General features: G+C 61.5%; 64 protein-coding genes and 2 pseudogenes (2 of these 66 running past the window's edge). 39 read left to right on the forward strand and 27 right to left on the reverse strand.

Annotated features, from left to right (window positions below; all coding sequences use genetic code 11):
* The 3 genes in view from serC to cysK are tightly spaced (at most 52 nt apart) and all read right to left on the reverse strand, a layout consistent with a single transcriptional unit that may run on beyond the window.
* Positions 1-494 carry the 5' end (the start) of a 3-phosphoserine/phosphohydroxythreonine transaminase gene (gene serC / locus METLW4_RS0122465; RefSeq protein ID WP_026191748.1) on the reverse strand. The gene continues 589 nt to the left of window position 1, outside the view, so 494 of the gene's 1,083 nt are visible here — the first part of the coding sequence; the start codon lies at positions 492-494; the stop codon falls past the left edge of the window.
* A gap of 52 nt (positions 495-546) precedes the next feature.
* Positions 547-1,455, reverse strand: coding sequence for a serine O-acetyltransferase EpsC (gene epsC / locus METLW4_RS0122470; RefSeq protein ID WP_018268489.1), 909 nt, complete (start codon positions 1,453-1,455; stop codon positions 547-549).
* Positions 1,452-2,429: a cysteine synthase A gene (gene cysK, locus METLW4_RS0122475; protein ID WP_018268490.1), complete on the reverse strand. Its 978-nt coding sequence runs from the start codon at positions 2,427-2,429 to the stop codon at positions 1,452-1,454. Before cysK ends, epsC begins: the two co-directional genes overlap by 4 nt.
* Positions 2,430-3,519: 1,090 nt before the next feature.
* Here cysK and METLW4_RS0122485 point away from each other — a divergent pair.
* From METLW4_RS0122485 to METLW4_RS0122495, 3 genes are read left to right on the forward strand one after another with little or no spacing between them, the layout of a single operon-like run.
* The gene (locus METLW4_RS0122485) at positions 3,520-3,942 is read left to right on the forward strand and encodes a putative toxin-antitoxin system toxin component, PIN family (protein ID WP_026191749.1); all 423 of its coding nucleotides are present in this window, start codon (positions 3,520-3,522) and stop codon (positions 3,940-3,942) included.
* On the forward strand, positions 3,939-4,214 hold the full coding sequence (locus METLW4_RS0122490) for a hypothetical protein (RefSeq protein WP_026191750.1): 276 nt from the start codon (positions 3,939-3,941) through the stop codon (positions 4,212-4,214). Before METLW4_RS0122485 ends, METLW4_RS0122490 begins: the two co-directional genes overlap by 4 nt.
* A gap of 36 nt (positions 4,215-4,250) precedes the next feature.
* Entirely contained in the window at positions 4,251-5,165 is a 915-nt protein-coding gene (locus tag METLW4_RS0122495) for a recombinase family protein (protein ID WP_018268495.1), read from the forward strand.
* A gap of 43 nt (positions 5,166-5,208) precedes the next feature.
* On the opposite strand, the gene repC is transcribed toward METLW4_RS0122495, so the two are convergent.
* The 5 genes from repC to METLW4_RS0122525 all read right to left on the reverse strand — a co-directional run bounded on the left by repC (position 5,209) and on the right by METLW4_RS0122525 (position 11,473).
* Entirely contained in the window at positions 5,209-6,543 is a 1,335-nt protein-coding gene (gene repC, locus METLW4_RS0122500) for a plasmid replication protein RepC (RefSeq protein WP_083919372.1), read from the reverse strand.
* Positions 6,544-6,767: 224 nt separating this feature from the next.
* A complete protein-coding gene (gene repB / locus METLW4_RS27215; protein ID WP_083919373.1) occupies positions 6,768-7,769 on the reverse strand; it encodes a plasmid partitioning protein RepB in 1,002 nt (333 codons plus the stop codon).
* Positions 7,766-9,016: a plasmid partitioning protein RepA gene (gene repA / locus METLW4_RS0122515; protein WP_018268499.1), complete on the reverse strand. Its 1,251-nt coding sequence runs from the start codon at positions 9,014-9,016 to the stop codon at positions 7,766-7,768. The genes repB and repA overlap by 4 nt, the downstream gene beginning before the upstream one ends.
* A 1,128-nt stretch (positions 9,017-10,144) precedes the next feature.
* Complete coding sequence (locus METLW4_RS0122520) at positions 10,145-10,765, reverse strand: RES family NAD+ phosphorylase (RefSeq protein ID WP_018268500.1); 621 nt, start codon at positions 10,763-10,765, stop codon at positions 10,145-10,147.
* Positions 10,766-11,473, reverse strand: a complete 708-nt coding sequence (locus tag METLW4_RS0122525) for a hypothetical protein (RefSeq protein ID WP_018268501.1) — start codon at positions 11,471-11,473, stop codon at positions 10,766-10,768. It lies immediately after the preceding gene.
* A gap of 125 nt (positions 11,474-11,598) precedes the next feature.
* On the opposite strand from METLW4_RS0122525, the gene METLW4_RS28100 reads away from it, so the two are divergent.
* The 3 genes from METLW4_RS28100 (at position 11,599) to METLW4_RS0122545 (ending at position 15,780) form a co-directional block, all read left to right on the forward strand.
* On the forward strand, positions 11,599-11,748 hold the full coding sequence (locus tag METLW4_RS28100; protein ID WP_157235596.1) for a hypothetical protein: 150 nt from the start codon (positions 11,599-11,601) through the stop codon (positions 11,746-11,748).
* 566 nt (positions 11,749-12,314) lie between these two features.
* Entirely contained in the window at positions 12,315-13,853 is a 1,539-nt protein-coding gene (locus tag METLW4_RS28105; protein ID WP_157235597.1) for a hypothetical protein, read from the forward strand.
* Between the two features lie 808 nt (positions 13,854-14,661).
* Positions 14,662-15,780: an RHE_PE00001 family protein gene (locus tag METLW4_RS0122545; RefSeq protein ID WP_026191752.1), complete on the forward strand. Its 1,119-nt coding sequence runs from the start codon at positions 14,662-14,664 to the stop codon at positions 15,778-15,780.
* A gap of 57 nt (positions 15,781-15,837) precedes the next feature.
* Here METLW4_RS0122545 and METLW4_RS26755 read toward each other — a convergent pair whose 3' ends face one another.
* The 3 genes from METLW4_RS26755 to METLW4_RS0122560 are packed head-to-tail and all read right to left on the reverse strand — an operon-like array spanning position 15,838 to position 17,330.
* Entirely contained in the window at positions 15,838-16,515 is a 678-nt protein-coding gene (locus METLW4_RS26755; RefSeq protein ID WP_018268507.1) for a DUF998 domain-containing protein, read from the reverse strand.
* Positions 16,516-16,530: 15 nt separating this feature from the next.
* Positions 16,531-17,010 (reverse strand): SRPBCC family protein, encoded by a 480-nt coding sequence (locus METLW4_RS0122555; RefSeq protein WP_018268508.1) that lies wholly within the window; start codon positions 17,008-17,010, stop codon positions 16,531-16,533.
* Positions 17,007-17,330 (reverse strand): ArsR/SmtB family transcription factor, encoded by a 324-nt coding sequence (locus METLW4_RS0122560; RefSeq protein ID WP_018268509.1) that lies wholly within the window; start codon positions 17,328-17,330, stop codon positions 17,007-17,009. Before METLW4_RS0122560 ends, METLW4_RS0122555 begins: the two co-directional genes overlap by 4 nt.
* 44 nt (positions 17,331-17,374) lie before the next feature.
* Here METLW4_RS0122560 and METLW4_RS27220 point away from each other — a divergent pair, with 44 nt between their 5' ends.
* The 8 genes from METLW4_RS27220 to METLW4_RS0122600 all read left to right on the forward strand — a co-directional run bounded on the left by METLW4_RS27220 (position 17,375) and on the right by METLW4_RS0122600 (position 22,010).
* Positions 17,375-17,617, forward strand: coding sequence for a hypothetical protein (locus tag METLW4_RS27220; protein WP_157235598.1), 243 nt, complete (start codon positions 17,375-17,377; stop codon positions 17,615-17,617).
* A gap of 106 nt (positions 17,618-17,723) precedes the next feature.
* Positions 17,724-17,984 (forward strand): hypothetical protein, encoded by a 261-nt coding sequence (locus METLW4_RS0122570; protein WP_157235599.1) that lies wholly within the window; start codon positions 17,724-17,726, stop codon positions 17,982-17,984.
* Between the two features lie 193 nt (positions 17,985-18,177).
* Entirely contained in the window at positions 18,178-18,462 is a 285-nt protein-coding gene (locus METLW4_RS0122575) for a BufA1 family periplasmic bufferin-type metallophore (protein WP_018268512.1), read from the forward strand.
* A gap of 38 nt (positions 18,463-18,500) precedes the next feature.
* Positions 18,501-19,370, forward strand: a complete 870-nt coding sequence (bufB, locus tag METLW4_RS0122580; protein WP_018268513.1) for an MNIO family bufferin maturase — start codon at positions 18,501-18,503, stop codon at positions 19,368-19,370.
* A gap of 14 nt (positions 19,371-19,384) precedes the next feature.
* Positions 19,385-20,146: an HvfC/BufC N-terminal domain-containing protein gene (locus tag METLW4_RS0122585; protein WP_018268514.1), complete on the forward strand. Its 762-nt coding sequence runs from the start codon at positions 19,385-19,387 to the stop codon at positions 20,144-20,146.
* Positions 20,143-20,628 (forward strand): DoxX family protein, encoded by a 486-nt coding sequence (locus METLW4_RS0122590; protein WP_018268515.1) that lies wholly within the window; start codon positions 20,143-20,145, stop codon positions 20,626-20,628. The genes METLW4_RS0122585 and METLW4_RS0122590 overlap by 4 nt, the downstream gene beginning before the upstream one ends.
* Positions 20,629-20,866: 238 nt before the next feature.
* Positions 20,867-21,268, forward strand: coding sequence for a hypothetical protein (locus METLW4_RS0122595; RefSeq protein ID WP_157235600.1), 402 nt, complete (start codon positions 20,867-20,869; stop codon positions 21,266-21,268).
* A 64-nt stretch (positions 21,269-21,332) separates the two neighbouring features.
* Positions 21,333-22,010 (forward strand): FMN-dependent NADH-azoreductase, encoded by a 678-nt coding sequence (locus METLW4_RS0122600; protein WP_026191754.1) that lies wholly within the window; start codon positions 21,333-21,335, stop codon positions 22,008-22,010.
* A gap of 135 nt (positions 22,011-22,145) precedes the next feature.
* Here the strand turns inward: METLW4_RS0122600 and METLW4_RS0122610 are convergent, their stop codons facing one another.
* Both METLW4_RS0122610 and METLW4_RS25895 read right to left on the reverse strand, forming a co-directional pair.
* Positions 22,146-22,457: a winged helix-turn-helix transcriptional regulator gene (locus METLW4_RS0122610; RefSeq protein WP_018268518.1), complete on the reverse strand. Its 312-nt coding sequence runs from the start codon at positions 22,455-22,457 to the stop codon at positions 22,146-22,148.
* A 345-nt stretch (positions 22,458-22,802) separates the two neighbouring features.
* Positions 22,803-23,387, reverse strand: coding sequence for a TetR/AcrR family transcriptional regulator (locus METLW4_RS25895; RefSeq protein ID WP_018268519.1), 585 nt, complete (start codon positions 23,385-23,387; stop codon positions 22,803-22,805).
* A 90-nt stretch (positions 23,388-23,477) separates the two neighbouring features.
* On the opposite strand from METLW4_RS25895, the gene METLW4_RS0122620 reads away from it, so the two are divergent.
* The 3 genes from METLW4_RS0122620 (at position 23,478) to METLW4_RS0122630 (ending at position 25,330) form a co-directional block, all read left to right on the forward strand.
* Positions 23,478-23,819, forward strand: a complete 342-nt coding sequence (locus METLW4_RS0122620) for a YciI family protein (protein ID WP_018268520.1) — start codon at positions 23,478-23,480, stop codon at positions 23,817-23,819.
* A gap of 1 nt (position 23,820) precedes the next feature.
* Positions 23,821-24,525, forward strand: coding sequence for a DNA-3-methyladenine glycosylase I (locus METLW4_RS0122625; RefSeq protein ID WP_018268521.1), 705 nt, complete (start codon positions 23,821-23,823; stop codon positions 24,523-24,525).
* 118 nt (positions 24,526-24,643) lie between these two features.
* Positions 24,644-25,330 carry a peroxiredoxin-like family protein gene (locus METLW4_RS0122630; protein ID WP_018268522.1) on the forward strand — a complete coding sequence of 229 codons (687 nt, stop codon included), beginning with the start codon at positions 24,644-24,646 and terminating at the stop codon, positions 25,328-25,330.
* A 409-nt stretch (positions 25,331-25,739) separates the two neighbouring features.
* Here METLW4_RS0122630 and METLW4_RS0122635 read toward each other — a convergent pair whose 3' ends face one another.
* From METLW4_RS0122635 to METLW4_RS0122645, 3 genes are all read right to left on the reverse strand, one after another.
* The gene (locus METLW4_RS0122635; protein WP_026191756.1) at positions 25,740-26,294 is read right to left on the reverse strand and encodes a cytochrome P460 family protein; all 555 of its coding nucleotides are present in this window, start codon (positions 26,292-26,294) and stop codon (positions 25,740-25,742) included.
* 85 nt (positions 26,295-26,379) lie between these two features.
* The gene (locus METLW4_RS0122640) at positions 26,380-26,928 is read right to left on the reverse strand and encodes a carboxymuconolactone decarboxylase family protein (protein ID WP_018268524.1); all 549 of its coding nucleotides are present in this window, start codon (positions 26,926-26,928) and stop codon (positions 26,380-26,382) included.
* Positions 26,929-27,051: 123 nt separating this feature from the next.
* On the reverse strand, positions 27,052-27,981 hold the full coding sequence (locus tag METLW4_RS0122645) for an AraC family transcriptional regulator (RefSeq protein ID WP_018268525.1): 930 nt from the start codon (positions 27,979-27,981) through the stop codon (positions 27,052-27,054).
* 167 nt (positions 27,982-28,148) lie between these two features.
* Between METLW4_RS0122645 and METLW4_RS27225 the strand changes: the two are divergent.
* Positions 28,149-28,346: pseudogene (locus METLW4_RS27225) on the forward strand (DDE-type integrase/transposase/recombinase); the annotation flags it as partial.
* Positions 28,347-28,394: 48 nt separating this feature from the next.
* On the opposite strand, the gene METLW4_RS27230 reads toward METLW4_RS27225, so the two are convergent.
* Positions 28,395-28,886: a DDE-type integrase/transposase/recombinase gene (locus tag METLW4_RS27230; protein ID WP_371212341.1), complete on the reverse strand. Its 492-nt coding sequence runs from the start codon at positions 28,884-28,886 to the stop codon at positions 28,395-28,397.
* 389 nt (positions 28,887-29,275) lie between these two features.
* On the opposite strand from METLW4_RS27230, the pseudogene METLW4_RS28675 reads away from it, so the two are divergent.
* Positions 29,276-29,497: pseudogene (locus tag METLW4_RS28675) on the forward strand (IS256 family transposase); the annotation flags it as partial.
* Positions 29,498-29,607: 110 nt separating this feature from the next.
* Here the strand turns inward: METLW4_RS28675 and METLW4_RS0122680 are convergent.
* The 3 genes from METLW4_RS0122680 to METLW4_RS25915 all read right to left on the reverse strand — a co-directional run bounded on the left by METLW4_RS0122680 (position 29,608) and on the right by METLW4_RS25915 (position 31,788).
* Positions 29,608-30,324, reverse strand: coding sequence for an NAD(P)H-dependent oxidoreductase (locus METLW4_RS0122680; RefSeq protein WP_026191757.1), 717 nt, complete (start codon positions 30,322-30,324; stop codon positions 29,608-29,610).
* Positions 30,325-30,427: 103 nt separating this feature from the next.
* Complete coding sequence (locus METLW4_RS25910; protein WP_018268533.1) at positions 30,428-31,330, reverse strand: EamA family transporter; 903 nt, start codon at positions 31,328-31,330, stop codon at positions 30,428-30,430.
* 2 nt (positions 31,331-31,332) lie between these two features.
* A complete protein-coding gene (locus METLW4_RS25915) occupies positions 31,333-31,788 on the reverse strand; it encodes a DUF417 family protein (RefSeq protein WP_157235603.1) in 456 nt (151 codons plus the stop codon).
* A 431-nt stretch (positions 31,789-32,219) separates the two neighbouring features.
* Here METLW4_RS25915 and METLW4_RS26760 point away from each other — a divergent pair, with 431 nt between their 5' ends.
* Genes METLW4_RS26760 through METLW4_RS0122715 form a run of 4 tightly spaced genes read left to right on the forward strand, consistent with a single transcriptional unit; the run spans position 32,220 to position 35,382 of the window.
* Entirely contained in the window at positions 32,220-33,290 is a 1,071-nt protein-coding gene (locus METLW4_RS26760; RefSeq protein WP_083919376.1) for a GNAT family N-acetyltransferase, read from the forward strand.
* Positions 33,291-33,298: 8 nt separating this feature from the next.
* Positions 33,299-34,207: an arginase family protein gene (locus tag METLW4_RS0122705; RefSeq protein WP_245258550.1), complete on the forward strand. Its 909-nt coding sequence runs from the start codon at positions 33,299-33,301 to the stop codon at positions 34,205-34,207.
* 13 nt (positions 34,208-34,220) lie between these two features.
* Complete coding sequence (locus tag METLW4_RS0122710) at positions 34,221-34,841, forward strand: GNAT family N-acetyltransferase (RefSeq protein WP_245258527.1); 621 nt, start codon at positions 34,221-34,223, stop codon at positions 34,839-34,841.
* Positions 34,834-35,382 carry a MarR family winged helix-turn-helix transcriptional regulator gene (locus METLW4_RS0122715; protein WP_198290249.1) on the forward strand — a complete coding sequence of 183 codons (549 nt, stop codon included), beginning with the start codon at positions 34,834-34,836 and terminating at the stop codon, positions 35,380-35,382. The genes METLW4_RS0122710 and METLW4_RS0122715 overlap by 8 nt, the downstream gene beginning before the upstream one ends.
* A 29-nt stretch (positions 35,383-35,411) precedes the next feature.
* Here METLW4_RS0122715 and METLW4_RS0122720 read toward each other — a convergent pair whose 3' ends face one another.
* Complete coding sequence (locus METLW4_RS0122720) at positions 35,412-36,401, reverse strand: quinone oxidoreductase family protein (RefSeq protein WP_026191759.1); 990 nt, start codon at positions 36,399-36,401, stop codon at positions 35,412-35,414.
* 147 nt (positions 36,402-36,548) lie between these two features.
* Here METLW4_RS0122720 and METLW4_RS0122725 point away from each other — a divergent pair, with 147 nt between their 5' ends.
* On the forward strand, positions 36,549-36,911 hold the full coding sequence (locus METLW4_RS0122725; protein WP_245258529.1) for a winged helix-turn-helix transcriptional regulator: 363 nt from the start codon (positions 36,549-36,551) through the stop codon (positions 36,909-36,911).
* A gap of 121 nt (positions 36,912-37,032) precedes the next feature.
* Here the strand turns inward: METLW4_RS0122725 and METLW4_RS0122730 are convergent, their stop codons facing one another.
* Entirely contained in the window at positions 37,033-37,509 is a 477-nt protein-coding gene (locus METLW4_RS0122730; RefSeq protein ID WP_026191761.1) for a peroxiredoxin family protein, read from the reverse strand.
* 142 nt (positions 37,510-37,651) lie between these two features.
* On the opposite strand from METLW4_RS0122730, the gene METLW4_RS0122735 reads away from it, so the two are divergent.
* Positions 37,652-38,218: a TetR/AcrR family transcriptional regulator gene (locus METLW4_RS0122735; RefSeq protein ID WP_198290250.1), complete on the forward strand. Its 567-nt coding sequence runs from the start codon at positions 37,652-37,654 to the stop codon at positions 38,216-38,218.
* A gap of 42 nt (positions 38,219-38,260) precedes the next feature.
* Here METLW4_RS0122735 and METLW4_RS0122740 read toward each other — a convergent pair whose 3' ends face one another.
* Positions 38,261-39,187, reverse strand: a complete 927-nt coding sequence (locus METLW4_RS0122740) for a LysR family transcriptional regulator (protein WP_018268544.1) — start codon at positions 39,185-39,187, stop codon at positions 38,261-38,263.
* A 149-nt stretch (positions 39,188-39,336) separates the two neighbouring features.
* Between METLW4_RS0122740 and METLW4_RS0122745 the strand changes: the two genes are divergently transcribed.
* The 6 genes from METLW4_RS0122745 to METLW4_RS0122770 all read left to right on the forward strand — a co-directional run bounded on the left by METLW4_RS0122745 (position 39,337) and on the right by METLW4_RS0122770 (position 45,190).
* Positions 39,337-40,125, forward strand: a complete 789-nt coding sequence (locus METLW4_RS0122745) for an NAD(P)H-dependent oxidoreductase (RefSeq protein WP_018268545.1) — start codon at positions 39,337-39,339, stop codon at positions 40,123-40,125.
* Positions 40,126-40,395: 270 nt separating this feature from the next.
* Entirely contained in the window at positions 40,396-41,373 is a 978-nt protein-coding gene (locus tag METLW4_RS25920; protein WP_198290251.1) for a lactonase family protein, read from the forward strand.
* Between the two features lie 406 nt (positions 41,374-41,779).
* A complete protein-coding gene (locus METLW4_RS25925) occupies positions 41,780-42,997 on the forward strand; it encodes a methyltransferase (RefSeq protein WP_245258530.1) in 1,218 nt (405 codons plus the stop codon).
* Between the two features lie 249 nt (positions 42,998-43,246).
* Positions 43,247-43,504 (forward strand): BufA2 family periplasmic bufferin-type metallophore, encoded by a 258-nt coding sequence (bufA2, locus tag METLW4_RS0122760; protein WP_018268548.1) that lies wholly within the window; start codon positions 43,247-43,249, stop codon positions 43,502-43,504.
* 103 nt (positions 43,505-43,607) lie between these two features.
* Positions 43,608-44,438 (forward strand): MNIO family bufferin maturase, encoded by an 831-nt coding sequence (gene bufB, locus METLW4_RS0122765; RefSeq protein ID WP_026191763.1) that lies wholly within the window; start codon positions 43,608-43,610, stop codon positions 44,436-44,438.
* Positions 44,435-45,190, forward strand: coding sequence for an HvfC/BufC N-terminal domain-containing protein (locus tag METLW4_RS0122770; RefSeq protein ID WP_018268550.1), 756 nt, complete (start codon positions 44,435-44,437; stop codon positions 45,188-45,190). The genes bufB (METLW4_RS0122765) and METLW4_RS0122770 overlap by 4 nt, the downstream gene beginning before the upstream one ends.
* A 50-nt stretch (positions 45,191-45,240) precedes the next feature.
* Here the strand turns inward: METLW4_RS0122770 and METLW4_RS0122775 are convergent, their stop codons facing one another.
* On the reverse strand, positions 45,241-45,888 hold the full coding sequence (locus METLW4_RS0122775; protein ID WP_018268551.1) for an outer membrane protein: 648 nt from the start codon (positions 45,886-45,888) through the stop codon (positions 45,241-45,243).
* 207 nt (positions 45,889-46,095) lie between these two features.
* Between METLW4_RS0122775 and METLW4_RS0122785 the strand changes: the two genes are divergently transcribed.
* From METLW4_RS0122785 to METLW4_RS0122800, 4 genes are read left to right on the forward strand one after another with little or no spacing between them, the layout of a single operon-like run.
* Positions 46,096-47,025, forward strand: a complete 930-nt coding sequence (locus METLW4_RS0122785; RefSeq protein ID WP_026191764.1) for a metallophosphoesterase family protein — start codon at positions 46,096-46,098, stop codon at positions 47,023-47,025.
* Positions 47,026-47,038: 13 nt separating this feature from the next.
* Positions 47,039-47,377, forward strand: a complete 339-nt coding sequence (locus tag METLW4_RS0122790) for a cupredoxin domain-containing protein (protein ID WP_018268554.1) — start codon at positions 47,039-47,041, stop codon at positions 47,375-47,377.
* A 3-nt stretch (positions 47,378-47,380) separates the two neighbouring features.
* Positions 47,381-47,917, forward strand: coding sequence for a sigma-70 family RNA polymerase sigma factor (locus tag METLW4_RS0122795; RefSeq protein ID WP_018268555.1), 537 nt, complete (start codon positions 47,381-47,383; stop codon positions 47,915-47,917).
* On the forward strand, positions 47,914-48,726 hold the full coding sequence (locus METLW4_RS0122800) for an anti-sigma factor family protein (RefSeq protein WP_018268556.1): 813 nt from the start codon (positions 47,914-47,916) through the stop codon (positions 48,724-48,726). The genes METLW4_RS0122795 and METLW4_RS0122800 overlap by 4 nt, the downstream gene beginning before the upstream one ends.
* Before the next feature lie 7 nt (positions 48,727-48,733).
* Here the strand turns inward: METLW4_RS0122800 and METLW4_RS0122805 are convergent, their stop codons facing one another.
* On the reverse strand, positions 48,734-49,636 hold the full coding sequence (locus tag METLW4_RS0122805) for a LysR substrate-binding domain-containing protein (RefSeq protein ID WP_018268557.1): 903 nt from the start codon (positions 49,634-49,636) through the stop codon (positions 48,734-48,736).
* Positions 49,637-49,762: 126 nt separating this feature from the next.
* Here METLW4_RS0122805 and METLW4_RS0122810 point away from each other — a divergent pair, with 126 nt between their 5' ends.
* The 3 genes from METLW4_RS0122810 (at position 49,763) to METLW4_RS25930 (ending at position 51,537) form a co-directional block, all read left to right on the forward strand.
* Positions 49,763-50,314, forward strand: a complete 552-nt coding sequence (locus METLW4_RS0122810; RefSeq protein ID WP_018268558.1) for a carboxymuconolactone decarboxylase family protein — start codon at positions 49,763-49,765, stop codon at positions 50,312-50,314.
* 56 nt (positions 50,315-50,370) lie between these two features.
* On the forward strand, positions 50,371-50,835 hold the full coding sequence (locus METLW4_RS0122815; RefSeq protein ID WP_018268559.1) for a nuclear transport factor 2 family protein: 465 nt from the start codon (positions 50,371-50,373) through the stop codon (positions 50,833-50,835).
* A gap of 72 nt (positions 50,836-50,907) precedes the next feature.
* A complete protein-coding gene (locus METLW4_RS25930; protein ID WP_018268560.1) occupies positions 50,908-51,537 on the forward strand; it encodes a pyridoxamine 5'-phosphate oxidase family protein in 630 nt (209 codons plus the stop codon).
* On the opposite strand, the gene METLW4_RS0122825 is transcribed toward METLW4_RS25930, so the two are convergent.
* Positions 51,524-52,300: an SDR family oxidoreductase gene (locus METLW4_RS0122825; protein ID WP_018268561.1), complete on the reverse strand. Its 777-nt coding sequence runs from the start codon at positions 52,298-52,300 to the stop codon at positions 51,524-51,526. The two genes, METLW4_RS25930 and METLW4_RS0122825, sit on opposite strands and share 14 nt — an antisense overlap.
* Positions 52,301-52,380: 80 nt before the next feature.
* Positions 52,381-53,340, reverse strand: coding sequence for an alpha/beta fold hydrolase (locus tag METLW4_RS0122830; protein ID WP_018268562.1), 960 nt, complete (start codon positions 53,338-53,340; stop codon positions 52,381-52,383).
* A 103-nt stretch (positions 53,341-53,443) separates the two neighbouring features.
* On the opposite strand from METLW4_RS0122830, the gene METLW4_RS26765 reads away from it, so the two are divergent.
* On the forward strand, positions 53,444-53,503 hold the 5' portion of the coding sequence (locus METLW4_RS26765; protein WP_018268563.1) for a CGNR zinc finger domain-containing protein. The gene runs 525 nt beyond the window's last position; the window shows 60 of its 585 coding nt (coding positions 1-60); it begins with the start codon at positions 53,444-53,446; its stop codon lies beyond the right edge, outside the window.

The raw sequence follows: 53,503 nt of genomic DNA on the forward strand, positions 1-53,503 counted from the left end.
TCCACTCTCGGCGCCTCGTGAAACTCCACTCCGCCGATGGTTTCATTGGCGGTATAATGCAGATAGGCCGCCGTCGGATCGAACCGCCACGACGCCTGCGGCGGGATCGTGGCGAAGCCGCCGTCTCGCGAGCTCGCAGCCACGCCCACGTCGGCGAAGAGCTTTGCTTCGTCGATTGCCTTGCGAGACCAATAGCCGGTTTCGATATAAGCGGCCTTGGTTTTGCCGCGCAGGAGATTCATCGGCGCCGCCGCGAATTGCCCAGTCGCGCCGCCTGCGAGGAAAAGGACCTTGTAATTGGAAGGAACGGCCAGCGCCGCGCGCAGGGCCGCCTCGGCTTTCTCGGCGATGCCGATGAAATCGGCGCCGCGATGGCTCATCTCCATCGGCGTTACGCCGCTCGATCTCCACCCGCGCAGCTCCTCCCGCGCGCGCTCCAGCACCGAGGCGGGAAGCATGGCGGGACCTGGACTAAAATTGTAGACTTTTCGCATCGCTTCCTCCTTCCACAGATTGCGGAACGACGCGCGCGGCGTGGTTGAGCCATCAAATCCCGCCGCCCTCTTCGAAGGCCTCGCTGCGGGACTTGGCCTGAGTGATGTTGCTTCCAGGCGGCACGCTTTGCGTGAGCCACACATTGCCGCCGATGGCCGAGCCGCGGCCGATTGTAATTCTGCCCAGCACCGTTGCGCCGGCGTAGATCACGACATCGTCCTCCAGAATGGGGTGGCGCGGATAGTCTTTCGCCAGGGCGCCGTGCTCGTCGACCTGGAATCGCTTCGCTCCGAGCGTCACAGCCTGATAGAGTCGCACGCGCCGGCCGATGATCGACGTCTCGCCGATCACGACGCCGGTGCCGTGATCGATGAAGAAGCTCTCGCCGATCTCCGCGCCCGGATGAATGTCGATGCCGGTCTGCGAATGGGCGGTTTCCGATATGATCCGCGCGAGCAGCGGCGCCTTCAGGCGAAAGAGCTCGTGTGCGAGGCGATGACGGATGACAGCGGCGAGGCCTGGATAACAGAATACGACCTCGTCCAGGCTTTTTGCCGCCGGGTCGCCCTCGAAGGCCGCGCGAATGTCGGTATCGAGCAGCGCGCGCACTTTTGGAAGGCGCGCGGCGAATTGCCGCGCAATCTCACGTGATTCGGTAATCGGTTCGGCGCCCCTCGAGCCGACGACATTCGCCAGGACGAGCTCGCGGCGAATTTGTTCCCGCAACGTCCGCATAGCCAAGTCGAGTGTGTAGGCGACGAAGCTGTCGGCGCCGTCCTCGGTCAAGCCGGCCGGCCCGAAGTGACGAGGGAAAAGCGTCGCGATCAATCCGTCGACCACGCCGACGACCGCATCGCGGGACGGAAGTTCCGGCAGAGCCGCATCGTGATATCGGCTATTGTACGACGCGCGGCGCAGTTCACGCAGTTCGGCAACGATTTCGTTCGAGCTCGTGCTCATTTGGCCAGTCCCTTCTCATCGAAAAGGCCCTCGAACAGAGTCGTGCTGAGGTAGCGTTCTCCGGAATCCGGCAAAATGGCTACAATAATCTTGCCGCGATTATCGGGACGCGACGCCAAGCGAACCGCAACGGCCGCGGCGGCGCCGCTCGAAATACCCGAGAGAATCCCCTCCTCGCGGGTGAGCCGGCGCGCATAATCGATCGCCTCCTCGTTCGTAACCTGCTCGATCTCGTCCACCAGCGACAAATCCAGAACGCCCGGGACAAATCCTGCGCCGATTCCCTGGATTTTGTGAGGGCCTGGCTGAAGCGGCAGGCCGGCGCGGCGTTGCGTGAGCACCGGGCTCGCCGAAGGCTCGACGGCGACGGACACGATGTTCTTGCCGCGATCCCGTTTGATGAAGCGCGACACGCCAGTGATTGTCCCGCCCGTGCCGACGCCCGATACGAAAATGTCGATCGCGCCGTCGGTGTCGTTCCAGATTTCGGGCCCCGTCGTTTGCTCGTGTATGGCGGGATTGGCGGGATTTTCGAACTGCTGGAGCAGCACGTAGCGCTCCTTGTCGGAGGCGACGATCTCCTCGCTTCTCGCGATTGCTCCGCTCATGCCGCGCGAGCCCTCCGTGAGGATGAGCTTGGCGCCGAAGGCAGCGAGCAGCTTGCGTCTCTCGATGCTCATCGTGTCCGGCATCGTCAATGTCAGAGGAATGCGCCGCGCGGCGGCGACGAAAGCGAGCGCGATGCCTGTGTTTCCGCTGGTGGGCTCGACTAACTCCTTGCCGGCGCCCAGCACGCCACGGCGCTCCGCGTCCCAGATCATAGAGGCGCCGATGCGACACTTGACGGAATAGGAGGGATTTCGCCCTTCGATCTTGACCAGCACTGTCGCACCGGCTCCATCCGTCACGCGGTTCAGACGGACGAGCGGCGTTTGGCCAATCGAATAGGAATTGTCCTCGCGCCAGTTCGACATGGAACGCCTCCCGCTGCCAGGATATTTCCGGCACAGAACATAGATTGCATCAACTAGCGGCTCCACCGGGACTTTCCAGACCGGAAAAGGACTTCGTTCAACGGTCCCGAAGCAAAGAGTCGAGCACGTGTTCCACGGCAGGCGGCTGGACGGAGAGGACTCCGCTATTGTGCAGGCGCTGCGGCTCATGGCTTTCTGCGCTAGCGCGCGCGTCAAAGGTTCGGCCTCGCGCGCTACGCCGGCTCGCCTCGCTCTATCACGCGTGACGTTCGCGCCACCAATGCAGATCTCGTCGAACTCCCCCGTTGAGGATCGCTCACCGTTCTCAATCTCAGTCTCCGCCGCGTCTTCGTCCCCGATGGCGCCCGAGCCGACCGCGGTTGCATCGAGGGAAATGCACCGCGGTCGCGGCACGCCACGCAAACAGGCGAGGCCATCGGTCGTCAGCGCCCACGCCGGTTCGCGATTAGCTATGCGACGGCGCGCGAGCAGAACGGCGTGGGCCCGCACGACTTCGTGCGTCGGCGTGCGCACGTGCATCCCGACGTCATGGAGCACCAAATCTTCGATCTGCAGGAATTCGCCCTCGCGCCACAGAGCGGCGCCGGCGTCGAGGAAATGCGCGCGAAGAACGAAGGCTTCGGCGACGGGACTGGAGCGAAGCCGCTCGTCGAAACGCGCGGAGTCCGACGCATTCTCGAAGGTCGTTTTGCGGGCGCTCGAATGAAACCGAGCCGGGAAGATCTAACCGCATTCTAATTCCATGTGAATCAAGATTATTTTCAAGTTATTTCGAGTTTAGATTGAATGATAGAAGATGCTTTTTCTCCTTCGCGGCCCGGATCGAAACGCGTCGCCCCGGCCACCGAAAGCGAGCCTCGTCACGGCTCTGGAGGCGGGCCTTCGGCCCGCAAATCGACGAAAAGGCGTGTTTTTCTGGCCTTTCTCCTGCTTTCCCCTGGGCAGGGTCGGCGAACTTCGGCCTTCGGCTGCGTTTTCAAACGACCATTTATTAATATCAATCAAATTTGTAATTCCGATTTTGAGAAGCCATTGATAACATCATGGGCGATATGATATTGTCGCTGCGATGAGATTGGTTCTGGATACGAACGCCCTGATCGCAGCGCTCCGAAGCCCAGGCGGAGCATCCGCCGAGCTTCTCAGGCTTGCGCGTCGCGGACAGATCCAGCTTCTGGCCAGCGCCGCCCTCGCAATCGAATATGAGGCCGTCTGTCTGCGCGACGAACACCGAAAAGCGGCCGGCCTATCGACGAAAGAGGTCGGTCAGTTTCTCGACGCGATCGTCGACCTGATCGAGCCAGTCGAAATTTGGTTCCTTTGGCGGCCGCAATTGCGCGATCCGGGCGACGAGCTGGTCCTCGAGGCGGCTGTGAACGGGCGGGCCGCGACGATCGTTACGTTCAATTTGCGTGACTTCGGACTTGTGCGAGAGCGCTTTGGGATCGACGTTTTCACGCCGAGAGATACGCTGATGAGGATGGTGCGATGAAAACGAAAACTGCCGCTTATGCTCTTCGGCTCCCCGCTTCGATGAAGGCGGAAGCCGAAAAGATTGCCGCCGAGGATGGCGCGAGCCTCAACCAGTTCATCGCTTCGGCGGTGGCCGAAAAGGTTTCGGCGCTGCGCACGGCTCGTTATTTCGCGGAAAAGAAAGGCCGGACCGATTGGAGCGCCTTCGACCAGATCATGCGCCGCGAGGGTGGCGCGCCGCCGGTTGCGGACGACGAGATTCCTGAAGCTTATCGAACGGCTCGCAAATAGTCCGTTGCTGATTTCGTCGGAAGGAGACCAGGGCGAATGCCCCTGATCGGCTACGCTCGCGTCTCGACCGAGGAGCAGGTCACGGACGCGCAGACCGATGTGCTGAAGGCCGCCGGCTGCGTCGAGATTTTTCGCGAGCATATGTCGGGGGCGAAAGCCTCCCGGCCGGAACTCGCCAAGGCTCTTTCGCGCGTGCGACGCGGCGACGTGCTGGTCGTCGCGCGGCTCGACCGTTTGGCCCGCTCGCTGTCGCATCTCCTGGCCGTGATCGCCGAGCTCGACGCCAAGAGCGCGCATTTCAAATCGCTCGCCGATCCCATCGACACGACGACCCCGCAAGGCCGGTTCGCCCTGCAGGTTCTCGGCGCCGTGGCCGAGCTGGAGCGCGCTTTGATCCGGGAGCGCACCAAGGACGGCCTGCGCGCCGCCAAGAAGCGCGGCCGCATCGGCGGCAACCCAAAGCTCCGCGCCGGCGACCGCGACGCCATCCAGCGCATCGTCGACGCCAAGGCGGCGAATTATTTCGAGCGCGTCAACCGAACGGCCGAACATTGGCTGCCGGTCGTCCGGCAAATGCGCCCGGATCACCGCTGGCAGGACGTCGTGCGCGTGCTCAACGCCAAGCGCGATGCCGCCACCGGCGCTCCCCTGCCCCAATGGACCGTCGAGCGCCTGAAGCGCGCCGTCAAATGCTTCGTCGCCGAGGGCTTGATCGAGCCCCGCCTCCTCCATCAAGCCGCCAGCCGAAAAGTCAGCAGCGAACGCCTGGTCACACTCGTCGCCGGGATCAAGCGGGCCAATCCCGATCTGACGCTCGCGCAGATCGGCGCGCAGCTCGAGGCCATGTATGAGCGCACGCCGCGCGGCGGAACCCGCTGGGCGCCCTCCTCCGTCAAAAGCCTGCTCGATCGCGCCGAAAAGCTCCGATTGCTCGACGCCGAAACGCTGTGAGCGAGCGGGCCGCCAGGGCTCGGTCCAATAATCCATCCCCGCGTCACCCTGTTTTCTTTCGTTCGCGCGCCGCCTTCGCGGCCCTGCCACGCAACAGGGCCATCAGCACGGGCCCGAGCGAGAACTCCCCTGCCCTCGCCTTTTCGGTCAAGACGCGGAGATAGCCGCCGGCGCTCTTGATCTCATCGCCGCGTTGCAGGATCGCGGCGATGACGATGGAGGCGTCATGCTCGCCCAGGACATCCAGGGCCTGCGCCCAGGCATCCGGCGAAACGCCGAGCGCCGAGCGCACCGTCGCCGCCGCAGCAGCGAGGTCTCGCCATGACGAGATTTCGCCACTCGGGCCGTAATCGACAATGTCTGGACAGGCCTCCAGCACCATTCCGAGCGGATAGGCGCGAAGCGGCGGTTTTGGATCGACGGTTCGAGGACGATCTGGGAATGTTTCTGGGGCGTGGTCGATCGCTCCCCCAGGCTCTTCGAGATTTGGTTGGGGTGGCTGAGCCCTGCCTTCTTGAAGGCTAGGCTCAAGATCAGAAAAGTTTGTGGTTTGATTCTGTATGTGACGCTCAGATTGAGACTCATTGCCGCTCATATTTTGAGCTTTTATATGCGTTTCCAGCGACTTGTGGATTTCGGCCGCTAGAGCGGCCAGCTCGCCGGCCAGAGCCCCTAGATCGGCGCGGGAAAGCCCCCGCCCATAGCGCCCCGAGAGCGTCGCATAGCGCTGATGCGCCTCGTCCCAATCGCCCGAGACGCCCTCTTCCAATGCCGTCTCGATCATTTTTGCGATATCGCGGCGGGTGAGCGTGATCTTCTCGCGCAGCAGCGCGATCGCTCTGCTCTCGGCCCGCACCTCCTCCGCGAGGTTCTCGATTTCGCTCGAGCGCGCGACGAGCGGTGCGAGGTCGAAGCCGAAGGCGTCCTCAATGGCTCCCCCCTGCCCTTTCCGGGCGAAGCGTTTGCCGTTCGGAGAGTCGCGGCGGATGATCATTCCGGCGTCGACGAGGCAGGCGAGATGCCTCCGCAGAGTCGCCGGCGCCATGCCATGGGCTCGGATCGAGAGCTCCTTGTTGGAGGGAAATACGACGATGCCGCCGCCGCCGGAGCCCGTTTCAGACGCCTTGGGGTCGTTCGCGGGCAACGCGAGCGCTGTCTCCTGATGGAAGCTCAGAAGCGCGTGCAAAACGGATAGCGCGCGCTCGGTGACGCCGAGCGGCTCCTTGGCTTCGGTGAGCGCTCGAAACAGTCGCCATTTGTGCACGACGGTTTCGGATGCGCCCGGCTTTACAGCAAAATTTTCGGTCGCGGTCTGGCTCGCCACCATGGCGAGCGACAACGGCCGCCGCCCAAAGGGCGTCGTTGGACGTGTCTGCATGATCCTTTGCCTTGTTCAGGCAAAAGAAATCCGCTCGCCGAAACGGCGCCGACTCTTGACAGTGATTCGCGGAAGTGAGACCTTGTGGTTGCTTAAGACACACAGGGGCTTCCGTTCGGCGACGATCGGGGGCCTCTTTCTTTTGCAGCTATCTCCTCTGCGAGTTTGTTACGCGGGTCGGTAACGCTCTCTCGCAAAAAAAAAACACATGTACGGGCGTAATTTCATTTCGTCGACGGCTCGGCAGAAGCCTCCTTTGCTCTGAGGAAGTCCCTGTAGAGTTCGGGAAGCTGCGCGAAAAGAAAGCGCCCGAACTCCGGGGCCTCCTTTTGATCAACGATCAACGATGCCTTTTTCCCTGCCTCTCGAAACGTCGCGATAGGTCGGCCGCCATCTACCGACCACGACTTTGACTCACGTGAAGGTCTTTCGATTTGTGGCTGCAACGCGTTGAACAGCGCCAGAAAACGTTCGTCGCTATCGCTGGAGCCGAACGCTTCTGATCCGATAAACGCAGCAGCAACCTCCGCTCCACACACTTCAAGTCGATCTGCAAGCGCCACCCATCTCGGCTCACCTGTTTTTGGTGCCGGGCCAATGGCCTGAATGATGGTTGCGGGAATTCGTCGAGCGACCGAAATAAGCGTCGACAAGTGCGATTTCGACAGGCTAAGCGCGGCCATAATCACGTCGCGTTCAAAACCACTGTCGCTGAGCCGTATCGCGAAAAATGCTCGCTCAATATAACTTAGAGCCTTTCGCGCGGAATTTTCTTGTCCTTGGGCAACGACTAGCTGCGCGTCCGTCAGCGTCTTCACAACTGCACGAACCGCGCGGCCCAACGACTGACATGCCCGCACCCGACGATGGCCATAGACCACTTGATATCGAGCACTATTATCGGGGTGCGGACGCAGAAGCACAGGAACCTGCTGTCCGTGATCCCGTATCGAATCTACGAGCTCGCTATGCTCGCTGTCGAAGCCGTCAATTCGATCTTTGATAAATGAGGAATCGATCAAAATTGGATCGACCTCGATCACAGGGTCGCCACTCTCAGCCCGAAGGTCCGACGCTAGATGCAGAATTGGGCCGGTCTTGACCCTCAAATTCGCTCCTCGCGGACGAACAGAGTGCGCCGGCGTTGATGAGATCGACGTGTCATCGGCGACACCAGCGTCAGGGTCGCCTGCTAGCAAGCTTTTCAACGTGTCCCGCCTGCTCATGCCTTACGTCCCCATACAGCGAGGAGAAGCTCCTCGATTTCAGAGTTTACTGCGTTCATCGCCGCGATCGCTCGATCGTATGTGCTCCGACTAAAACTCGTGCGCTCCACTTCATAGAGAGTCTGCTTCGATAAAGACGAGTCGGAGATCGCCGTTGTTTTTAGCATTGCATTCTTCAGGACATGCTCACCGCAGAGCCGCCGCATGAGCGTGTCCATTTGCTGTTGCGGCAAATCCGTAGGCTCGAAACGGGTCACGAGAAAACGAAAGGCGTCGTATTTCAAGACGAGCCCAAAATCCCGAAACACAGCCAAGAGATCTCCTGCCATTAGCAAATATTGGGAGGTCGATGAGACGTCCAACATCTGCGGATGACAAGGAATTATGACAGTCGTTGCCGCACATAGTGCAGAGAGCGTGAGGTAGCCGAGTTGCGGCGGACAATCGAAGATCACAAAGTCGAAATTCTCTTCCACCCGGTCCAGCATCACCCTGAGAGCTTTGTAAAATGGCGTCTTGCCCTTTACTCCTCGATTAACTGCGGTCGCGTGTTCGAACTCCATCAAATGGATCGATGAAGGAACAAAGAAAACCCCGTCGAAATAGGATTCGCGTATGACCTCTTCGATTTGGACGCGCTCATCATCGTAACGAAGGGCCCCATATAGCGATTCATTCGGCTGCACCTCGGTTTCGGTGTGATATCCGAACATGGTGCTGAGACTGCCTTGCGGATCGAGATCGATTGCCAGAACTCGATATCCTTGAAGAGCGAGGTATTGGGCCAAATGGGCGCTGTGGATTGTTTTTCCTATCCCGCCCTTAAACCCTGACACCGCGATCACTTGTAGCTTTTCACTGTCGCGTCGGCGCTTGACGTAGCGCCGCGCACCACCCCCAACGTCCAAAAGCTCCCGAATTTCGTTGATCTGGCGAAGTGTATAGAGGCGGCGTCCGGTCGGAGTCGTTTCCAGCTCCGGGCCCTTACCTTCTAATGATATTTGGCGAAGATAGGCGTCGCTCACGCCGATGAGCCTTGCCGCTTCGGCGCAACTAAATGATCGAAGCCCCTTTTGGGAATTCGGAGGGAAGAGTTTGCTTCTCAGCTCCTGGAGATTATTCGACAAAATCTCCCCGAGCTCCACCATGAGGGTGTCGCCTTCGTCAGCAAGCGCAACGTGTGGGGCAGGTAGGCTCATGCTAGCTACGATTTTTCCGCATCCATCGGATTTGATCGTAGCGAACATCCGCCGATTCGCATCAAACGGCAAGCCTCGCCCGGCACCATTTTTCGTTAATGAATTCTTTATCGGGATCACGTCCGATTGTTACGAGCATGTCGCTACTGGTGATGCACGGTCAGCCGAACGACTTCGAATCGCGACACGTATCATCCCAAAAAGTTCCGAGCTCGGAACAATTCTCCTCGCCATCACTACCTTCTTCTCATTACCCAGACCGGACGCTGCACTCCCCCTCTCGGGGAGGGCATCTCCAAACAAGAGTTCCGAACTCGGAACTATGCAGGCCCGCGGCCGGTCCAAGGACGCCGTGGGCTATCGACTTTGATCAATGCCGCGTCGCCGCGACGAAATTCATCCGTGATCGAGGACGCCGTTCACGCGGCGAGGCGAGAAGGCCCCGGCTGTTTGAAAACACCTCACGCTCCGAGAGTTCCTTACTAACAGCGCGGCAAGGCACCGGCATTTCATACGAAGCTCTACATGCCCCGACCTAATAGCCTCACTTTGTCCCACTCTCGATCGCGGCGCGAGCATCTACACAGATGATGCGCTGTCAGGAGCCCCGCCGCTCGACCGCGCCCCTGATCACCGCGGTCCCCAGCGCCCGGCTCCGACCGCCATCCACGACAAGAAGGGAGAACCAACAAGCGCCCGTCGGCCGCCTGGGCCGAGCCGCGTCGCGCTTCCCCGAGCTCGCCGCAGAACCGACGTTCGCTAGACGGTCTTCGACCGACGTGGTGACAGCACGTGGCTATCTCGCCGGAGAAAAGCTCCGGGCCTTCATGGAGGCCGGTAGTCGGCCATCCAGATCACGCGAGAACGCCGCCTCTTTTCGCCTCAGAGGCAAGACGATCGTTTGATCTTCCAGTGATGCGTGACAATTTGGCACGCATCGAACGTGAGCGCGCAGAATAAGTCGCGATGCCTCGATGACGAGCGCGAGAACGAGAGATGGGAGACACTCTTCACGTTGATGAACGAGCTGCTAACCTCGAACCAGCTCGGAACATCGTAATTCGAAGTCCTCGATGCCAAGCGCGCCCGGGAGCGAGAGTGATTGTCCCACCCTGTCCGCGACGACGCGAGCCAACCCGATGCCGCGCCCTAAGAACGTCCCCCGCGCCCATGTGGTCAAGGATCAGGTTCGACGATGCTGACCTTCATTTCGCTCAGGACCGAGGCCAGCCCCGGCGCAGCGATCAGCTTCATCTTCCGGACTGTCCGAAGCTTCACGACGGCGCGATCGAAGATGGCCACGTTGGTATGTCCGTTCAGTCGTGACGGATAGATGATCCCATCCGGCTTCTCGGGGTGCTCGTGGAAGGCCACCGACCAAGCCCGGGCGAGCGTTTGGTTGGAACCCTTCGCAACGTCGGTCGGAACACCCATGACGATGGCGCCGTCGCCTCGCAGATCGACCATCTTGAGGGCCTCCGCGACCTCGATCTCAGCATAATGGCGGGCCTGCAGCTCCGATTCCGCGATCGGCAGATCACCGATCACGCCGTCGCGCTGATCGCGGAGCAGGGCCTCCAGGAAGCAGACCTTCACCGTCTCCCCGAGATAGAGCACGCCGAACCGATTGGCCGCGACGCGCCGCCGCGGATCACTGAACCGGCTCGGCGTCTTGCCAAAACCGAGCGGGTCGGGATAACGGCCGAGGTAGATGCGGCCGAATCTCAGGTCAGCCCGAGCCTGATAGATACGAAGATCCGCACCCGCAAAACCCTCGGGCGGGAGAACTTTCGCCATTTAACGAAAATCTCTCCCGACGCTTTCCGCGGCCTTGAGGGCAGCCTTGACTTTCCCTCGTTCCAGCGCCTCACGCCCGGTCAACCCGTCGAGCTCGCCATGTGGCTGAACGAGAAACCGGTAGACCGCCCAGGGACCGCTCAGCCGCTCATGCAGGGCTGCGAGCTCAGCATAGGGCTTCCCCTCGGCGTCGAGCTGCCAGACCGGGAAACGAAAGCCGCGCTTGGCGCCGTCTAGGCCCAAAATCTGACCGCTCTGGCGCTTCGCGTTGACCGTCACCCGCGTGGTGCCGAGCATCTTCGCAAAATCCTCCGCGCTCAGCATGTCTTCGCCGCTCAGGATTTCGGCCGCCCGCAGGCGACCCCGCTCGCGCGCCGCGGCGAGGGATGCGTTCAGTTCGTCATCCGGTGCCGCGATCACTTGCACCGCCGGCTCCTGCGCGCCAATCACAACTTCGACGGGAGTCACGACCGTCTCACCGTCAGGGTCCACGTCGACACGGAAGCTGACCGGTCGCCCCACTGAGCGGCTCTTAGCGATCGCATCACCATAGCCTTGCAGAAGCGCCTTCATCCGCTTCGGGCTACCGGTAAGGGCCTTGCGAGCCGTCTCCGGGACTTCCAACTTGAAGCCAGCAGCTCCCTTCGGCAGAGTTTGACCCGGGCCGACGAAAACAGCCGTCGTGGCAAGAGCCGACTTTCCAGCCATCTTACCCCCCCGACTCGCGCCACTGCGAACGCCAGATTTCGATTTTGGAACCGCCATGTTCCAACCTCCGTTGGAGCAAATATGGAAGAGGTCGATAAGTTCGTCAAGTTCGTAAAGCGGAGCGCTTGCTTGCGTCGATCAGTCGTTCAACCCTCTCCCTCGGCTTTCTCTACGTTCCCGACGGCGCCGCGTTTCAGCGGGATCGCCACATCCACGCTGACGACGAGACGCTTGCGGCGCGTGACGGCCATGTGGCGGATGAGGCAGCAGCCTGATCGGAGCAGGAGAGGAGAGGAGAGGAGAGGAGAGGAGAGGAGAGGAGAGGAGAGGGGAGGGGAGAGGAGGGGAGGGAAGGGTGCTGTCATGGTTCAAATCGGGGGCTATTACGCGCTTTTTGAACCTTCTGCACACTCTCCATGGCTGTGAATAACTGAGCAGTTGCAGGCGTGTTTTATTGATCGCGGTAATTCGGCCTCCGAATAGCGATCGGAGTTTCCGCTCAGCTGACACCTTCAGCGTTCCGTCCGCCTATGACGCGCGAGCAAGGGCGCAAGAAACCGCCAACATGGCAACGTGTCATATGCCGACCTTATCGGACGCGGCGCGGCGAATTTATCATGAAATCTTATGGTAAAGCGCCGTGGTCGGTTATGACTCCAGAGTGCGCGCCTTTCCGATGGCACCTGGGACCGCTATACCGGATTTAGGGACGCCGCTCGAAGGCAAACCGGGAGCCGTCTGTGCCCGAGTCTCCTTTGCCAAAAGCCCACGTTATCGCTTATGTAACTGTATTCGCGAGCTCACAGCGGCTTCGCGGCGCGGCATTTCATAGGCGTTTCACATGACCGGTTTGATAGCTCTTCGTCGTCAGGCCGCTCGGAGCTTGCAAGGCCCACTGTTGATCAGCTTCCTCGCCTCCTCGGCGGCGTGCTGCTTTGTGAACCAAGTCTCAGCGGCGGGCAGCGCTTCACAATCGCTAGGGGGAGCCGAACAAGATTTTCGACAGCGACTATTCTATTCCAAACGCGACATGGAAAAAGAAGGGCTGACGCCGCTCGTCGATCGAGCGTTTTTACTAGGTCGGCTTCATCAATTGCTGGTTCCCGTCGAGCCAGCTCAGCCTATTGGACGTTTCAAAAAGCTCCTTCGTCCGACCAGGGCTCTGAGCTATCACGTGGTCCTCCGTTATGAGGCCTCGGATGAAAGCAAAGGCTTCGTAGATGGCCATATTCCCGATGTGGACGTCTCCAAGAAACCACCTGCGGAAGCCGTCATTTACCAAGATTCCATAAGCACCGTTGTCTCCGAGATCGCCAAGCTAGGCGCTTTAAAACCAGAGAACGATGCGAGCCGGGCGGACCTGCTCATTTACGTGAATCTCGCGGAACGAGCTCAGACGTCAGAGGCCTTCAATTACGAAACTATGTCGCGCTTGCCACAAAGAGTGGCGGGTAGGGAGAGTCCTGGCGACTTGCAGATGATGGAATATGTTCTCCCGTGGACCTTCGTGCGGCTCTATTATCGCGACACACAGAAACAAAGCGTCGAGGCCGAGTCGAAAAGATCGATAGAAGGCGGGGAAATTTGGGTTCAGTACCCCAGACGCACATACTGGCAGGCCGAGATCGCACAAGTCGCTCTCGATAAGCCCGACATCGGGGCGCGCCTCGGGCTAGGGGCGACTCGAGAAGCCGTTGTTAGCCGGTTTCGCACTCCCCATAAGTCAGCGCTCGAACCTATAAAGGAAGCGCTATCTCATTTACGTCAAATTCCGCAGATCGGCGCGGGAGGCTTGCCTAGTGAGCCGGGCGAGCCAGCCGCTCGCCCCAAAGAAAGCCTTCTTTCTCTGGCGACGGGATCGAGACAGCACGCTGATGGAGCGCAGTATCTGGTTTGGCCGGGCCCCCCCGATGCTCTTTGCGGAGCTTCGACGCATTCTCGTCTCCTGGCGAAAAGGATCGGTCGATCTATGGCAATGTTCGTCGGCGCGATCGAGGCTGGGGCGTTGCGCGTCGGTCCGTTAGGTGATTACACAAGCGAGTTCAAGAACGATCCGGAAGGCCTCCTCTCAGACTTCTCTCTCGCCGGTTACCGCGGCAGCTTCGACCAGAGGCTCAATGACGACCTGACACTTTTAAGTGTCGAGGAGTTGCGAGTGGCGCATGGAGATCGGCCTCTACAGGATGCAACGACAGTGCCGCGCGATATGTCAGCGGACATCAAGGATTTACATCACCTAGCGGATAGCAAGCTCGCGCTTCGCGTGATCGACCGGCGCGCCGACGATATCCGGCTACGCATCCGAGAAATAGCCTTGGGGTTTACGCCTGACGGCGGGGGCTGCGCCCATTTCAGGGATCTCGAGCGCGGTATCGACTGAATCGGCCGCGATGAAGCATTCGTACGCAAATTGTTTGGGGGAAAAGCTGACTGACACAACTCTGACATCGAGCCTCAATGCGCTAAACGCAATCGAATACAGGAGTGCCGATATCAAAAGCGCTCATCGACACGTCGCCCAGCGGCTCACACCTATAGGCGGTCGATGCGTGATATTCGAAGAACTAGTTCCCAGTCGACGCGGGGGCGACCGCAGCGCTTTCACGGCCGCCGGCCTAACCGTGATCGACCCCTGGGCCGCCGGCGCCTGAACTGGCGGTTTGCAACGGCGTGAACATCGTGTGGTGATCGGGCGCCTGCTTCGGCGGAGCGATCTCCGCTTCCTGTCGCTGACAACATCGACGTCACGAAGCTGCCCGGGATCAACTTGCATATTGCCCATCTACCGCCCCGATAGTCACGCCCCGCGGACATCTCGCCCGTCTGCCAACCTCGCCGAGACGCCACTCGGGCCGACCGCGTGCCAATCTCATCGTAACGAAGGCATCATATCGCCGACGATCATATTTCAATTGCGATGGATTTCGATACGCGACCGTTTGAAAGCGCATCCGAATGCCGAAGTTCGCCGCCGTCACCCAGGGGGCAAACAGGAGAAAGGCCTGAAAAACAGCCCTTTTCGTCGATTTGCGCGCCGAAAGCTCGCCTCCAGAGTCGTTCCGAAGCCTACTTTGGGCGGCCGTAGCGACGCGTTTCGATCTGGGTGGCAAAAGAGAAAATAACCATCGCTATCAATCAAGCTACATCCGCTATACCTTGTTTATAGGCTTGATTCAGGCGGAATTAAAATGGGGTTATATCTTCCCGGCTCGGTTTCATTCGAGCGCCTGCAGGCGCCGTTCGAGAGCGCGTCGGACGCCCTCGCGCGCCTCGACGAGCGGCTTCGCTCCAGTCCCGTCGCCGAAGCCTTCGTTCTTCGCGCGCATTTCCACGACGCCTGCGCCGCTTTATGGCGCGCGGGTGAATTCGTGCAGCTCGAAGATTTGGTGCTCCATGACGCCGGGATGGACGTGCGCACGCCGACGCACGAACTCGTGCGGGCTCACGCCGTTCTGCTCGCGCGCCGTCGCATAGCCGATCGCGAACCGGGATGGGCGTTGACGATCGAGGGCCTCGCCGGTCTGCGCGGCGCATGGAGACCGGACGGCGCGGTCTGCGAGTCGGCGACCGGCTGCCGTGCAACGCACGATGATGCGGCGGACGGAGAGCTGGATGAGGAGGATGGTGAGACGATCCTTACAGGAGAATTCGCCGAAATCGACGAATTGCTGGCGCGAACGTCACGCGTGATAGAGCGAAGTGAGCCGGCGCCGCCGATGCGGGACGACTCTGGTTTGGTTTACGACGAAGATTGGAACGAGGAGGCTCGCCTCGCAGAGTGGCGCGAGCGTCTGGGTCGAACTCAGAACCTTCCGCCCCTGATGGCCGCAAGCGTCGCGCTCGACGCTTGGGAGGAGATCGAGCCGTTACAGCGCGGAGCTTGGCTCGGCCCCTTGCTCGCCGCGGCCTTGCTCCGGTCCCGAGGAAAGACCCGACATCATCTCACAGCGATGCATTCGGGATTTCGACAGGCCAAGTATCGTCGAGTCGGCCGGGATGATTTTGAAGCTCGATTGATCGCACTCGCATGTGCGATCGAAACGATGGTGAATGCGGACTCGAAGGAACTCGACAGATTGACGCTCGCGCGCGAGCTCCTGCTCAGAAAATGCAAAGGCCGACGAACGAATTCGAAGATGCCGCAACTCGTCGAATTGTGTCTCGCTTCGCCGGTCGTCACCGTCCCTTTTGCCGCCAAAGAACTTCGGGTCTCTCAACAAGCCGCCACCACGATGATCGACGAACTTTCGTCGAACCTTCGCGAGTTGACCGGACGCGGGCGATACAGGGCATGGGCCGTCATCTGAGGAATGGAGCGCGCCAAGCGCTGCATGGCTATTCTCCTGTCAAGGTTGCTATGCCGTCTAGATGAGCGGCGCGCCCTTATCGAGAAGGCCGTCGAGAAAGTCCTCTCGGGAAGAAACGGGGCCGGCCTCGGTGGCGCGGATCAGCGCTTCCACCACCTCTCGCGCCAGCGAACGGGCCATGACCCGTTCCTCCGTCGAAATGGCCGACATCGCACAACCATGCAGAAAGACGCTTCGCACGTCGAATAGCCGCTCATACTGATCGGCGTGGCGACGGGCTGTCCTCCACAGTGAGACACGTGTCGACGCCCACATTGCGTTTCGCGAGAGGTTCCATGCAATTGCGAGTGCCGCGAACGGAACCAGGTCGAGCATCGCTCCGATATCGTGGATTCTGCTCTTGGAGTCCGGGGCGACGACTCTGGCCAGCGCCATTCCGGCGGCGCTGATCAGAAGCAGTGCGGTTCCGACGTAGCTCGCGATGCTCCGGGCTTGCGAAACGACGGCGAACGCGACGCCGGCGGCACCGACGGCGAGACAGATGAACGCGACATGCATCAGCCAGCCGAGCGGACCGAGTTCGTACTCGCTAATGAAGCGCCACGAAGGATCGAGATCCGGTCTGACGACGTGGAGCACCGCGAGGATCACCAGGAACATGCTCGTGCCCACGCTGGACACGAAGGCCGCGTTCCGCGCAGAATTGGTCGGAAATGGCGAGTTGAACGTCGACATTGGTGTTCGTCGCCTTCAGGTGAGGGTGCCCAACAATTCTCCGAGGCGGTCGTGCGACTCGTTGGCGCCCGCCTCCATCCCCGACTGTAGGTGACCATCGCGATCGGCCTGCGACTTGTAGAGCAGGTGGCTCGTCAGTCGGGTGTAACCGTCCCTCTCCTCGAATGTGGCGGTCACCACGATCTCGTGGCCGGGCCCCAACGGCTCATAGTTCTCAGTGTAGACGACGCGCCTCTGCGCATCGATCTCACGATACTCGCCGCTGAATGCGTGCTCGTTTCCATCCGGCGCGCGGAGGACAAAGCGCCATTTTCCGCCAACGCGATGATCGATTTCGCACACGGTGCAATCGAGGATCTTCAGCCCGTACCACCGGCGCACGTACTCCGGTTTCGACATCGCCTCCCACACGAGGCGCGCTGGCGCAGCGAAGTCTCGGGTGATGATGACCTCACGGTCCGACTTCAGCTCGACGCTCGTCTTTCCCCCGCTCATTTTACGTTCCCTTTTTGCATTTCGAGAAGCAACGCGTCGAGCTGGTCGAAGCGTGCGCCCCAGATGTTTCGGAACCGCTCCAACCACTCGTCGAGCTCGCGGAGCGGCGCGGCGTTGAGCGCGTAGAAGCGCTGTTGTCCCCGAGGCCGCACATGGACCAGACCGGCATTGCGAAGGACGCGGAGGTGCTTCGATACTTGCGGCTGCCCGAGCGGGATCCGCGCACAGATCTCGGCGACGGGGCTCGGCCCGACGCGAAGCAACTCCACGATCTGGAGGCGGTTCGGTTCAGCCAGCGCGGACAGGGTCTCGATAATCATACGATGTATATACCCTGTTTTATATATATCTGTAAAGCCATATAATGCAGGCCATCAGGTTGTCTCAAGCTCCCGAGCGGGACTACCTCGTCCACGAAATGCCGCTCGACGAGCTCGCCAATCTGCGCGTCCCGACCGATCTCGAAAGGCTGGAGGACGAGGGGCTGTTGCTGCGGCCCGAATCGGTCGCCGATCTCGACAGCATTTTGGCAGCGGACGTAGAAGACGCGGAGAGTCCGGACGAAGCGGGGGACGATCATCGAGAGGAACTGTCAGATGCCGGGTGAGGTGCGCTCGGTCTGACGCGATCGTCGAGGGCGCTGCGCCTCCCGCGCGAACCGGTCGAGAAGCGATGGCGCCGCCGATTTGGCGAAAGTCCAAGCACCTTCACGCTTGGCGTCGTTCGCCGATCGACTGCTCCGGGGAAAACGAAGCTCGGGCGCAGGAAGGTCACGGCGGTGGCGTTTCTATGTGAAGATACAGAAGTTCTTGGAGGTCTTCGGCCTCGCTACGCTACGCGAACTCCCGGATATCGAGAGGCTCGAGGACGAAGGCTTGCTGCGGCGGCCTCGAACCGAGGCGGAACTCGACGGCGCCTTTGGACTTTCCGGCGAGGATGGCTCGAAGTTCGACGACGCCGGCGACGACATTTAGCGAATCGAGCCGTCCCGCATACCGACCTTTCTGTCTACGCCCGACCCCGGCTACGACCGTGATTGCGCGGATCACGCCTGTGTCTGTGGTCTTCACCCCCTTGCGCCGGGGAATCGAAAGTCCGTAACACTTTCGTCGGTTGCGCGAATTTAGAACTTGCCGACTGGTTTCGGCGCATAGCAGGAGGCATCGGATGGATCGTCGTTCTTTCAATCTCGCGCTGGTGGGATCGCTCACCACGGCTCTCACCCACTTGGCTTCCGCCGCTCCGGCGGAGGAAGAGGGCAAGGAGAAATGCTTCGGCGTCGCCCTCAAGGGTCAAAATGATTGCGCCGCCGGCCCTGGAACGACCTGCGCCGGATCGTCCAAGATCGATTATCAAGGAAACGCCTGGAAATATGTTCCGCACGGGACCTGCGTCTCGATCGAGACGCCCTTCGGCAATGGCTCGCTGGAGGCGCTCAAGCGGCGCACCTGATCTTCGCGACATTCCGTCTCAAGCGCGCGGGGAGCCGCATGGGCGAAACCGTTTCGACCATTTCGTCCCGTCTCCCCGCTCTCGCTGGGGTCGGCTTCAAGCCGACGCATTTCGATGCGATCCTCTCCGGCGCGCCATCTGTCGGGTTTTTCGAGATTCACGCGGAGAATTACATGGGCGACGGCGGTCCGCCGCATCGCCAGCTCTCACGTCTTCGCCAGGAATATCCGCTTTCGATTCACGGTGTCGGGCTTTCGATCGGCTCCAGCGAGCCGATCGATCGTCGACATTTGGAGCGATTGCGCGCACTCTGCGACCGCTATCGGCCGGCGGGCGTTTCCGAGCATCTGGCCTGGTCGACGCATGGCGGCGTCTTCTTCAACGATCTCCTGCCGCTGCCCTACACGCGTGAAACGTTGGCGCGCGCGATCGACAAGATCGACGAGATCCAGAACTTTCTCGGACGGCAGATTTTGCTGGAAAATCCAGCGACCTATCTCTCTTTCGCGGAAACGGAGCTGTCCGAGCCGGAGCTTCTCGCCGAGATCGCGGATCGCAGCGGCTGCGGATTGCTTCTCGACGTTGAGAACATTTATGTGACGGCGACGAACAAGGGCTTCGAAGCGGCGGACTATTTATCCAGATTCGCTTTCGCTCCTGTGCGCGAAATCCATCTCGCCGGCCATTTCGAGACGCGTGGCGCGCGTGGCGAGCCTTTTGCGCTCGACGCCCATTGCGCGCCGGTCGCCGAGGCTGTTTGGGCGCTATTCAGCCGAGCGCTGGCGCAGACAGGTCCTGTCGCGACCCTTGTCGAATGGGACAATGAAACGCCCGAATGGGCGGCGCTCGCGCGTGAGGCACAGCGGGCGCAATCGATCCTCGACGGCGCAGCGCAGCGGGCCGCATGAGAGAGGATTCTCGAATGTGGGAGAGAACGCAGGCGCAATTCGCCGCCGCTCTGCTCGACGCGCGCCAGGCGGCGCCGGCCTCGCTGGCGTCCGAGAGGGGCGCGGCCGCCGATCGTTTCGAGGTCTATCGCAATAGCGTCGTCGGCGGGCTCGTGCGGGCGCTGGCCGCTCGCTTTCCCGCCGTAGTGCGTCTCGTCGGCGAAGAATTCTTCGCCGCAATGGCGCGCGAGTTCTTGCTCCTGCGGCCGCCGAAATCCGCTGTGCTGCTCGAATATGGCGAGGATTTCGCCGATTTCGTCGCGGGCTTCGCGCCCGTTTCCGAGCTGCCCTATCTCGCCGATGTGGCGCGGCTCGAGGATGCGCGCGTGCGCGCCTATCACGCCGCCGACAGAGAGCCGCTATCGCCGCAAGCGCTGGCCTCGGTCGCTCACGATCGTCTGGCGGAACTCACTTTCGAAATTCACCCCTCGGCCTATGTGCTGCGCTCCGACCATCCGATGGTGACAATTTGGGCGATGAATGCGGGCGAAGCCGAGGCGGCGCCGCTCGAGCATTGGGACGCCGAGGACGCTCTCGTGACCCGTCCGCACATGCGCGTCGAGACGCATCGCCTCGCGCCGGGCGGAGCGGCTTTTCTTCAGCGCCTCGCCGTGGGCGCGGAATTCGGCGACGCCGTTCGCGTTGCGACCGCCGAAAAGCCGACATTCGATTTGTCCGAAGCGCTCGTCGAGGCGCTCACGGCAGGATTTTTCACGGCAATCAGAGGTGACACATGACGAATTCCGCTCATGATGCGACGCAGCCCGCATCGGGAGCCTCGCTCTGCATCCTCACGCAGCGCGTGATCGGAGCGCTCAAGCGCATTCCCTATTCCTTCATCGCGCTCGGCGCCCGCATTTTCCCGGCCGCTGTCTTCTGGCAATCTGGACAGACGAAGCTCGAGGGTTGGCGTGTCTCGGAAAACGCCATTTATCTCTTCAAGGAAGATTATAAGCTGCCGCTTCTCGATCCCGTCGTCGCGGCGCACGCCGCCGCGATCATCGAGCATGTATTTCCGGTTTTGCTCGTGCTCGGTCTCGCGAGCCGGCTCGCCGCGGCGGCGCTGCTCGCCATGACGCTGGTGATCGAAATCTTCGTCTATCCCGACGCATGGCCGACGCATGGCGTCTGGGCGACCTGCCTGCTGCTCGTCGTCGCGCGCGGACCCGGCGTCGTTTCGATCGATCGCCTGCTGCCGCGCCGCTGCGCGCGCCCGTGAGAACGGCGCGTCATGCGGACAAGGAAATCCTCGTCACCAGACCGTCCGCGAACCATTGCGCGAGGAATCCGGCGGCGCGCTGCAACAGAGTCTCGTCTTTGTTCTGAAACTCGAGCAGCGTGCAAATAGCATCGTATTTTTATGTTACCCGAAGGTGCGTACTTGTCTAATCGATCTGATGGCGCTCATAAATTCCGGAGCAGCCGGAGGGTTCCGGGGTGCAATTGGGAGAGTGAGCATGACCAAACATTTCACAATGGGTGGCACCGCCACCTTCGACTTCATTGAACTCCTCGGCGGCTATATCGTTGCGATGACGGGCGACTTCGACGGCGGCGCGTTTGCACGGGTTGTCGGCGAGCCGCGCGTCCAAGGGAATAAGACCTATCTCGACATGGAACACACTTTCATCCGCAAAGACGGCTCCACGATCCAGACCCGCGACCAAAGCGTTCTGACCGCGGTCGAGGGCGAAGCGCGTCTGCTCGGAGCCACCACCTACAACGTCGTCAAGACGACGGGCGCCTTCGAGGGCCTGACCGGCCAGTTCCGGTCATGGGGTTCGGTCGATCCAGCAACAGGTCAGGGCGTGCTACGCTTCTGGGGCTCGATTGGCGAGGCGTCGGCGAAGGCCGCCTGAACCGGAATGCACCTTGGCGGGGCGGGGCCGTAGCATCCGCCCCTAAGTGTCCGGAGTTTTCCAAATGGCTACTCTTCTCCATCTCGACGCCAGCGTCCGAGGCGGTCGCTCGTTATCACGTCAATTGAGCCGATCGTTCATCGATGTATGGTCTGAGCAACATCCCGCCGATGCGGTGCTGCGTCGGGACCTTTCCGAACACGCGCCGCCCTTCGTCGATGAGGCGTGGATCGCAGCCTGCTTCACCAAACCCGAAGCTCGCACGCCGGCGATGCACGCTGTGCTCGCGGTTTCAGACGAACTGATCAGTGAACTGGAGGTCGCCGATGTTCTCGTGATCGGCACGCCGATGTTCAACTACGGCATGCCCGCGATACTCAAGGCGTGGGTTGATCAGGTAGTGAGGGTCGATCGCACCTTTTCTTTCGATCTCGCGCGCGGAGACTGGCCCCTCGAGCCGATCTTGTCGGGCAAGGCGCTGGTCATTCTGACCTCGAGTGGCGAGTTCGGCTTCGGCCCAGGCGGTGAACGTGAAGAGATGAATCACCTCGATACGCACCTTCGCGTCGTTGGCCGCTATCTCGGTGCGACGAAAGCCTTTCATATCGGAATCGAGTATCAGGAGTTTGGCGACGATCGCCATTCCCGCTCACTAGCCGACGCATTGGCCGCAGTGCAGCCTCTGGTGCGGCAGGTGTCTGAATTCATCGCCACCCGCCCATTGTCGACGACGTCGCGATGATGTTTGCCTCCGAGCCCGCGATCCGAGTTCTCGATGAGGCGAATGGCCCAGGCTCGAATGGGATCGACGCCTCGAGGCCGGGCGGCCGTATTCGAAACGGAATGAGCTAGGCGCCGTGCTTGGCCTACTCCTTTTTCAGATTGCCCGATCGAAGGCTATGCGAGCCTTTTCGACAGCGCGAAAATTCTCGATCACCCATTGATCGAGCGCTCCGACGACTCGGCCGAGCGACGCTCCGAGTGGAGTCAGGCGATACTCCACTCGAGGCGGCACTTCCTGGAAGTCCTGACGCACAACGATCCCATTTCGTTCGAGACCGCGGAGCGTCTGGGTGAGCATCTTCTGCGAAACACCGTCGAGACGTCGCATCAGCTCACCGTTACGTTTGGCCCCTTCGGCCAGGACGGGCAGCAGAAGCAGCGCCCATTTGTCGCCGATTATGGCCAATACCTCACGCGATGGGCACGCGGAGTTCCACGGGTCGGCTAGGGGCAATTTTTGGCGCGCCATAAATCTGTACGGCTCTATAGTTACTATAAGGCGTGTACCTTACTAGTGGTTATTATCCCTGTCAATCGAGCGTGCGCGATCGTCCCGCGTAAGGTGATCGAGTAGGTTTTGGCGCAAACGTTTCGTGACGCGCAAGCAGCGGCGCCTGTATCAGTTCGGTCAAGCGTGAAACGCGCTCGTGACACAGCAACGACGCAGACCTGCTCCTGACGGACCAACTATGTTCGAAGGTCCAAGAGCAGGTACGAGTGGCTGCCGCGGCTCGAAACTCGTCCCACATGGTCAATCTTCGGGCCACATGCCGAGAAAGTGGGAAATCATCCGTTGGATTTCATGGCTGCTCGCGCCGGAGTGAATTTCAACCGCCAAGCCCCAGACTAGTGAAACGACGAGGCGGGCCGTATCGGCGGGATCCCAATCTTCGGGAAACGCAAGTCCGGACTCCCGATCCTTTCGGAAGCGTTCGGCCAACTCGTTCCGAATAGCGCTTCGGCCCTCGGCCCACCGGGCGCGAAATGGATGATCATCGCAAATCGGGAGCGCGTTATTCAGGATCAGACATCCGGGCGCATGGTCGGGAGACGTCAGTAAATCGCTGATGCCAAACAGAAGCGATGCCGCCACGGCTCGAGCGTCCGGCTCCCGCAACGCTCGCTCCACGATCTCGTTCTGGCGCGCGAGATAGACCTCGACGATCCGGAGAAAAACCGCCTCTTTGCTCCCGAACGCGAAATAGAAGCTCGGCGCGCTAATGCCGATAGCTTTCGTCAGATCTCCGATGGACGTGTTGTCATAACCCCGCCGCCAAAACATGTCGGCGGTGACATTCAGCGCCTTGTCGATGTCGAATGTCCTGGGTCGCCCCATCCGTCATCCTCTTCCATATGTAGCGACCGCTACAGAATCGCTTGACGCTCCCTGTCATGGTAATATAGTGAGCGATATAGAATCAACCCCATGACGATTTCCGTAGACGCCGAGGGCGACGCCATGAAGCATTTTTTGCTCGAAGGAAAACATCTCGTCCCTTTCGACGAGTTGCACGATCTCGTCGCCGAGCATTACGCTTATCTGCAAGCCGGCTACGACAACGGAAATTTTCTGTTTTCCGGGCCGCAAGTCCCGCCGCATGGCGGTTTCCTGGTGGCGCGGGCGCGAACGCGGGAGGAGTTGGATGCGCTGCTCTCGGCCGAACCCTTCGTGCGGGAGGGGAAGATGGTCTTCACCCGCGTCACCGAGTTCGAGGCGGCGCAATTCCAACCTGCGATCGAGGATTGGTTCGCCGGCCGGCCGGTGTGAGATGCGGCGCTTTTCACAGGTCATAGCGCTCGCGGCCAAACATCATGGGGCCGAAGCAATCGCGCAGGGCCTCGAAGACGTCCGGTCTCGCTCTGCGAAGGAGATCGCCGCGCTCGAGGACGACCGGGTCCTCGCATTCATGGCACATCGCATTTTTTGCGCGGGCTTCTCGCGAACGCAGATCGATAAGAAGTGGCCCGCTTTCGAGGATGCGTTTTGGAGATTCGTCCCGGCGCGATGCGCGGCGATGAGCGAGCCAGAATTCGACCGGCTCCTCGCGAACAAGAGCATCGTGCGAAACGGCGCCAAGATCTCCGCTGTTAGAGAGAACGCAAGATGGATCCTGGAGCTGGCGCGTGAGCACGGATCCGCTGCGCGACTCTTTTCGGAATGGCCCGATGACCGCAACGTCGAATTGCTCGACCTGATGAAGCGACAGGGAAGTCGTCTCGGGGGCGAGACCGGCATGCGGCTGCTGCGTGCGCTCGGCAAGCCGGCCTTTGTCCTCACGAAGGACGTCATCGCTGCGCTGGTGCGAGAGGGAGTCATCGACTCGCCGCCGACGAGCAAGGCGCAGATGAAGGCCATACAGACTGTGATGAACCAGTGGTCGTCAGAGACCGGCTTGGACCTGACCGCTTTGAGCCGCTATCTCGCCTGGAGCATCGGACCGGGTGCGGCGGCGCCGGGCGTTGCGAAGCGCTAGTGTATGTCAACCGATTGGAGCGACCGACCCGATGCTGCAGACGCTGTTCGTGAGACCTTCATTGCTTCGGTCTCCCCGAAATAGCGAATAGAAAGTCTAAAGACGAGGAATATTGCGCATGTCTCTCAATGTTCAAATTCAATCGCTCATTCAGACATTTCGTTCGACGCTTCCGCCAGCGTTGAATGCGTTGATCGAACTGGGCGCTGGTGAAATCAGCGCCCTGCCGATCGTGGAGAACGCGCTCAAGGCGGGCGATAGGGCGCCGGATTTCGCTCTACAAAATTACACCGGCGCAACGCGCAGCTTGGCAGACTATCTGAAAGCCGGCCCGCTGGTGCTCACATTTTACCGCGGACTGTGGTGCCCTTACTGCAATCTTCAGCTTGCGGCCTACAATGCGCGTCATGCGGATTTCTTGGCTTTGGGCGCAAATCTCGTCGCCATTTCTTCCGAAGGGCCAGACGGGCTCGAGGTGCTGAATGCATCGGACCTTCCGAAGGAAAGCAGAGAAACTGTTATCAGCGCCCCTGCATTCGATGTGTTGCACGATGTCAGCGCCATCGTCGCCAAGCAATTCGGCGTGGCCTTCACGCTGCCGGAGCCTCATCGCAAACTTCTGGAACGGTTCAAGGTGAACATCGAGAAAGCGAACGGCGACGACACCTACGCTTTCGCAGATCCCGCCACGTACATAATCAAGCCGGATGGCATCATAGCTTGGGCATACATTCCGAACAATTACCGCAAGCGCGCCGAGGTCGAGGACATTCTCGCTCAGCTTCGCCTGCTGTTGAAGAAATGAAGGAGCAATCCGGCTCGACTGAGGGCGCAGAAGCACTCCTGAGTTGAACGCGGGAGCCGAGTTGTGCGCTCCTCCACGCTTTGCTCTTCGCTGCGCCGAACCACCTACACCGGGCAGCAGGATGCCTGTCGAATTCTAAACAATCGATGCGACGCGACGCGGCTTGCTCCGGGCCGCGCCGCGCCCGCTCTAAAGAGTGCGAGCATATGGAAGGCGAAGCGAAAGGCCGGCGCGCAGCGCGAGGATCCGGATGATCCTGCGACAACTGCAGCTCTGGCTCGGCCTCGTCGCGGCGCGGTCTTCGTCGTCATCGGCATTTAGGGCAGCTTGCTCGCCTTTAAATTCCGGATACGCCGCCAGTGCGACTCTCCGAGTCGATCGGGCGGCCCCGTCGGAGCCAGCCGCCCCGTCATTTGCGAAGGATCGGATAACCCTGAACATAGACGAGATCGGTGGCCCGAGCGGGCTCGTGACAGCCAAGACAATCCTTCTTGTAATTGGTCGTGGCCGTCAGCTTCGTCTCAGTGCCCTCGTAGAAGGCCCAACCCCAACCGTCGCCGAAACGCGGCGACCGGCTGGATTTGTCTTTGACCAGCACGAAGCGGCCCGCGAGCTCGCCCGCGTAGCTGGCGACGCCCGTGGTCAACGCCTCGGTCTTGGCGGCGTAGACGTCCTTGACGAGTACGGCGCCTTCCGGGAAGGCGCCGGTGGCGAGATAGGCGTCGATATTCTTGCGTTCGGTGTAGACAACGTGCAGTTGCTTCGCGCCGTCAGCGGGCTTATCGGCGAGAACGGAGAATGCGCCGAGCTGCACCCAATCCCCGCGATAGTTCGCTCCAGGCACATGCAACGCGGCCTCGGCCTCGACCGCCTTCGCCTTTTCAGGGGCGCTGATTTCCTGGGCGTGCGAAGCGCAAAGGGACGCAGCCAATGCGAGGCCTGTCCATGCGAGAGTTCGTGTCATCGATATTGCTCCCAATCCAATCAAGGATGAACTGCTCGAAGCCTTCCGCCGGCGTCGAGGATGCCGGCCGGTCCGCGCGGCGGCTTCAGCTCGCCGAACGGCCCGTGTGGACGCGCGGGAAATCAATGTCCGTCTGCGCGACATTGTTGAGATAGTTGGTGAAAATGTTGAGCGTCAAATTGGCGACGATCTCTAGCACGTCGCCGTCGGAATATCCGGCGGCTTTCACAGCCGTGAAATCCGCATCGCTCACCTTTCCACGATTGGCGAGCACGCTCTTGGCGAAGACGAGCGCGGCGCGGGCCTTCGGATCGGCCGAATCGCCGGCGTAGCCGCGGACGATCTCATCGGCGTCGAGGCCGACCATCTTGCCGATCGCTTGATGCGCTGAGGCGCAATAATCGCAACCATTGGTTTCGGCCGACAGCAGGGCGAGCTGCTCGCGCAGCGTGGCGGGCAGAGCTCCGCCGCCGACGGCGCCCGAAAAGCCGAGGTAGCTGTTCAGCACGGACGGCGCATGCGCAATGGTCTTCAGCAGATTGGGCACGACGCCGAGCTTGCCTTTCACGGCGTCGAAAGTGGCGCGGATATCCGCCGACGCGGAATTAGAATCGAGGACGGGAATTCGCGGCATGAGTGTCTCCCTGGAAGGATGGTTCGACGAGGCGAGACATGCGCGATCAAAGACGTATGATCAAGCTGATGGCTGATATGGCGGAGTATGGGCAAACGGAATGAGACGATCCGCAAACACAACTCAGGCCTCGCCGCTCTGGTAGCGGGTCGGCGGAGCGCCGAAGCGCTGCCCGAAAGCCCGCGTGAAGGCGGCTGGTGACCGATAGCCGATCTCGCGGGCGACCTCCTTGACGCTGATATCGGCGTTGGACAGACGGGCCAGCGCCTTCTGCAGCCGCCATTCCCCGAGATAGGCTATCGGGCCTTGCTTCATCAGCTCGGCGAAGCGATCGGCGAAACGGCTGCGGGACATGCCGACCTCGGTGGCAAGGCCATCCACGGTCCAGGCGCGCGCGGGATCCTTGTGCAGCAGCTCGAGCGCGCGGCCGATCTGCGGATCCGTCATCGCCTCTAGAATGCGCGCGAGCTCGGGGCACTGCTCGATGCTGGCGCGAACGGACTCGATGAAGAAAACTTCGCACAGCCGCGAAATGGCGGCCGATGATCCGAGGCCGTCGGTGAAGGCGCGCCGCGCGACGAGCCGCAGCGTCTCGTCGAGGAGCACGTGACGCGCCCGGTCGGCTGGTGTCAGCACGATCACCTCGGGAAGCGCGCGCAGCAAAGGATGATCGGCGCCTTCGGTAAAGCCGAAATGGCCGCAGACCATCTTCGTCGAGGCGTTGGCATTTCCGCTGCCGACCACGAAGACGCCGTTGCCGTCGTAGCCGCTCTCCTTCACCACTGTCTCGAGGGGGGAGGGTCTTCGGCCGGGACTGTCGGCCAACGTATGCTCCTGCCCGCGCGCGATGAGCACGAGGTCCCCGGGGCCGAGATCAACCGTGAGGCCCGAGGCGAGCGCCACATGACATCGCCCTTGGATAACGAGATGGAATCGCGCGGCGCGTGCGTAGGACGGCACGGTGATGGCCCAGGGAGGAGAATAATCGGTTCGAAAGTAGAGCGTCGCGCGCAGACGGATCGTATCGAAAATGTCGCTGAGGACGTCGGTCATGCGGATCGGCTCTCGGTACGCGAGTCGGCTCGGCCGCCGCATTCGAGATAGAGGCGACGCGCGCGTTCAGCGATAGCACGGAAAGCCCGGCGTCGACGCTCCTCGCAGACACGAAATCAGCAAATCAAATGGCGGCGAGGACGATTGATAGCGCGGCGCAGGTCTTCGAAGAAATGATGGAAGAGTGCGGCGTCGAGGTCGACCATTCCACGCTCAATCGCTGGGTCGTCAAGTATGCACCTTTGCGGGAACAGTAGTACCTTACTCACAAGCGCGCGATCGGGTGAAGTTGGCGACTCAACGAGACCTACGTGAAAGTCAAAGGCCGCTGGAAATATCTGTATCCGGCTGTCGACCGTTGCGGTGCAAATTTTGCGGACGGCCGCGCGATGGGGTTCGGCATTTCATTGGGATCAGGCAGCGAGCACCGCAGTCCAGATTTCCAGCGCAGTTGTCCCTGCGGCTCTAAATTTGCTCAGTGCGAATTGACCTCTCCTGATGCTATGCATGAGTTCGACGCCGGCGATGGTGATCGCGGCATGTCGGAGTCGCTTGAACCCGAGCATCGACCCCAACCTACGCTTTATCGTTCGGTGATCCTGCTCGATGAGACTATTCAGGTATTTCGAAGATCGAATTCGCGTCCGTACGCCGCCTCGATGCTGTGCGAGAAGTTCGCGCGCCGGCCGATACGAAGCCTGATATCCGTCGAGCGTAATTTTGCGCGGCAAGCGTCCTTGATTTGCGAAGGCGCGACGGAATAGCGCTTTGGCGGCGGCGACAGCTCGCTCGGCGCGCAGCAACAAGCCTACCGCGTTTCCTGCCTTGTCGACGGCGCGGTAGAGATAGACCCAGCGTCCATTGATCTTGCTCGGCGCTCTTGATCGGAACGAAGCGCGTTCCAGGACGCGACGCCGCCTCGCAGATCGCCTCCGCGTCGACCGCGTCGTTCTTGCCGCGCTTGACGTAAGGCTTGGTACAAGCCGGCGGCATCAGCAGGACTTCGTGGCCCATCGTCTCGAATTCGCGCGCTTAATAATGCGCCGAGCCGCAGGCTTCCATGCCGATGAGGCAGGGCTCGATCTGCGCAAAGAACTCGTGCATCTTCGAGCGCTTCAATTTGCGCTTCACCGTAGGCCCGCCTTCATTCGCCAGCGCGTGAACTTGAAATTGTTCTTGGCCAGATCGACTCCGATTCTGATAAGCTGTTTCACGGACGGTCTCTCTCTTTGTGGCGCTCCGGCGACCACGCCTTGGCACTACGATGCCGTTGAGGAGAGGCCGTCCACATGATTGGACGCAATTGCGAACCTCCAGTCCGATCGAAAAAAGCGCCTTTGCGACGGTGCGGCACAGAACCGTACGCGTGAAAGGCGCGCTCTCCCAGGACACGGAGCGGCTGATGGTGTTCAAGCTGGTGATGGAGGCGTCGAACAGCTGGCGCAGGCTGCAAGGACAAAAGCTCTTGCCGAAGCTCATGTGCGGTGTAAAATTCCGTGACGTAATCGAAATCGCGCTTGATCAAAAATCCGCCGCTACCCTGCTTGTGAAGAAGTTGCTTCAGCAGTCGCTGAGCCGCATCGGCAATACGGCAACAAGTTCGCTCGCTAGGCGCAGCCGATATTTTTACTTCTGACCATGGCCAGCAGGCTTGAAGACACCACCCTCATATTGCGCCATTTCCGGCATAGGCAGAACACGAAGTTCGTCTAGGTTCAGCAGATGCTTCTCATATTGAGCAAGATACTGGAGCCGCTGGTCGGCGGTTATCCGGTTCGGAGCATAAGCGACAAAAGGCTCGATCACCGAGAAGCCCACGAATCCGAGCGTGCCGCGATGTACGGGGAAGAGCAGGTCTTCGACGTCCGCGTAGACACCTCGATCGGAGTAAACCTCCCGTGGGCCGCCGACCGTTACCGAGCACATCGCGCGTTTGCCGCGCATGACCCCTTGGTCGAAATAGCGTCCGCCACCATAGACTCGACCGATGGCAAATACGCGGTCGATCCAGCCTTTCAAAATTGCCGGCAAGCTGAGCCACCAGATCGGAAACTGAAAAATCAAAAGATCGCAAGCAGCGAGTTTGTCCATTTCCGCCTGAAGATCGGAAGCAAAACCATTGGTCGCACAGGCACGGGCCTCTTCCCCTTGCAGGCGCAAATAGTTTGCATCTGCAACTCCCGTGAAATTTCGGCGGCTTGATACCGGATCGAATTCCATGGCGTAGAGATCTGAGACGACTACTCTATGGCCGGCGCTTTTCAGAGCATCAACGGCTCTACGGGTCAGGGCTCCGTTGAAACTATTGGGTTCTGGATGGGCGTGAACAATCAGGACGTTCATTGCAAAAGGTTAGCCTTCCGAGCTTGAAACAACACAAAAATCGCTTCGTGGCGACGCCGCCTTCATCGAGGCTTCGAGTCACGACTCTGGCGAACGATCGAGATTAACATGCTTCTTCCCGATGTCCCATCGGGTTCCGAGCGTCCCGCGCGTCATCTGTAGAGTCGCGCGACTGGACCACAGCGCCGATGCTGGCGATCATAACGGCTATAATGCCCGCTATCTGCCGCGGCGAGAGCTTCTGATCAAGGATCACGTACCCCAGCAACGCCCCGAACGCAGGTTCGAGGCTCATGAGGATGCTGAATGGTCCGAGCGGCATTCGTCGCAAGGCCATCATTTCGAAGGCAAACGAAGTGAATGGCCATAGGAGCGCCAAACCCGCCACATACAAGATATGGCTCGTGATATGTGAGTCGGGTTCAAGCGCCATCCCGACCGGCCACGCGAGGATCGCAGAGACGATCAAGGCGACACAAAGTCCCTCCTGCTCAGAGAAGAGTCCTCCGACGTGTCGCATGAGCACAATATAGCCGCCCCAGCCACACGCTGCGGCTAGCGCAAGCATCACGCCGACGCTATCGAACAGCAATCCATCATGACCATAAGTCATCGCGACTACGCCTCCGACGGCGAGCAAGGGCAGCGCAACCCGCCTCAGCCCTTTCAGTGAAAGCGCGGCTACCGCCAGCGGGCCGAGGAATTCGATGGTCATCGCGGCGCCAATTGGAATGCGCGTCGCAGCTACGTAAAAACAGATCGCCATGACCGCTACGACGAAGCCGAGCGCGACCGCACTGCGCCACTGGCGGGCGCCAAACGACAGGAAATTCGGGCGCGCCCATACGATGCAGAACAGGGCAGCGCACCCCAATCGCAGCGCTGTGCTGCTGATAGCTCCCTCCGAAAGCAGGAGCGGCACGGACACCGCCGCTGCGAACTGGGAAACAAACATGGAGCCGACCGCAAGACCGGCTCCAGTCACCAGATTCCGGCGGTTGCTCATGTTCAACTGCCGGCGGATCTGCGCCGTGCGGCGCCAAATGCCTCGGAGCTGACGAAGAGCGCCACGCCGAAGAGAGTCAAATCCTTGAGAAGAAAGCCCGCATCGGCCGACTGCGGATCAAGCCCCGGTGTCGAGAATAGGAAGCTCTGCGTGATCAGCAACGCGCCGGCGGCGCCGAGGCTACCGTAGGCGGAGAGGAGAGGTTGGAAATGACGTAAGGCGATCAGCACGCCGAATATTAATTCGATCACTCCGATAAAATCCGATCCGCCCTGTTGGCCGAATAGCGGATTGACCCAGAAGAGAAAAGGGCTGTGCGCCATGAGCGGCGCGACGTCTGCGGCCTCCTGTGGCGTGAACTTGAATAGGCCGAATCCGATAAAAAACAGCACCAAGCTCCAACGCGATACGCCCACTCCTAGATGGGCTAGGCGCCCTTCGGTCGCTTCACTGAGCATGTTGATCTCCTCATATATGCGTGCTACACACACATAATGAAACGGGCGCCTTCCTGTCAAGCTTCGCTCCGCTGCTCACCCGGCTTACGTTTCGCGTGTGAGCTGACTTGCTTCGGTCCCCGGTCATTGAGCGGGAACGTGTATAGGCGCGCGACGACTTGTTTTCGAGCCACGCCGCTCAATGGCGCTGCTCGACGAAAAGCCAAGAGGCGTCGGTCACGCGACGCCACTGCAGAGCCGGACACTATGGAAATGATCGTCGATCTGCGCCGGCTATTGGTAGGTCGCATGGCTTGCGTCCGCCGGGGTGTCCGAGCAGTTGCGCCGGCATCCGCCACTCTGCGACTCCGTGCGCCGCACGGCCGCCCGTCGCAACAATCTCGCGGCGCTTCATTGCGCGATCAGGACGTCGGCGCCAACGAGGGGCTAATATGCGTAATTCGGACGCAACCAATACATTCGAAATTCGCTTGGCGCAGCCCCAAGACGCAGCGTCCCTTCAAGTGATCGAACTCGACGCTGCGCGACGCTTTGGCGCAATTCCTGAAACCCGCATCTGCGTCGAGCTCTCTGTGCGAGGATTTGAAGAGCATCGACGTGCTTGCGAGGAGGGCGTCGCCCTCGTAGCCGAGGCCCAGGATGGACGTGTGGGCTTTCTCCTCGTGATTCCATTGGACGGGCGAGCTCATATCCTCGAAATGGCGGTCGCCTTGGAACATCAGGGCCGAGGCTGCGGCCGTGCGCTGATCGCGGCCGGAGAGGACTGGGCGATCCGAAAGGGATTCGAGGAAATGACTCTGACCACGTTTCGAGACGTAGCTTGGAATGCGCCCTTCTATGCGAGGCTCGGCTATGAGGCGTTCGAGGCAGGGCCGGACCGACCGGAATTCGGCGCGCTCGTGGCGGACGAGATCGCGGCGGGCGTTCACCGCGCGCCGCGCGTTGTGATGCGCAAGACGTTGCCGGTCGAAATCGGATCGGGATTGTCCTTCTCCGTACGGCCAGAGCGGACAGGCGAGTTCCGCGCGATTCACGAATTCATCCGAAAGGCTTTCGAGACCGCGCATTACGCCGAAGGCGACGAGCAGGATTTCGTCGACGAGCGGCGGCGCAGGGACGCCTATGTGCCGGAACTGGCCCTGCTCCTGGAAGCTGGCGATCGAATCGTCGCGCATTTGATGCTCACGCGCATCTCCATTTCCACCGCATCCGGGCCGTTTCCGATCCTGCTGCTCGCCTGCGTCGCCGTTGACGCAGAGTGCCGCAATAGAGGCGTGGGCTCCGTCTTCATCGAACGAGCGCTCCGGCGCGCAGCCACGCTCGGCCACGCGGCGGTCATCCTGTTGGGAGATCCCGCTTACTACCGGCGCCTCGGCTTCGAATCTTCAGAAATGTTCGGCGTCAGCAGTGAGAACGGCGTCGAAGCGCGATATGTGCAGATGCGCGAATTGACGCCGGGCGCGCTGGCAGGCGTGTCGGGCAGCATCAAATTGCCGAGTTGATGCATATGATGAAAATCGCCCCATTCGTTCTCCTCGGCGCTCCGACGCAATGTGACGGGCGTCCGGGAGGCGTCGAGCGCGCTCCGAATGTGCTGCGCGATCTCGGCGTCCTCGGCGCCATCGGGGCGTCGGTCGATCTCGGCGATCTACCGGTCAGGATAGACGGTCCGGACCGCGACCCGATTTCTGGCGTCATCGGCGCTACGTCGGCGGCGCGCGCGATCGGCCGTACCCGTGACGCGGTGGAGACTATTCTTGGCAATGGCGATCGACCGTTCATGCTCGGCGGCTGCTGCACCTATGCGATAGGCGCGGTGGCCGCCGCTGCCCGCGTATTCGGGCGCTGCGGGCTCGTCTATATCGACGGTCATCTCGATCTCTACGACGGAGAAACATCGCCGACCGGGGAAGCCGCGGATATGCCGGCGGCGGCGATGCTCGGGAAGGCGGGAGATCTCTTCACACGCGCGATGGGCATGGCGCGGGCCGTCGTCCCCGAAGATGTGGCGTTGCTCGCCTGTCGCGATCATGCGGTCGCCGAAGCCGAAGGATCGCTGCTGCCGCGTGATCTCGGCCCCGGACTTTTTTATCGCGACGTCTCGGGGCTCCGCCGAGCCGGGCTGCAGGAGACAGCGGCGGACGTGCGTCTGCGCCAGGAAGGCGGGGCGAGGCGCTATTGGCTTCACGTCGACTTCGACGTTCTCGACGATGCCGTCTTCCCTGCTGTCGACTATTCCATGCCAGGGGGCCTTTCCTGGAGCGAGCTCACGACGCTCGTTCGCCCCTTACTGGCCTCTGGCTCTCTGATTGGCGTTTCGACCGCTTGCTACAATCCGGATAGAGACGCCGACCTCACCGGGGGACGACAGATCGTCGAATTCCTCCATCGAGCGCTCGTATCGGGAGAATTCGAATGATCGAGGTTCGATCTTGGAATCGCGCGCTTCGACGCGCGTCGAAGGTACTGCCGTCATGGGCTTGATCTCGACGACCTATCTGGCGCTGACACATTCGCCGTCAGTCGGCGCCCTCGCGGAGCCGAGCGACGTCGTCGACATCACGATCGAACGTCCTGCTCTCGAGGAATATATGCGCCTTTGGCGCACGATCGGCGAGCCGCTCAATTGGGACGGTCGGTTGCGCACTTCCGCCGAAGAGCTTGCGACCATCTTGTCGAGCTCCGACACCGAGATTCATCTCGCGCGGATTCGAGGCGAGGCGATCGGCCTGTGCGAATTCAGCATGAGCGCGTCGCTCGGCAGCGAGATCGTCTATTTTGGTCTCATCCCGGCATTCCAGGGCAGACGATTGGGGCGTTACCTACTGGACATTGCCTTGCGCCGGCATTGGAAGACCCATCATCCGCGCCATGTCTGGCTGCATACCGACAATGGGGATGATCCCAGGGCGCTGCCGCTATACGAACGGTTCGGCTTCCAAGCCTTTGCGAAAGTCGATATGCCGGAAACGGCGACCGAGGCGGACTATCGCTCGGTCGCTCGCTCGCGATTGGCAGTCGCGACTTCGGATCGAGGTGAGCAAGGTGAGTGACGTCGAACGCAAAGACAGTCTGCGCACGGCCAATTTGTTGGCGGCGCTCGCGTTGGAGCTGACCGGGAGACTCGAGCGTCTGACCAAGCGTCATCCCAATGAGACGACGTCGTCATTGGCGGCGCTCAACGTCATCGGCTTCTACGAGGGATGCTCCAACAATGCGCTGAGCCGAGCCCTCGGATTGTCACACACGGCGACTGTTCGCCTGGTCGACAAGCTGGAAGCATCCGGGCTGGTGACGAGCGAAACCGGAGCCGATCGCCGTTTCGTCTCCTTGAGGCTCACCGAGAGCGGTCGCGAACGTGCACAGGAGCTCCTATCGGAGCGATGCCGGCGTCTTTGTGAAACGCTCGACATTCTTTCGACGAACGACCGTCGACATTTGTCGCGCATATCCGAGATCCTGCTCCGTTCGCTCGTCTCCGCCGCCGGAGACGCCGACCACATCTGCCGACTTTGTGACGAGACATCCTGTCCTGAAGATCGATGTCCCGTCCACAATCGGGCGATCGCTCTCGAGTCGAACAGCGAAAGTTGAGGTCGACCACCTTCGAATGGTAAGCGGCTTCACGGGATCAGGACGATCTTGCCCCGTGTCTGCCGTGACTCTAGTGCTCGATGCGCCGCCGCCGCCTGAGCGAGAGGGTAGACCCCTCCGATCGTCACCGCGATTTCGCCGCGTTCGGCCATGGCGAACAGCTTCGCCGAGCTTTGCTGCAGACCCGTCGGCGTGAGCAGAGGCGTGAGGGCGAAGCCGGTGATGGTCTGATTTTGGAAGATCAGACCGAGCAGATCGGGAACGCCGAGATCGAAGTCGAGAATATTGAGCGAGCCATAGATAACGAGCCGGCCCAGGGGCGCGAGGGCCTTCAGGCTCTCCTTCGTCACCGCCCCGCCGACCGATTCGAAGATAATGTCGACGCCTCGACCATCGGTGAGATCGCGTGCGGCCTGCGACCAGTCGGCTACCGTATAATCGATGGTCGCGTCGGCGCCGAGCGAACGAGCGAATTCACGTTTGTCTTGCGTGCTCGCCGCCGCGATCACCTTTTTTGCGCCGGCGCGTTTGGCCAATTGCACGAGCAGGCTGCCGACCCCGCCCGCCGCCGCCGACACGAGAATTTGCTTGTCGACCGCCGGAGCCTGTTCGAGGAGATAAAGCGCCGTCAGGCCTTGAACCATGAGGGCGACTGCATGTTCGAAGGGGAGGCTTTTCGGAATCTGCGTGACGAATTCGGCAGGGCAGGAGACCAATTCGGCGTAGCCGCCGAAGAACTTGCCCGCTGCAAAAAGCGCCCCCGCCACTCGGTCGCCCAATGCAAAGCCCACCACGCCGGGACCGATCGCTTCGATGATCCCCGCCGCTTCGGCGCCCAATATGCTCGGGAGTGGCGGCGTCACGGCGTAGCGATTTTGCCGCATCGCCGTTTCGGCGAAGTTCACGCCGGCGGCCTTCACGCGGATCAATATCTCACCCGGACCGACGGTCGGGATAGGCGCATCGACCAGCTCCAAAGCTTCCGGGCCGCCGAAGGCGTTTAGTTGTACGGCTCTCATCGTCATTCTCCTATCCGTCGTCGCGAGCCTCGAGAGTTCTTCGACACGCGTGCTTCTTCAGACGGCGGATTCGTGCCATTTAGACGCTCTAACAGACTACAGAGAAATTCGTCTCATACTGACCTGGAGGTAAGTATGGCGTCGGTGATGAAGAACCTTCCGCCCTTGCCCGCGGAGAGAACTCTCCGCGTGATATCCGGCCGCTGGAAGCCAGTGATCCTCTATCACTTGCTGTCGGGACCGCGACGACTGTCGGAATTGGGCCGGCTCATGCCCGCCGTCAGCCAAAAGGTGCTGATCCAGCAATTGCGCGAGATGGAGGCGCATCGAATTGTGAGCCGTACCGTCTTTCCCCAGGTCCCACCGAGGGTCGACTATGAAGCGACCGCTTTGGGGCAGAGCCTGAAGCCCGTGCTCATGGCTCTTTGCGAATGGGGCAGACGACATGCCGCCGAGCTCGACGAGCCGGAGCATGTCGCCGATTGCGCCAGATTATCGCTTCCCGAGTGAGCTACTTTTAGAGACGTGCGCGCGAGCCGAAGCATTCGCGACATCTCCCGATCGACACGCCGGGATGAACGATCGCATCAGAAGATAACGCTCGCTCTTTATAGAAGCACGCGCGGCGGAGTCAGGCTTTGGATTTGAGATAGGCGATCATGCCTATCACATCGTCGGCCACGAGTCTGCCGATCGGTCCGCTCGAATACACCGCATTCAGAATCTTGCCCTCGGGGTCGAGCAGGAAGCCGGTGGTCTGCAGGTGACGAGGCGTATGATTGGCGTAGGCGCCCGTCGTGGCCACGACTTCGTCGAGATCGGCGGAATGCCCCACGGGAAAACTCAGCCCGTGCTTTTCGATAACGCCCTTCGTCGTCGCTTCGTCGTCCACCGAGAAGGCGACGACCTTGATGCCCGCTTGCGCCAATTTTTCACTGGCGCGCTGAAATCCGGCGAGCTGAGCCTGACAATAAGGACACCAGGCTCCCCGATAGATCAGGATTACGGCGAAGGATCCGAGAAGCGACCCCGGGATTTCGATGACGCCGCCTCCGACCGCAGGAATGCTCAAAGGGGGAAAGGCTGCGCCATTTTGCAAATGCGACATTTGGACCTCCAAGTAAATGGACCACATAGTCCACTCCGTCACATTGAGACTGGACTTACAAGTCCAAACCGGTCAAAATTCTCCAATGTCGAACAAGCCATCCGATCAACGTCCCTTGACCCGCCGCGGAGCCGCCACGCGAATGCGCATCGTCGACGCGGCCGCCGCGCTCATTCACGCGCATGGCGTGGATCGCACGACCCTCGACGATGTGATGGCCGAAGCCGAGGTGAGCAAGTCGCAGCTCTATCACTACTTCACCGACAAGGAGGCGTTGGTGCTCGAAGTGATCGCCTTGCAGACGGAGCGCGTTATGGAGGCGCAACGACCGCATCTCGGGGCGCTCGATTCGCTCTCGGCTCTCCAGGCGTGGCGGGATGCGATCGTTCGGCGCTACGAAGTCGGCGACGGAAATGGATGTCCGCTCGGGACGCTGGCGAGCGAGTTGGCGAATGATTCCGAACCCGCTCGCAAGCGACTGGTCGCGGGCTTCTCGCTGTGGAGCGGCTCGATCGAGCAGGGCTTCGCGAAGATGCGCGAGCGTGGCGAGCTCGCCGCTGCCGCCGACCCGCACGAATTGGCGACCGCCACGCTATGTGCGGTTCAAGGTGGACTGCTTCTGGCCAAGACAATCCGATCGAGCGGCCCTTTGAAAATCGCGATCGACATGGCGATCGACAATGTCGCTCGCCACATGACGACGGGCTGAGCCCCTACGCGCCGCTGAACCGAATAGAGTTGGCCGAGCGGACTATACGCCGGGCCGCCCGGTTCTGGTTCTGTCGCCGGCAATTTCGACGATCAGTTCCCTCAGCCAGCGATGGCCGGCATGTCCATGACTGCGCTCATGCCAAATCATGCCGACCTCGAACCGCTCGCCGAGCCACGGAAGCTCGACTATTGTGAGCTGCTCCTCGCGTCGCTGCAGCAGCCGGCGCGGCACGAGCGCGACGAGATCGCTCTCCGAAACGATCTCTGGAACGAAGAGGAACGAACCGGCGGACAGCACGACCTTGCGCTTGCGTCCGAGAGCCTCGAGAGCGTCGTCCACTGGCGTTCGAAAATGGCCGCCGCGTCTCGAAACGACGACATGTTCCAATGCGACATAGTCGTCGATCGTGAGACCATCTACGAGGCGAGGGTGATCCCGCCGGCCGATGAGCACGTACGTCTCGTCGAACAAATGACGGCTCCGAAGATGCGACAGCGTCGCGTCCGGGGTCGCGACGGCGAGATCGGCTTCTCCGCTCGCCAATTGGTGTTCCATGAGCGCCGGCGCGAGATGCCGAACCGCTATCCGGACTCCTGGCGCCCGTTGTCTCGACGCCTTCGCGAGCGGCGCGATCACCGCTGCCTGAATATAGTCGGAACAAGCGATGGAGACGGTCAGCTCCGCCGTCGCCGGATCGAAATCCTGATGAGCCTGGACCGCATACCGCAATTGGTCCAGCGCGTCGCGCAATGGCCCCGCCATTTGCAGGGCTCGTGCAGTCGGAATCATTCCTCGTCGGGCGGGAAGCAGCAGAGGGTCCCCGAAGATGTCGCGTAGCCGCGCGAGCTGCGCGCTCACCGCCGGTTGACTGAGATGCAGCCGCGCCGCCGCTTTGGTGACGTTCCGCTCGGCGAGCAGCGCTTCCAAAGTGGCGAGCAGATTGAGGTCGAGATGGCTGGTATCCATGTGATTTATGCTGCCACTTAATACAATCGATTTCAAACATACCGGCGCGGTCGCTAATTTCAAAGCGACGGAACGGCGCCTAACGCCAGATCATCCCTTCGATATCGCGAGCGGGCGTAGAGGGGCCGCCCCCAACAGGAGCGCTTAGGATGACCAAGAAAATTCTCGTCGTGTTCGCTCACCCGGAGCCGACCTCGATCACGCGTCGACTTGTCGACGTCACGGTCTCGACGCTTACCGGCGAGGGACACGAGGTCATGCAATCCGATCTCTACGGAATGCGCTGGAAGGCCGTGTTCGACGCCGCAGACTTCCCGAACCGAGTCGATCAACAACGGCTGTCCTTCATCAAGGAATCGGCCCATGCCTATTCCACCGGGAGTCAGAGCGCGGATGTTGCCGCCGAGCAGGCCAAATTGCTAGCGGCCGATGCAGTGATTCTCCAGTTTCCACTCTGGTGGTACAGCCCGCCGGCCATTCTCAAGGGTTGGATCGAGCGCGTTTATGCGTTCGGATTCGCTTATGGCTACAAGACCGGCGGCAATGATTATCGCTTCGGTGACGGCGTATTGAAAGGCAAGCGCGCATTGGTGAACGTCATGACGGGCGGCCCTGCGGTGGACTATGGCCCGCGCGGCGTCAATGGGCCCATCGACCAGATCTTGTTTCCCTTGACCCATGGCGCATTGTTCTACCCGGGCATGGATGTCCTGCCGTCGCATGCTGTCTATGGCGCTGCGCATATCACCACCATTGAGCAGGTCAGAGCCGTCGAGGCGGGCTGGTGCGACCGCTTGGCCGGACTCTTCACCGACGCCCCTATTCCCTTCCGCTCGCAAAACGGCGGCGACTTCCCCGATGGTCACACGATGGCCGATCACGTTGCGCTTGGAAAAACCGGCTTGGCCGCGCATCTCGCCGATGACGTGACCATGTGACAGGCGGCGGAAATTTTTCCCGGCCGTTGTAACGCCCTCTCGGCGGCGCGCGAATTGATCCGACGAGGCCCGAGCGCTCTCGATCCGTCGTCAACGATACGCCACCGAGGTTCCAAAATGTTCGATCGACGTCATTTGCAATTGTTATCGTATGTTTCCATCTGCGCGTTGCTCCAGGTTTTCGCGCCGACCCTCGCGCATTCGCGAGATCGAAACGGCGCCGCCGGCGCTGTCTACACGATGAGCAATGATGCGAGCTCGAATGCTCTGTTGACGTTCGAGAGGAATGCGACTGGAGAGCTGACAGCGAAAGGCGTTATTCCCACAGGCGGCCGCGGAACGGGCGCCGGGCTTGGAAATCAAGGCGCTCTGGCGATCAGCGACGATGGCCGCTGGCTCGTCGTCGTCAATCCCGGCAGCGACGACATCACCTTGTTCGATCTGAAATCAGGTCGCCCCGAACCGACTGCGCGCGCCGCGAGCAGCGGCACGAGGCCGATCAGCGTTTCGATCGAGGACGACCTCATCTATGTCTTGAATGCCGGCAGCGACAGTATCGCTGGATTTCGCTTGAATGACCACGGACGACTCGAAGCCGTGACCAATTCGGTGAGGCCATTGAGCGGAACGAGCGTCGGCGCCGCGGAAATCGGAATCAGCCGCGGCGGCAGGAGTGTCGTCGTCACGGAAAAGGCGACGAACAGACTGACTGTCTATGCGCTCGACGACGATGGAAGACCCGCGCGCAGCCCCAACATCACGCCCTCTTCTGGACCGACTCCGTTCGGCTTCTCCTTTTCTGGGCATGGGACGCTGCTGGTGGCCGAAGCGGCCGGAGGCGCTTCGGGAGCGAGTTCGGTTTCTTCCTATCGCGTCGGACCGCACGGAGCGCTGACTCTGCTCCAGGCGTCTGCTCCGACGCACCAGACTGCGGCTTGCTGGGTGATCGCCACGCCAGGAGGCCGCTACGCCTACACCGCCAATACGCCGAATGCGACGATCACTGGATTTGATATCGGACCGCGCGGCGCGCTCTCTCTCCTCGCCAGTGACGGCGTCGCCGCGAGAACCGGAACGGGAAGCGGACCGACCGACATAGCGACCGCGGCCGAGGGACGGCTCCTCTATGTGCTCGATAGCGGCAGTCACGCGATCAGCGCGTTTCATGTCGGCAATGACGGCGCGCTCACGCCCGGCCCGGTGGCGTCAGGGCTCCCGCCGGCCGCAAATGGCATCGCCGCGCGTTGATTCCTGCACCTTCCAAGTGAAGGAGCTGCCGGCCCTGTCGGCAGCTCTTCATCCTCGGCGTGCTTGCCTTCCGCAGCCAAAGCACGTCCCGAAAATTTCGCGCGTCGAGTTCGCGAGAATGGAGCAGAGCTCTTTCATGACGTCCGACGGCTCGCCGACCATCGATGAACGCACACGTAATTTATTCGAACAATATCCAGTCTCGAAGCGCTTGCTCGCGGACAGAGCGCCGCTGTCGACTTGCTTGCGCCATTTGGGGTTGGCGCTGTGGCTCGACCGACGCCTCGATGAAGCGGGCCTTGTTCTTTCAGATGCGGCGAGCCTTGCGCCCGATAATCCTCTGGCGCTCGCCGACCTCGGCTGCGTGCTCTCGGCGGCCGGACGATTGAATGAGGCTCGATCGGCGTTGACCGCTTCGCTCGCGCTGCGTCGAGATCATCTCCCCGCATGGCTCGCTCTCGCCAATGTCGAATCGGCGCTGAACGATAAGCTCGCATCCGAGCGCGCATTGCTCGAAGCCCTGCGGATCGACCCCCGCTCCAAAGAGGCTCTGACGGCTCTCGGGTTGCTGCGTATCGAGTCGAGACGTTACGCGAGCGCGGCGGAGCTCATTCGATCCGCACTGGACCTCGGCGCCGACGCTCCCTATCTGCACGCCTGCCTCGGTCAAGCCCTGTTCCTCATCGGCGAATTTTCACAGGCGTTGGACGCCTTCGAAAAGGCCGTCGCTGCCTGTCCGAATGACATCGGCCTAATTCGAAAGCTGGCGCGAGCGCGCTTCCTTCAGTCGTCGCTCAACGAATCTCTGGACGTCGCGAAAGACGAGTATTCGGCTGTCGCCGGGGCGGAGGCGGAGGATATCGATAGCGTCGGCCGCGCCACTTTCCAATTGCTCATTGGATTTGGTCATCACGACGCGGCGATCCGATTGGGAAGCGCGTTGCTCGGTAACTTCCCGGACGACCGAGTCATCGCCTATCATCTCGATGCTGTCCGCGGACTGTCTCACGCAAAGGCTCCGGCCCGATATATCGTCGAGTGCTTCGACGGATATGCCGATCGTTTCGACGAGCATCTGGTGAAGGCGCTCGAATATGACGTTCCCACTAAGTGCCATACGCTGCTCGCCGCGCTGAACGGGTCCTTTCGTTCGGCGCTCGATCTCGGCTGCGGCACCGGTCTGTTTGGACCGTTTCTCGAGACATTGAGCGATCGAAGGGCCGGCGTCGATCTTTCCCCACGAATGCTCGACAAGGCCAAGGCGCGCGGCTCCTATCACGAGCTGTTCGAATGTGAGGCGGTCGACTTCCTCGAGGCGAGCGACCGACAATTCGATTTGATCGTGGCCTTGGACGTGCTCGTCTATATCGGAGATCTGCAGCCGCTGATTTCCGTTGTATCGGCGCGTCTTGCGCCGAACGGCATATTCGCGATCAGCTTCGAGCGCGGAGACGGGGAAACATACAAGCTTCAGCCGACCGGCCGATTTGCTCATAGTTTCGCCTATATCGAGCGCCTCGCGGCCGGAACCTTCGACATGATCGCCAATCTGGAGACGTCTCAACGGCTAGAGGCGAATGCGCCGGTCCCAGGACATATCGTCCTTCTGCGTCGTAAGCCGTAGACGAGCGACGATCGTATCGGGTGCGCGAGTGGAGTCTCGGATCGCACCTCGATCTGCGCGCATTTGCAACCTCGCTCGCGGACGCGCAGCAGACGCGAGACGCTTCGATACGACGGGCGTTAGAAATTTCCTCCTTATCGCGGCTTCTGCGTAACGCGGATCGCCCGTGAAACGAATTGAGGTCAGCAAGCCATTTCTTGGCTTGTCGCGGTCCTCTACAGGGCTGGCTCTCATTTTCGGGAGATCGAGATGAAATTGACCATCGTTTCCGGCGGCTCGCTCGCCGCTGCGGCCGTCGCGCTCGTCCTCGCCGGCGCGGCGTCGCCGGCTTCGGCGAAAAAGGCGCACAGGACCGTGCAGTGTTTCGGCGTGAACTCCTGCCGCGGTCACTCGGAATGCAAGACGGCGGACAATAGCTGCAAAGGGCAGAATTCCTGCAAGGGCCATGGCTGGCTGCCGGCCAAGTCCAAAGCGGCTTGCGAAGCGCAGGGCGGCACGTTGGGCTGAATCGGCGCTCGGCAAAAGGATGGGCGAGATCTTCGCCCATCCGCTTCTCGATGCGCGGCGGTCTCTGACCGAGAAACGCCTATCCGCTTCAGAGGTGGTTGTGATGCGAATGTCGGGCTTCGGTCTCGGATTGAGGCCGGTCTATTATGGCGAAATCCTCGAAACCAGGCCGAAGATCGACTGGTTCGAAGTCATCACCGAAAATTTTATGATACCCGGCGGCCGGCCGCTCGCCACATTGGAGCAAATCCGGCGCGACTATCCGATCGCGATGCATGGCGTTTCGATGTCGATCGCCTCCACTGATCCGCTCGATCTCGACTATTTGCATGCGTTGAAGGGACTCGCCGATCGATTCGAGCCATGGTCGATTTCGGACCATCTCTGCTGGACAGGCGTTCATGGCGTCAATCTTCATGACCTTCTGCCCTTTCCCTTCACGCGAGAGGCGCTGACGCATGTGGTCGAGAGAATTGGGCGCGTGCAGGAGATTGTGAAGCGACGGCTCGTCATCGAGAACATATCGAGCTATGTGAGCTCGCCTTCGTCAGAAATGGAAGAATGGACCTTTCTGTCGGAACTGGCGCGGCGAAGCGGCTGCGGAATTCTGCTCGACGTCAATAATGTCTATGTGTCCGCTTGCAACCATGGATTCGAGGCGAAGATCTATATCGACGCGCTGCCGATCGAGCCGATCGTTCAGCTGCACCTCGCGGGTCACAGCGATAAGCGCGTCATGAAGATCGATACGCATGACGCGCCGATCTGCGACGAGGTTTGGACACTCTATGCTCGCGCGAAGCGCCGCTTCATGGGCGCGTCGACCTTGATCGAGCGCGACGATAATTTTCCGGCGCTGTCCGAGCTCGTGAGCGAGCTCGATCGAGCGCGGAGGATCGAAAGCGAAAACCTGGTCCCGGAGCGTGCGTTATGACATTGGCCGATTTTCAGAGCGCGTTTCAGAACCGCATCCTCGCAGGAATGGACGGCGCGCAGTCACAGAAGGAACCAATGGGAATTGGCGTCTATGTGGACGCCTATCGTCTGCGGCTGGCGTCGGCTGTCGCCTCGGACTATCCGGCGCTGCGCAACTCGATGGAAGAGAGTGAATTCGAAACGCTCGTCCTCGCTTATATCGAGTCGACGCGATCTTCGACGCCAAATCTGCGCTGGTATTCGCGAGGACTCCCCGAATTCATGATGGAAAGCACGCGTTGGCGCCATCTCACCCGTGAATCCTCGCTCGCCTGTCTCGAGCGTGCGCTCGACGACGCGTTCGACGCCGCCGACGCGGCGATCGGCTCGGCGGACGAGCTTTCCGCGCTCGGACCGCAAGACATGTTTCGTCTGCGCTTCGAGTTCCAACCGAGCCTTCGTCTGCTGACGCTCGAGAGCGGAACCTGCGGCCGCTATGAAGCTCTGTCAGGCGGCGAAGAAGCCGCCCGGTGCGGGGAAGACCGTGAATCTGTCTTGATCTGGCGAAGGAGCGGAGACTGCTTCTATCGACTGCTCGAAGAGGACGAGAGCTTCGCGCTGACATTGGCGCGGGAGGGAAAGTCATTTGGCGACCTCTGCGAATTATTCGCCTTTCGTGAGAATGGAGAGGGCGTCGACCGGCGGTCCGCAATTTTCTTGTCGCGATGGCTCGCGGATGAGCTGGTCTCGGCGATCACTCTCACGGATTGAAATGCTTCCCCCTATCGGGACCCAGCTGCTGAAGCCGGGTCCCCGTCGTCTTAAAATTTTGCGACGACTGGCGTCTGCGCGAACAGGTCGAAATGGTAGTTGAGGCCGGCGCGCACCGTGTGGAACCGGTTTCGCCAAGCGTCCGCCCACCAGCCGCCTGCTTCATCCGAAAGGTCGGTGTAGAGATATTCGATTTTCGCTGAGAGATCGGGACGAAGCGCCCATTCGACTCCGCCGCCAGCGGTCCATCCGGTTCGCACCCCATCGCCTCCGACGCTCGGTTGCGCGCGGCCATAGGCGAATCCGCCCGTTCCATAGAGGAGCGCGGGAACGGCGAAAGGCGTGACGCCGATCCGGCCACGAGCCGTGCCAAACCATTCGATGCGCCGACGCCTCGAGAATGGACTGCCGCTCCGCTCCGAAATGTCGGTTCCCTGGAAGTCGGCCTCCAATCCCAGCACGAACAAGGGCGTCGCTTGCACATTATAGCCGAGCTGTCCGCCGCCGAGCACACCGTCGAAGCCGGAGCGGTCAGCGGTTCCATATCCGACGTTCACGCCGGCATAGGGTCCGGTCCAAAGAAAAGCCAAAGCGGGGGCCGCAAAGCCCGGCGAGGCCTTTCGGGAAGGCAGATCGGCTGCATTTGCAACGGTCGACGACAGCAGCAGGCCGATGCTGACCGTAAATTTGTGCTTCATTCGGTGACTCCGCGATAAAGTGGCGCAGATGCTGGCGCTCAGCGTCCTGATGATTGTTCGTCGAATGCGCGGCAATCGTTACACGAGCTTCTCGCCGCACGGTCATCGGACTGTGAGCTCGAAAAAAGATCTCGCGCGGGAATAAATGGGCGGCGGAACGAGTCTTTCCTTTATCCGGTGGTTCGGCCGGATATGAGGGAGATAGACATGACCAATGATCTTCGTTCGCCCGGTCGCCGCCATGCGCTGAAATGCATGGCCTGGGGCGGCTCGGGCGTGCTGTGGACTCTCGTCGGCGGCGTGCCGGCGTCCAAGCTCGTCGGCGCGGCGCGTGGAGAGACGACGAAGGGCTTTTCCTTCGTGCAGATCTCCGACACGCATATCGGATTCGACAAGGCGGCCAACAGCGATGTCGCCGGGACGTTGAACGAGACGCTCACGAAAATCGGAGGACTTCCGGAGCGTCCGGCCTTTCTGCTTCATACCGGCGACATCACGCATCTCTCGAAGCCGAAGGAGTTCGACGATGCGGATCAGCTGATCGGCGCGTCGCGCCTCGCCGTGCATCGCGTTCCCGGAGAACATGACGTCCTCGATGAGAGAACGGGCGAAGCCTATCTCGCGCGCTATGGGAAAGGCGCGCATGGGGACGGCTGGTATTCCTTCGACGCCGGCGGCGCGCATTTCATCGGGCTCGTCAATGTGCTGCGCCTCGAAGGCGCGGGGCTCGGCCGGCTCGGCGCGGATCAGCTCGCTTGGCTCGAGGCCGATCTCGCCGCGAGAAGCGCTTCGACGCCGATCGTCCTATTCGCTCACATGCCGCTCTGGACGATCGCGAGCGAATGGGGCTGGGGCACGCAGGACAGCGCCCAGGCGCTGCGATTGCTGTCGCGCTTCGGCTCGGTGACCGTGCTCAACGGACACATTCATCAGATCGCGCAAAAGGTCGAAGGCAATCTCGTCTTCCATACGGCGCGCTCAACGGCCTTTCCGCAGCCGGAGCCGGGCACGGCCAAGGCTCCGGGACCGAAAGTCGTTCCGGCGGAGCAGCTGCGCTCCTTTTTGGGCCTGACCAGCGTGACCATTCGCGGCGGCGCGCATAGCCTCGCAATATCCGATACGACGCTGGCGCGATGACGAGGAGGACGACATGTCGAAACCTGCTTTCGCGACTCTCATTTTCCTCGGCGCGCTCGTCGCTTCGTTCTCCTACGCCGGGGACGAGCGGACGATCGACATCGCCGACTTCGCCTTTGCGCCTCAGGAAATTCGCGTGGAGACCGGCGCACGGATCGTCTTCGTCAATCGCGACGACACGCCGCATAATGTCGTCGACCGGAGCGGCGCCTTTCGCTCGAAGGCGCTCGACACCGGCGAGAGCTTTTCCATCGTCTTCGACAAGCCGGGCGAAATCACCTATTTTTGCGGCCTTCACCCGCAGATGACGGGCAAGGTGATCGTGACCCCACGAAGTGGTCGACAAGGATAGCTCGTGACGAGCGACGACGCGCGAGATCGCTTCACGCGAGCGATCATGCCTCATCTCGACGACGCCTATTCGCTGGCGCGCTGGTTGACCGGCAATGCGACAGACGCCGAGGATGTCGTGCAGGACGCCTGCCTGCGCGCGCTCGCCGCGCTGGCGGGAGCCGAGGCGGCGCATCCGCGCGCCTGGCTGCTGACGATCACGCGCAATGTCGCCTTCACTTGGCTCGCCAAGAATCGGCCCCGCGACCTCGTGCTGGCCGGCGGGGCCGAGGACGCCGAGGGCCATGACGGCGCCTCTGCCCACTGCGACGAGCCGTCTCCGGAGGCGGCGCTGATCGAGGCGGCGGATCGGCGCAGCGTCGAGGCGGCGATCGCCGCCTTGCCGATCCCCTTTCGCGAGGCGCTCGTCATGCGTGAGGTCAATGGTTTGTCCTATCGCGAGATCGCCGACGCCACGGGAGCGCCGATCGGCACTGTGATGTCGCGGCTCGCGCGGGCGCGCGCCTTGCTGATCGATCGACTGGGGAGAATGTCGCAATGAGCGAGGACGAGAAGCAGACTCGCGCGCTTCTGCTGCAAGCGGACTTCGACCAGGAGCTGGACGCCGCGGGCGCGCTGGAGGCCGAGCGTCTGCTCGCGGTCGACGCGCGCGCGCGCGAGGATCGCGAGCGGCTCGAGGCGTTGCGGCGGACCCTGCGCCGCAACGCCGCGCGCGAAGCGGCGCCCGAGGCGCTGAGGACGCGCCTGCTCGCGCAAATGGAATCTGCGAGCGGACAGGGAAAGATTGCAGCGCGCGATCGTCGCCTCGCATCGCCGTCATGGCGCGTCCTTGCGGGCTCGATCGCCGCGACGATCGTCGTGACGCTCGGAGTTCAGCTTCTGGTCGAGGAGCTCGCCGCGCCGGATCGCTTCACGCCCTATGTCGTCGCGGGTCACATGCGCAGCCAAATATCCGGGCAGCCGGTGGATGTCGCATCGAGCGACCGGCATACGGTGAAGCCGTGGCTCGCCGGCAAGCTGCCGCTCGCCGTCACAGTGGTCGATCTCGCCGCCGAGGGATTTCCGCTCGCCGGCGCGCGGATCGACATCGTCGGCTCCACGCCGGTTCCGACGCTCGTCTATAAGCGGCGCGAGCATCTCGTTTCGGTGGCGGAGCTGCGGGCGCAATCTGTGAATTATCCGGAAGCCCCGTCGCTGCGAATGATGGAGGGCTATCCCGTCGTCGTCTGGAAGGAGACGCATCGCGCTTATGCGGCGATCTCGGATCTTCCGCCGGCGGAGCTCGAGGCCTTTGTGGCGGCGTTTCGGCGAGCCGCTGCGAAAATCGAGAGCGAGCCGGCTCGCCAATGAGCGTCCCTCAAAAATCGACGAAGCTCCAATCGCACTCCCGCCCGGCCAGATCGATCAGCGCTCGGACTTTCGCGGACAGCAATCGCGCGCTCGGATAGACGAATTGGATCGGCAGAGGAGGGGGCTCATAGTCCGCCAGCGCGACTTGCAGCCGGCCGGCGCGAATGAGATCGGCCACTTGATATCCGACCGCGATCGTCAGTCCGCCGTCTCTTTCCGCGTGGCAGATCGCCGCTTCGGCGCTGTTGGTCACATAGGCCGGGCGCGTTTCCACATCCAACGCCTGCGGCCCCGACCAGAAGCGCCAACGCGCAACCGGCGTCAGCGCGGTGCAGGAGATGAGGCGATAGCGGCCGAGGTCGGCGGGAGCGCGGGGCGCGCCGCCGCTCGCCTCGAGATAGGCGGGCGAGCCGACGAGGACGCGCCGCGCTGCGCCGAGCCTGCGCGCGACCAGCGCTGAATCGGACAAATGGCCGATGCGCAGAGCGAGATCGACGCCTTCCTCGATGAGATCGACATAGCGGTCGGAGAGCGAGAGCTCGACGCTGAGCTGCGGGTGCTCGGTCATATAGCGTGAGATCAGCGGCCCGACATGCATGCGCCCGAACATCAGCGGCGCGGAGACGCTCAGGCGCCCCCTCGGCGCGCTGTGCTCATTCTCGGCGAGACGTTCCGCCTCCTCGAGATCGGCGATGATGCGGCGGGAGCGCTCGAGGAAGCGCGCGCCCTCGTCGGTCAGTCCGACCGAGCGCGTCGTGCGTTGCAGAAGCCGCACTCCGAGCCGCTCCTCGAGCGCCGCGACGAGGCGCGTCGCCATGGGAGCCGAAATGCCGAGCGCCCGCGCCGCCGGCGCGAAGCCCTTATGGTCGACGACCGCGATGAAGGTGGAGATCGTGTCGAAACGGTCCATGGGATTGCTGCGCCAGTTGCAACGATGCCGTGTCAAGAGCGGAGATTATCATCTCTAAGGTCATCTATCATCTTGTTCTGGTCAGGCGAACGACCTGCGATTTCCCTTCCAGAAGAGGAGCGCTTCATGCCTCGTATCTCCACCCCCGCCACCATCGAATCCGCCCCCGCCGCCGCCCGCTCGCTGCTGGAGGCGGTGAAGGCGAAGCTCGGCGTCGCTCCGAATTTTTATCGTGTGGTCGCCAACAGCCCTGCGAGCCTCGAAGGTCTCATCGGACTGAACGGCGCGCTGGCCAAGGGCGCGCTCGACGCCCGCACGCGCGAGCGTCTCGCCGTGGCGATCGCAGAGTTCAACGGCTGCGGCTATTGCCTCTCGGCCCACGCCTATATCGGCAAGGCGCTCGTCAAGCTCGACGACGCGGAAATCAGCGCCAATCGTGAGGGCCGCTCCGCCGACCCCAAGGCGGAGGCGGCGCTGCGCTTCGCGCTCGAGGTCGCCCGCAAGCGCGGCCACGCTTCCGACGCCGATCTCGCCGCCATTCGCGCGGCGGGATTCGGCGAGGGCGAGATCATCGAGATCATTTTTCACGTCGGGCTCAACACGCTGACGAATTACATCAACGAAGTCGCCGATACGCTGGTCGACTTTCCCGTGCTCGAGACGCGCCGCGTGGCGTAAATGAGGTTGCGCGCCCGGAGCCGATCCGGGCGCGCTTTTCATCGGAGCATCGAGCCATGTCGAGACCGCCGCTTCCCCCCTTCACGCTCGAAACCGCGACGCAAAAGGTGCGCCTCGCCGAGGACGGCTGGAACAGCCGCGATCCACAAAAGGTCGCGCTCGCCTACACGCTGGACAGCCGCTGGCGAAATCGCGCCGAATTCATTGTCGGCCGCGATCAGATCGAAGCTTTTCTCGGGCGCAAATGGTCGCGTGAGCTGGAATACCGCCTCATCAAGGAGCTGTGGGCCTTTCGCGAGAACCGCATCGCGGTGCGCTTCGCCTATGAATGGCGTGACGACAGCGGCGCCTGGTACCGTGCCTATGGCAATGAGAATTGGGAGTTCGACGAGCACGGCCTCATGCGCTTGCGCATCGCCTCCATCAACGATCTTGCGATCGCCGAGGCCGATCGCAAGTTCCATTGGCCGCTCGGCCGCCGCCCGGACGAGCATCCGGGCCTGAGCGACCTCGGCCTTTGATCGAACGCCGCGCGAGCGCAATAGCCGCGCTCGCGCGTCGATCCTTTTCTCGCGTCTCGGGAGGCAATCGACATGACCTATCCCAGCGATATCGCCTTCACGCCGACCGTCAAGTCAATTCAAGCGCGCGAGGGCTCGCGCCGCGCCTATGCGCGCATGGAGGAGGAGCATTCGTGGCGAACGAGCGTGACGCCGGACATAGAGGCCTTCATCGCGCAGCAGACCAGCGTCTTTCTCGCGACCGCGAATAGGGAAATGCAGCCCTATATCCAGCATCGCGGCGGCCCCGCCGGCTTTCTGAAGACGCTCGACGAAGCGACCATCGGCTTCGCCGATTTCTCGGGAAATCGCCAATATGTGACGATCGGCAATCTCGCGGACAATCCGAGAGCCTGTCTCTTCTTGATCGACTATTCGCGCCGTCGCCGCGTGAAGATATGGGGAACGGCGCGCGTCGTGGAGGACGACGCCGAGCTGATCTCGCGTCTCGCGCCGAAAGATTATTCGGCGCGCGTCGAGCGCGCGATCCTTTTTTCCGTTCTCGCCTTGGACGTGAATTGCCCCAGCCATATTCCGCAGCGCTTCGAGGCGGCCGACGTCGCCGCCGCGCTGGCGGAGCGCGACGCGCGCATCGCCGCGCTGGAAGCGCAGCTTCACGAGCTGCGCGCGAACGCGAACCCTAGCGCGATCATACCGATTTGATCTCGCCGCCATCCATCCGCAGCGTCACGCCCGTCATCCAGCGCGCCGCCGGCGAAACGGCGAAGGCGATCAGCTCCGCGATATCCTCCGGCGTTCCATAGCGCATGATCTTCGTCTCCGCGGCGAAGGCGTTCATGGCCGTGTCGATCGACAAGCCTTGCGCTTGGCCATAGAGCGCGAGCATAGCGCGGCGGCGATCGGTCATCACCGGGCCGGGGAGCACGGCGTTGACCTGCACGCCATCCTCGACGCCGCGCTCGGCGAAAGCTTTCGCGAGCGCCGAAATGGCGGCGTTGATCGCTCCGACTGCGGCTAGCGACGCTTTGGGCGTCAACGCCGAAGTCCCCGACATGAAGACCACCGAGCCGCTGCTGCGCGCGAGCGTTTCCCAGGCGGCGAGCGTCAGACGGCGCGCGGCGTGGAATTTGAGCGAGAGGCCGTCCGCCCATTCGTCATCGCTCATGGCGAACAGATCGGCTTGCGGAACCGCGCCTGCGATATTGACGAGCGCGTCTATTCTTCCGAAACGATCGCGGGTCGTCTCGATCGCCTCTCGCGCCACATCTGCGTCGCGCAGATCACGCGCGAGCGTGAGGCCCGCGGCGCCGGCTGCGTTCACCGCATCGGCGGCGCTCGCGAGGGCGACAGCGTCGCGCGCGACGAGCACGACGGCGGAGAAATCTCTGGCGAGACGTATGGCGGTCGCGCGGCCGATGCCGCGGCTCGCTCCGGTCACGATCGCGACACGTTCTTTGTTCGGCATGGCAAATTCCTTTGTATCGAAAAGAGATCGGGGCCGATCCGGAGAGGCGGACGGATCGGCCCCATTCGCCGGAGGAGGGGCTATTTTCCGGCGAACATCGCTTTGATCTCGGAGGCGACGAGCGGGACATTCTCTTCCAGCGCGAAATGTCCGCCATCGAGCCAGACGAGCTTGGCGTCGGGCAAATCCTTCTTGAAAGCCTCGGCGCCGGCCGGGATGAAGATTGGATCGTTCTTGCCCCAGACGATCAAGGTCTTCGGGCGATGCGCGCGGAAGGACGCGTGCCAGGCGTCATAGGAGGCGACATTGGTCTTGTAGTTCTCGAGCAGATCGATCTGATAGGCGGCGACGCCGGGCCGGTCGAGCAGGGCTTGATCGACCGTCCAATTGTCGGGATCGATCGCCTCGGGATTGCGCGCGCCATACACATATTGGAACTTCGTCATATCCGCCTGCAGCAGGCTTCGCGCGCCGGCTTCGCTCTTCTCGTCGCGCTTTTCCCATAGCGGCAGAAAGACCTGGCGCGGCACCTCGCCCACGCCTTCGAGATAGGCGTTGGCGTTCTGCACCACCATTCCGGCCACCTGATGGGGACGCGCGGCCTGAATGCGGAACCCGACCGGGCCGCCATAGTCCTGCATATAGAGCACATAGGAGGTCAGGCCGAGCCGATCGATCAGCCCCGTCACATGGGCGGTGAGCGTCTCGAATGTATAGGGGAACTGATCCGCCGCCGGCGCCTCCGAATGGCCGAAGCCGACGTAATCCGGCGCGACGACGTGGAACTTGTCGGCGAGCGCCGGGATCAGCTCGCGATACATGCGCGAAGAGGTCGGGAAGCCGTGCAGCAGCACGATCGCCGGCGCTTTCGGATCGCCGGCCTCGCGAAAGAAGATCGAGCGTCCCATGACGTCGAGATGCCGATGATGGACTTCCATATGCTCGAGGCGCGCTCGGCTGGATTGTAGAGGCATGGCCGCCGCGACCGTGGCCGCCGACACGGCCGCGAGCGTGAGGACGGGATTTGAGGCGAGAAACATGGGGCGTCTCCTGTAACCGCTATAATGCACATACAGTGGTGCCGCTTGCCAGGACTCCTGTCAAGAGGCATTTTATCGGTTACAGGCGGAGGCGGGTGAGGGGATGATGATCGAGGCGAGCGAGTGGCGAGACGGCATGCCCTTCTTCGGAGGAGCGTTGTGG

It is taken from the genome of Methylosinus sp. LW4 (assembly GCF_000379125.1).
GTDB lineage: Bacteria > Pseudomonadota > Alphaproteobacteria > Rhizobiales > Beijerinckiaceae > Methylosinus.

Bases quoted from the DNA above. Each gene is read 5' to 3' on its own strand.
- METLW4_RS0122585 (WP_018268514.1), top strand. From the start codon at position 19,385: ATGTGGGAGAGAACGCAGGCGCAATTCGCCGCCGCTCTGCTCGACGCG.
- bufB (WP_026191763.1), top strand. From the start codon at position 43,608: ATGCGAATGTCGGGCTTCGGTCTCGGATTGAGGCCGGTCTATTATGGC.
- METLW4_RS25895 (WP_018268519.1), bottom strand. From the start codon at position 23,387: ATGGGGCGACCCAGGACATTCGACATCGACAAGGCGCTGAATGTCACC.
- METLW4_RS0122490 (WP_026191750.1), top strand. From the start codon at position 3,939: ATGAAAACGAAAACTGCCGCTTATGCTCTTCGGCTCCCCGCTTCGATG.
- bufA2 (WP_018268548.1), top strand. From the start codon at position 43,247: ATGAAATTGACCATCGTTTCCGGCGGCTCGCTCGCCGCTGCGGCCGTC.
- METLW4_RS0122680 (WP_026191757.1), bottom strand. From the start codon at position 30,324: ATGAACGTCCTGATTGTTCACGCCCATCCAGAACCCAATAGTTTCAAC.
- bufB (WP_018268513.1), top strand. From the start codon at position 18,501: ATGGGCGAAACCGTTTCGACCATTTCGTCCCGTCTCCCCGCTCTCGCT.
- METLW4_RS0122630 (WP_018268522.1), top strand. From the start codon at position 24,644: ATGTCTCTCAATGTTCAAATTCAATCGCTCATTCAGACATTTCGTTCG.
- METLW4_RS0122815 (WP_018268559.1), top strand. From the start codon at position 50,371: ATGTCGAGACCGCCGCTTCCCCCCTTCACGCTCGAAACCGCGACGCAA.
- repC (WP_083919372.1), bottom strand. From the start codon at position 6,543: ATGCAGACACGTCCAACGACGCCCTTTGGGCGGCGGCCGTTGTCGCTC.
- METLW4_RS25915 (WP_157235603.1), bottom strand. From the start codon at position 31,788: ATGCTCAGTGAAGCGACCGAAGGGCGCCTAGCCCATCTAGGAGTGGGC.
- METLW4_RS0122520 (WP_018268500.1), bottom strand. From the start codon at position 10,765: ATGGCGAAAGTTCTCCCGCCCGAGGGTTTTGCGGGTGCGGATCTTCGT.
- METLW4_RS0122810 (WP_018268558.1), top strand. From the start codon at position 49,763: ATGCCTCGTATCTCCACCCCCGCCACCATCGAATCCGCCCCCGCCGCC.
- METLW4_RS0122560 (WP_018268509.1), bottom strand. From the start codon at position 17,330: ATGATTATCGAGACCCTGTCCGCGCTGGCTGAACCGAACCGCCTCCAG.
- METLW4_RS0122590 (WP_018268515.1), top strand. From the start codon at position 20,143: ATGACGAATTCCGCTCATGATGCGACGCAGCCCGCATCGGGAGCCTCG.
- METLW4_RS0122485 (WP_026191749.1), top strand. From the start codon at position 3,520: ATGAGATTGGTTCTGGATACGAACGCCCTGATCGCAGCGCTCCGAAGC.
- METLW4_RS0122825 (WP_018268561.1), bottom strand. From the start codon at position 52,300: ATGCCGAACAAAGAACGTGTCGCGATCGTGACCGGAGCGAGCCGCGGC.
- METLW4_RS0122545 (WP_026191752.1), top strand. From the start codon at position 14,662: ATGGGGTTATATCTTCCCGGCTCGGTTTCATTCGAGCGCCTGCAGGCG.
- METLW4_RS0122600 (WP_026191754.1), top strand. From the start codon at position 21,333: ATGGCTACTCTTCTCCATCTCGACGCCAGCGTCCGAGGCGGTCGCTCG.
- METLW4_RS28105 (WP_157235597.1), top strand. From the start codon at position 12,315: ATGACCGGTTTGATAGCTCTTCGTCGTCAGGCCGCTCGGAGCTTGCAA.
- METLW4_RS0122775 (WP_018268551.1), bottom strand. From the start codon at position 45,888: ATGAAGCACAAATTTACGGTCAGCATCGGCCTGCTGCTGTCGTCGACC.
- METLW4_RS26755 (WP_018268507.1), bottom strand. From the start codon at position 16,515: ATGTCGACGTTCAACTCGCCATTTCCGACCAATTCTGCGCGGAACGCG.
- repB (WP_083919373.1), bottom strand. From the start codon at position 7,769: ATGAGCAGGCGGGACACGTTGAAAAGCTTGCTAGCAGGCGACCCTGAC.
- METLW4_RS0122800 (WP_018268556.1), top strand. From the start codon at position 47,914: ATGAGCGAGGACGAGAAGCAGACTCGCGCGCTTCTGCTGCAAGCGGAC.
- METLW4_RS0122625 (WP_018268521.1), top strand. From the start codon at position 23,821: ATGCGGCGCTTTTCACAGGTCATAGCGCTCGCGGCCAAACATCATGGG.
- repA (WP_018268499.1), bottom strand. From the start codon at position 9,016: ATGTTCGCTACGATCAAATCCGATGGATGCGGAAAAATCGTAGCTAGC.
- METLW4_RS0122720 (WP_026191759.1), bottom strand. From the start codon at position 36,401: ATGAGAGCCGTACAACTAAACGCCTTCGGCGGCCCGGAAGCTTTGGAG.
- METLW4_RS0122620 (WP_018268520.1), top strand. From the start codon at position 23,478: ATGACGATTTCCGTAGACGCCGAGGGCGACGCCATGAAGCATTTTTTG.
- METLW4_RS0122640 (WP_018268524.1), bottom strand. From the start codon at position 26,928: ATGCCGCGAATTCCCGTCCTCGATTCTAATTCCGCGTCGGCGGATATC.
- METLW4_RS0122745 (WP_018268545.1), top strand. From the start codon at position 39,337: ATGACCAAGAAAATTCTCGTCGTGTTCGCTCACCCGGAGCCGACCTCG.
- METLW4_RS26760 (WP_083919376.1), top strand. From the start codon at position 32,220: ATGCGTAATTCGGACGCAACCAATACATTCGAAATTCGCTTGGCGCAG.
- METLW4_RS0122575 (WP_018268512.1), top strand. From the start codon at position 18,178: ATGGATCGTCGTTCTTTCAATCTCGCGCTGGTGGGATCGCTCACCACG.
- METLW4_RS0122635 (WP_026191756.1), bottom strand. From the start codon at position 26,294: ATGACACGAACTCTCGCATGGACAGGCCTCGCATTGGCTGCGTCCCTT.
- METLW4_RS0122770 (WP_018268550.1), top strand. From the start codon at position 44,435: ATGACATTGGCCGATTTTCAGAGCGCGTTTCAGAACCGCATCCTCGCA.
- cysK (WP_018268490.1), bottom strand. From the start codon at position 2,429: ATGTCGAACTGGCGCGAGGACAATTCCTATTCGATTGGCCAAACGCCG.
- METLW4_RS0122705 (WP_245258550.1), top strand. From the start codon at position 33,299: ATGAAAATCGCCCCATTCGTTCTCCTCGGCGCTCCGACGCAATGTGAC.
- METLW4_RS0122805 (WP_018268557.1), bottom strand. From the start codon at position 49,636: ATGGACCGTTTCGACACGATCTCCACCTTCATCGCGGTCGTCGACCAT.
- METLW4_RS0122830 (WP_018268562.1), bottom strand. From the start codon at position 53,340: ATGTTTCTCGCCTCAAATCCCGTCCTCACGCTCGCGGCCGTGTCGGCG.
- METLW4_RS0122495 (WP_018268495.1), top strand. From the start codon at position 4,251: ATGCCCCTGATCGGCTACGCTCGCGTCTCGACCGAGGAGCAGGTCACG.
- METLW4_RS0122555 (WP_018268508.1), bottom strand. From the start codon at position 17,010: ATGAGCGGGGGAAAGACGAGCGTCGAGCTGAAGTCGGACCGTGAGGTC.
- METLW4_RS27220 (WP_157235598.1), top strand. From the start codon at position 17,375: ATGCAGGCCATCAGGTTGTCTCAAGCTCCCGAGCGGGACTACCTCGTC.
- METLW4_RS0122725 (WP_245258529.1), top strand. From the start codon at position 36,549: ATGAAGAACCTTCCGCCCTTGCCCGCGGAGAGAACTCTCCGCGTGATA.
- METLW4_RS0122525 (WP_018268501.1), bottom strand. From the start codon at position 11,473: ATGGCTGGAAAGTCGGCTCTTGCCACGACGGCTGTTTTCGTCGGCCCG.
- METLW4_RS0122735 (WP_198290250.1), top strand. From the start codon at position 37,652: ATGCGCATCGTCGACGCGGCCGCCGCGCTCATTCACGCGCATGGCGTG.
- METLW4_RS25930 (WP_018268560.1), top strand. From the start codon at position 50,908: ATGACCTATCCCAGCGATATCGCCTTCACGCCGACCGTCAAGTCAATT.
- epsC (WP_018268489.1), bottom strand. From the start codon at position 1,455: ATGAGCACGAGCTCGAACGAAATCGTTGCCGAACTGCGTGAACTGCGC.
- METLW4_RS0122730 (WP_026191761.1), bottom strand. From the start codon at position 37,509: ATGTCGCATTTGCAAAATGGCGCAGCCTTTCCCCCTTTGAGCATTCCT.
- METLW4_RS0122645 (WP_018268525.1), bottom strand. From the start codon at position 27,981: ATGACCGACGTCCTCAGCGACATTTTCGATACGATCCGTCTGCGCGCG.
- METLW4_RS0122790 (WP_018268554.1), top strand. From the start codon at position 47,039: ATGTCGAAACCTGCTTTCGCGACTCTCATTTTCCTCGGCGCGCTCGTC.
- METLW4_RS0122595 (WP_157235600.1), top strand. From the start codon at position 20,867: ATGACCAAACATTTCACAATGGGTGGCACCGCCACCTTCGACTTCATT.
- METLW4_RS0122785 (WP_026191764.1), top strand. From the start codon at position 46,096: ATGACCAATGATCTTCGTTCGCCCGGTCGCCGCCATGCGCTGAAATGC.
- METLW4_RS25910 (WP_018268533.1), bottom strand. From the start codon at position 31,330: ATGAGCAACCGCCGGAATCTGGTGACTGGAGCCGGTCTTGCGGTCGGC.
- METLW4_RS0122740 (WP_018268544.1), bottom strand. From the start codon at position 39,187: ATGGATACCAGCCATCTCGACCTCAATCTGCTCGCCACTTTGGAAGCG.